This is a genomic window from Allokutzneria sp. NRRL B-24872 (assembly GCF_002155965.1).
GTDB lineage: Bacteria > Actinomycetota > Actinomycetes > Mycobacteriales > Pseudonocardiaceae > Allokutzneria.
This window is the reverse complement of record NZ_MUMH01000061.1, coordinates 1-56047: the sequence shown is the minus strand read 5'-3', so window position 1 is coordinate 56047 and position 56047 is coordinate 1. Positions and strand designations below refer to the sequence as shown.

The 56047-nt window shown below is 67.6% G+C and carries 57 protein-coding genes and 2 pseudogenes (1 of these 59 cut by a window edge); 35 read left to right on the top strand and 24 right to left on the bottom strand.

Going from position 1 to position 56047, the window contains the following annotated elements:
- The 4 genes from CCN37_RS16835 to CCN37_RS16820 all read right to left on the bottom strand — a co-directional run.
- Window positions 1–374 carry the start of an ATP-binding protein gene (locus CCN37_RS16835; RefSeq protein ID WP_086821727.1) on the bottom strand. Its footprint begins 1390 nt before the window's first position, so only the first 374 of its 1764 coding nucleotides appear in the window; its start codon is at window positions 372–374; the stop codon falls past the left edge of the window.
- Window positions 371–1777 (bottom strand): hypothetical protein, encoded by a 1407-nt coding sequence (locus CCN37_RS16830; protein ID WP_086821726.1) that lies wholly within the window; start codon window positions 1775–1777, stop codon window positions 371–373. Before CCN37_RS16830 ends, CCN37_RS16835 begins: the two co-directional genes overlap by 4 nt.
- 66 nt (window positions 1778–1843) lie before the next feature.
- Window positions 1844–2629, bottom strand: coding sequence for a hypothetical protein (locus CCN37_RS16825; protein ID WP_210408071.1), 786 nt, complete (start codon window positions 2627–2629; stop codon window positions 1844–1846).
- Window positions 2630–2678: 49 nt separating this feature from the next.
- Window positions 2679–3089 (bottom strand): hypothetical protein, encoded by a 411-nt coding sequence (locus tag CCN37_RS16820; RefSeq protein WP_143261646.1) that lies wholly within the window; start codon window positions 3087–3089, stop codon window positions 2679–2681.
- 876 nt (window positions 3090–3965) lie between these two features.
- Between CCN37_RS16820 and CCN37_RS39945 the strand changes: the two genes are divergently transcribed.
- Window positions 3966–4130, top strand: a complete 165-nt coding sequence (locus CCN37_RS39945; RefSeq protein ID WP_168200703.1) for a hypothetical protein — start codon at window positions 3966–3968, stop codon at window positions 4128–4130.
- A 12-nt stretch (window positions 4131–4142) separates the two neighbouring features.
- Here the strand turns inward: CCN37_RS39945 and CCN37_RS16815 are convergent, their stop codons facing one another.
- Window positions 4143–4955, bottom strand: coding sequence for a transposase family protein (locus CCN37_RS16815; RefSeq protein ID WP_371504346.1), 813 nt, complete (start codon window positions 4953–4955; stop codon window positions 4143–4145).
- Between the two features lie 208 nt (window positions 4956–5163).
- Here CCN37_RS16815 and CCN37_RS16810 point away from each other — a divergent pair, with 208 nt between their 5' ends.
- The 5 genes and pseudogenes from CCN37_RS16810 to proS all read left to right on the top strand — a co-directional run.
- On the top strand, window positions 5164–6126 hold the full coding sequence (locus CCN37_RS16810; protein WP_086821722.1) for a hypothetical protein: 963 nt from the start codon (window positions 5164–5166) through the stop codon (window positions 6124–6126).
- A gap of 241 nt (window positions 6127–6367) precedes the next feature.
- Window positions 6368–7087 (top strand): EndoU domain-containing protein, encoded by a 720-nt coding sequence (locus CCN37_RS16805; RefSeq protein ID WP_168200702.1) that lies wholly within the window; start codon window positions 6368–6370, stop codon window positions 7085–7087.
- Window positions 7084–7404: a hypothetical protein gene (locus CCN37_RS16800; RefSeq protein ID WP_086821720.1), complete on the top strand. Its 321-nt coding sequence runs from the start codon at window positions 7084–7086 to the stop codon at window positions 7402–7404. Before CCN37_RS16805 ends, CCN37_RS16800 begins: the two co-directional genes overlap by 4 nt.
- Before the next feature lie 114 nt (window positions 7405–7518).
- A complete protein-coding gene (locus CCN37_RS16795) occupies window positions 7519–8157 on the top strand; it encodes a DUF4097 family beta strand repeat-containing protein (protein ID WP_086821719.1) in 639 nt (212 codons plus the stop codon).
- Window positions 8158–8351: 194 nt separating this feature from the next.
- Window positions 8352–9575 (top strand): annotated as a pseudogene (gene proS / locus CCN37_RS42385) (proline--tRNA ligase); the annotation flags it as partial.
- 93 nt (window positions 9576–9668) lie between these two features.
- Here proS and CCN37_RS42380 read toward each other — a convergent pair.
- Complete coding sequence (locus CCN37_RS42380; RefSeq protein ID WP_371504356.1) at window positions 9669–10097, bottom strand: hypothetical protein; 429 nt, start codon at window positions 10095–10097, stop codon at window positions 9669–9671.
- 203 nt (window positions 10098–10300) lie between these two features.
- Here CCN37_RS42380 and CCN37_RS16780 point away from each other — a divergent pair, with 203 nt between their 5' ends.
- Window positions 10301–10912: a hypothetical protein gene (locus CCN37_RS16780; RefSeq protein WP_086821718.1), complete on the top strand. Its 612-nt coding sequence runs from the start codon at window positions 10301–10303 to the stop codon at window positions 10910–10912.
- 29 nt (window positions 10913–10941) lie between these two features.
- On the opposite strand, the gene CCN37_RS16775 is transcribed toward CCN37_RS16780, so the two are convergent.
- A complete protein-coding gene (locus CCN37_RS16775; RefSeq protein WP_086821717.1) occupies window positions 10942–11310 on the bottom strand; it encodes a peptidase inhibitor family I36 protein in 369 nt (122 codons plus the stop codon).
- A gap of 158 nt (window positions 11311–11468) precedes the next feature.
- On the opposite strand from CCN37_RS16775, the gene CCN37_RS39940 reads away from it, so the two are divergent.
- Window positions 11469–11630 carry a hypothetical protein gene (locus CCN37_RS39940; RefSeq protein ID WP_168200701.1) on the top strand — a complete coding sequence of 54 codons (162 nt, stop codon included), beginning with the start codon at window positions 11469–11471 and terminating at the stop codon, window positions 11628–11630.
- Window positions 11631–11688: 58 nt separating this feature from the next.
- Here CCN37_RS39940 and CCN37_RS16770 read toward each other — a convergent pair whose 3' ends face one another.
- Entirely contained in the window at window positions 11689–12012 is a 324-nt protein-coding gene (locus CCN37_RS16770; RefSeq protein ID WP_086821716.1) for a hypothetical protein, read from the bottom strand.
- 92 nt (window positions 12013–12104) lie between these two features.
- Here CCN37_RS16770 and CCN37_RS16765 point away from each other — a divergent pair, with 92 nt between their 5' ends.
- A complete protein-coding gene (locus CCN37_RS16765) occupies window positions 12105–12824 on the top strand; it encodes a DinB family protein (protein ID WP_086821715.1) in 720 nt (239 codons plus the stop codon).
- A gap of 9 nt (window positions 12825–12833) precedes the next feature.
- Here the strand turns inward: CCN37_RS16765 and CCN37_RS16760 are convergent, their stop codons facing one another.
- The gene (locus CCN37_RS16760; RefSeq protein ID WP_086821714.1) at window positions 12834–13787 is read right to left on the bottom strand and encodes an alpha/beta fold hydrolase; all 954 of its coding nucleotides are present in this window, start codon (window positions 13785–13787) and stop codon (window positions 12834–12836) included.
- A 151-nt stretch (window positions 13788–13938) separates the two neighbouring features.
- Between CCN37_RS16760 and CCN37_RS16755 the strand changes: the two genes are divergently transcribed.
- From CCN37_RS16755 to CCN37_RS16690, 15 genes are all read left to right on the top strand, one after another.
- Entirely contained in the window at window positions 13939–14724 is a 786-nt protein-coding gene (locus tag CCN37_RS16755; protein WP_086821713.1) for an AraC family transcriptional regulator, read from the top strand.
- Window positions 14725–14938: 214 nt separating this feature from the next.
- Complete coding sequence (locus CCN37_RS39935) at window positions 14939–15265, top strand: hypothetical protein (protein WP_168200700.1); 327 nt, start codon at window positions 14939–14941, stop codon at window positions 15263–15265.
- Window positions 15266–15273: 8 nt separating this feature from the next.
- The gene (locus CCN37_RS16750) at window positions 15274–16455 is read left to right on the top strand and encodes a glycosyltransferase (RefSeq protein WP_210408068.1); all 1182 of its coding nucleotides are present in this window, start codon (window positions 15274–15276) and stop codon (window positions 16453–16455) included.
- A gap of 52 nt (window positions 16456–16507) precedes the next feature.
- Complete coding sequence (locus tag CCN37_RS16745; protein WP_086821711.1) at window positions 16508–17470, top strand: terpene synthase family protein; 963 nt, start codon at window positions 16508–16510, stop codon at window positions 17468–17470.
- Window positions 17467–18441 carry a hypothetical protein gene (locus CCN37_RS16740; protein ID WP_143261644.1) on the top strand — a complete coding sequence of 325 codons (975 nt, stop codon included), beginning with the start codon at window positions 17467–17469 and terminating at the stop codon, window positions 18439–18441. The genes CCN37_RS16745 and CCN37_RS16740 overlap by 4 nt, the downstream gene beginning before the upstream one ends.
- Window positions 18432–19037: an ABC transporter ATP-binding protein gene (locus CCN37_RS16735; RefSeq protein ID WP_086821709.1), complete on the top strand. Its 606-nt coding sequence runs from the start codon at window positions 18432–18434 to the stop codon at window positions 19035–19037. Before CCN37_RS16740 ends, CCN37_RS16735 begins: the two co-directional genes overlap by 10 nt.
- Entirely contained in the window at window positions 19034–19816 is a 783-nt protein-coding gene (locus tag CCN37_RS16730) for a hypothetical protein (RefSeq protein WP_086821708.1), read from the top strand. The genes CCN37_RS16735 and CCN37_RS16730 overlap by 4 nt, the downstream gene beginning before the upstream one ends.
- Window positions 19817–20134: 318 nt before the next feature.
- On the top strand, window positions 20135–21241 hold the full coding sequence (locus tag CCN37_RS16725) for a hypothetical protein (protein ID WP_086821707.1): 1107 nt from the start codon (window positions 20135–20137) through the stop codon (window positions 21239–21241).
- Window positions 21242–21511: 270 nt separating this feature from the next.
- Window positions 21512–21724, top strand: coding sequence for a hypothetical protein (locus CCN37_RS16720; RefSeq protein WP_086821706.1), 213 nt, complete (start codon window positions 21512–21514; stop codon window positions 21722–21724).
- A gap of 7 nt (window positions 21725–21731) precedes the next feature.
- Window positions 21732–22298, top strand: coding sequence for a MauE/DoxX family redox-associated membrane protein (locus CCN37_RS16715; RefSeq protein ID WP_086821705.1), 567 nt, complete (start codon window positions 21732–21734; stop codon window positions 22296–22298).
- Complete coding sequence (locus CCN37_RS16710) at window positions 22295–22846, top strand: TlpA disulfide reductase family protein (RefSeq protein WP_086821704.1); 552 nt, start codon at window positions 22295–22297, stop codon at window positions 22844–22846. The genes CCN37_RS16715 and CCN37_RS16710 overlap by 4 nt, the downstream gene beginning before the upstream one ends.
- Window positions 22843–24645 carry an ABC transporter ATP-binding protein gene (locus CCN37_RS16705; protein WP_086821703.1) on the top strand — a complete coding sequence of 601 codons (1803 nt, stop codon included), beginning with the start codon at window positions 22843–22845 and terminating at the stop codon, window positions 24643–24645. Before CCN37_RS16710 ends, CCN37_RS16705 begins: the two co-directional genes overlap by 4 nt.
- Window positions 24642–25061 carry a S26 family signal peptidase gene (locus tag CCN37_RS16700; RefSeq protein WP_086821702.1) on the top strand — a complete coding sequence of 140 codons (420 nt, stop codon included), beginning with the start codon at window positions 24642–24644 and terminating at the stop codon, window positions 25059–25061. The genes CCN37_RS16705 and CCN37_RS16700 overlap by 4 nt, the downstream gene beginning before the upstream one ends.
- A gap of 103 nt (window positions 25062–25164) precedes the next feature.
- On the top strand, window positions 25165–26676 hold the full coding sequence (locus CCN37_RS16695; RefSeq protein ID WP_143261643.1) for a hypothetical protein: 1512 nt from the start codon (window positions 25165–25167) through the stop codon (window positions 26674–26676).
- Between the two features lie 693 nt (window positions 26677–27369).
- Window positions 27370–27924, top strand: a complete 555-nt coding sequence (locus tag CCN37_RS16690; protein ID WP_246843090.1) for a DUF5994 family protein — start codon at window positions 27370–27372, stop codon at window positions 27922–27924.
- A gap of 311 nt (window positions 27925–28235) precedes the next feature.
- Here CCN37_RS16690 and CCN37_RS16685 read toward each other — a convergent pair whose 3' ends face one another.
- From CCN37_RS16685 to CCN37_RS16675, 3 genes are all read right to left on the bottom strand, one after another.
- Window positions 28236–29456 (bottom strand): AI-2E family transporter, encoded by a 1221-nt coding sequence (locus CCN37_RS16685; protein WP_210408067.1) that lies wholly within the window; start codon window positions 29454–29456, stop codon window positions 28236–28238.
- Between the two features lie 162 nt (window positions 29457–29618).
- Window positions 29619–30671, bottom strand: a complete 1053-nt coding sequence (locus CCN37_RS16680; protein WP_086821700.1) for an acyl-CoA desaturase — start codon at window positions 30669–30671, stop codon at window positions 29619–29621.
- A gap of 325 nt (window positions 30672–30996) precedes the next feature.
- The gene (locus tag CCN37_RS16675; protein ID WP_086821699.1) at window positions 30997–31842 is read right to left on the bottom strand and encodes a triacylglycerol lipase; all 846 of its coding nucleotides are present in this window, start codon (window positions 31840–31842) and stop codon (window positions 30997–30999) included.
- A 533-nt stretch (window positions 31843–32375) separates the two neighbouring features.
- Between CCN37_RS16675 and CCN37_RS16670 the strand changes: the two genes are divergently transcribed.
- Entirely contained in the window at window positions 32376–32756 is a 381-nt protein-coding gene (locus CCN37_RS16670) for a hypothetical protein (protein WP_143261642.1), read from the top strand.
- A 110-nt stretch (window positions 32757–32866) separates the two neighbouring features.
- A pseudogene (locus CCN37_RS16665) lies at window positions 32867–33346 on the top strand (sigma-70 family RNA polymerase sigma factor); the annotation flags it as partial.
- A gap of 153 nt (window positions 33347–33499) precedes the next feature.
- Here the strand turns inward: CCN37_RS16665 and CCN37_RS39930 are convergent.
- A complete protein-coding gene (locus CCN37_RS39930) occupies window positions 33500–33664 on the bottom strand; it encodes an RGCVC family protein (RefSeq protein ID WP_168200698.1) in 165 nt (54 codons plus the stop codon).
- Complete coding sequence (locus CCN37_RS16660; RefSeq protein ID WP_086821697.1) at window positions 33651–34787, bottom strand: N(5)-(carboxyethyl)ornithine synthase; 1137 nt, start codon at window positions 34785–34787, stop codon at window positions 33651–33653. Before CCN37_RS16660 ends, CCN37_RS39930 begins: the two co-directional genes overlap by 14 nt.
- 614 nt (window positions 34788–35401) lie before the next feature.
- Here CCN37_RS16660 and CCN37_RS39925 point away from each other — a divergent pair.
- Entirely contained in the window at window positions 35402–35887 is a 486-nt protein-coding gene (locus CCN37_RS39925; RefSeq protein WP_168200697.1) for a DUF5994 family protein, read from the top strand.
- 36 nt (window positions 35888–35923) lie between these two features.
- On the opposite strand, the gene CCN37_RS16650 is transcribed toward CCN37_RS39925, so the two are convergent.
- Together CCN37_RS16650 and CCN37_RS16645 are read right to left on the bottom strand one after the other, a co-directional pair.
- Window positions 35924–36226, bottom strand: a complete 303-nt coding sequence (locus CCN37_RS16650) for a hypothetical protein (RefSeq protein WP_143261640.1) — start codon at window positions 36224–36226, stop codon at window positions 35924–35926.
- 31 nt (window positions 36227–36257) lie between these two features.
- Window positions 36258–37781 carry a hypothetical protein gene (locus CCN37_RS16645; protein ID WP_086821694.1) on the bottom strand — a complete coding sequence of 508 codons (1524 nt, stop codon included), beginning with the start codon at window positions 37779–37781 and terminating at the stop codon, window positions 36258–36260.
- 664 nt (window positions 37782–38445) lie between these two features.
- Between CCN37_RS16645 and CCN37_RS16640 the strand changes: the two genes are divergently transcribed.
- The 3 genes from CCN37_RS16640 (at window position 38446) to CCN37_RS16630 (ending at window position 42163) form a co-directional block, all read left to right on the top strand.
- Window positions 38446–39573, top strand: coding sequence for a polyprenyl synthetase family protein (locus CCN37_RS16640; RefSeq protein WP_086821693.1), 1128 nt, complete (start codon window positions 38446–38448; stop codon window positions 39571–39573).
- Between the two features lie 162 nt (window positions 39574–39735).
- Window positions 39736–41094 carry a cytochrome P450 gene (locus CCN37_RS16635; RefSeq protein ID WP_086821692.1) on the top strand — a complete coding sequence of 453 codons (1359 nt, stop codon included), beginning with the start codon at window positions 39736–39738 and terminating at the stop codon, window positions 41092–41094.
- A gap of 55 nt (window positions 41095–41149) precedes the next feature.
- Window positions 41150–42163 carry a terpene synthase family protein gene (locus CCN37_RS16630; RefSeq protein WP_086821691.1) on the top strand — a complete coding sequence of 338 codons (1014 nt, stop codon included), beginning with the start codon at window positions 41150–41152 and terminating at the stop codon, window positions 42161–42163.
- Window positions 42164–42218: 55 nt separating this feature from the next.
- On the opposite strand, the gene CCN37_RS16625 is transcribed toward CCN37_RS16630, so the two are convergent.
- Window positions 42219–42695 (bottom strand): hypothetical protein, encoded by a 477-nt coding sequence (locus CCN37_RS16625; protein ID WP_086821690.1) that lies wholly within the window; start codon window positions 42693–42695, stop codon window positions 42219–42221.
- A 710-nt stretch (window positions 42696–43405) separates the two neighbouring features.
- Window positions 43406–44308, bottom strand: a complete 903-nt coding sequence (locus CCN37_RS16620; protein ID WP_143261639.1) for a hypothetical protein — start codon at window positions 44306–44308, stop codon at window positions 43406–43408.
- A gap of 162 nt (window positions 44309–44470) precedes the next feature.
- On the opposite strand from CCN37_RS16620, the gene CCN37_RS16615 reads away from it, so the two are divergent.
- Window positions 44471–45358 carry a neutral zinc metallopeptidase gene (locus CCN37_RS16615; RefSeq protein WP_168200695.1) on the top strand — a complete coding sequence of 296 codons (888 nt, stop codon included), beginning with the start codon at window positions 44471–44473 and terminating at the stop codon, window positions 45356–45358.
- 791 nt (window positions 45359–46149) lie between these two features.
- Here the strand turns inward: CCN37_RS16615 and CCN37_RS16610 are convergent.
- The gene (locus CCN37_RS16610; protein ID WP_246843088.1) at window positions 46150–46635 is read right to left on the bottom strand and encodes a hypothetical protein; all 486 of its coding nucleotides are present in this window, start codon (window positions 46633–46635) and stop codon (window positions 46150–46152) included.
- Between the two features lie 83 nt (window positions 46636–46718).
- On the opposite strand from CCN37_RS16610, the gene CCN37_RS16605 reads away from it, so the two are divergent.
- Together CCN37_RS16605 and CCN37_RS16600 are read left to right on the top strand one after the other, a co-directional pair.
- Window positions 46719–47576: a hypothetical protein gene (locus CCN37_RS16605; RefSeq protein ID WP_143261638.1), complete on the top strand. Its 858-nt coding sequence runs from the start codon at window positions 46719–46721 to the stop codon at window positions 47574–47576.
- A gap of 185 nt (window positions 47577–47761) precedes the next feature.
- Complete coding sequence (locus tag CCN37_RS16600) at window positions 47762–48040, top strand: SOS response-associated peptidase family protein (RefSeq protein WP_086821685.1); 279 nt, start codon at window positions 47762–47764, stop codon at window positions 48038–48040.
- A gap of 249 nt (window positions 48041–48289) precedes the next feature.
- On the opposite strand, the gene CCN37_RS16595 is transcribed toward CCN37_RS16600, so the two are convergent.
- Both CCN37_RS16595 and CCN37_RS16590 read right to left on the bottom strand, forming a co-directional pair.
- On the bottom strand, window positions 48290–49657 hold the full coding sequence (locus CCN37_RS16595; RefSeq protein ID WP_143261637.1) for a hypothetical protein: 1368 nt from the start codon (window positions 49655–49657) through the stop codon (window positions 48290–48292).
- A gap of 833 nt (window positions 49658–50490) precedes the next feature.
- Window positions 50491–51381, bottom strand: a complete 891-nt coding sequence (locus CCN37_RS16590; RefSeq protein WP_086821683.1) for a neutral zinc metallopeptidase — start codon at window positions 51379–51381, stop codon at window positions 50491–50493.
- 192 nt (window positions 51382–51573) lie between these two features.
- Here CCN37_RS16590 and CCN37_RS16585 point away from each other — a divergent pair, with 192 nt between their 5' ends.
- Window positions 51574–52482: a hypothetical protein gene (locus tag CCN37_RS16585; protein WP_086821682.1), complete on the top strand. Its 909-nt coding sequence runs from the start codon at window positions 51574–51576 to the stop codon at window positions 52480–52482.
- A gap of 217 nt (window positions 52483–52699) precedes the next feature.
- Here CCN37_RS16585 and CCN37_RS16580 read toward each other — a convergent pair whose 3' ends face one another.
- The 3 genes from CCN37_RS16580 to CCN37_RS16570 all read right to left on the bottom strand — a co-directional run bounded on the left by CCN37_RS16580 (window position 52700) and on the right by CCN37_RS16570 (window position 54842).
- Window positions 52700–53098 carry a peptidase inhibitor family I36 protein gene (locus CCN37_RS16580; RefSeq protein ID WP_086821681.1) on the bottom strand — a complete coding sequence of 133 codons (399 nt, stop codon included), beginning with the start codon at window positions 53096–53098 and terminating at the stop codon, window positions 52700–52702.
- A gap of 412 nt (window positions 53099–53510) precedes the next feature.
- Window positions 53511–54044 (bottom strand): tyrosine-type recombinase/integrase, encoded by a 534-nt coding sequence (locus CCN37_RS42375; protein WP_371504331.1) that lies wholly within the window; start codon window positions 54042–54044, stop codon window positions 53511–53513.
- Window positions 54045–54524: 480 nt separating this feature from the next.
- The gene (locus CCN37_RS16570) at window positions 54525–54842 is read right to left on the bottom strand and encodes an AbrB/MazE/SpoVT family DNA-binding domain-containing protein (RefSeq protein ID WP_246843092.1); all 318 of its coding nucleotides are present in this window, start codon (window positions 54840–54842) and stop codon (window positions 54525–54527) included.
- A gap of 414 nt (window positions 54843–55256) precedes the next feature.
- On the opposite strand from CCN37_RS16570, the gene CCN37_RS16565 reads away from it, so the two are divergent.
- A partial coding sequence (locus CCN37_RS16565) for a hypothetical protein (RefSeq protein WP_143261636.1) occupies window positions 55257–56047 on the top strand: 791 nt, incomplete at its 3' end.

Here is a 56047-nt window from a genome sequence, read left to right as displayed (position 1 = left end):
CGCAGGTCGTGCTCGCCGAGCGTCCAGTCGCAGGCGATCTGCATCAGCTGCGACTGGATGGTCTCGCCCGCCTGCAACGAGTCGTCGATGAGCAGCACGAACTTCCGCCCCGGTTTCAGCTGGTCCATCACCAGCTGCCGCAGCACCAGCTCGCCGCTGCGCGGGTCCCGCACCGGCGTGTTGATCAGCAGGTCATCGGGGGTCAGGTTCGCCGCGGGCACGAACACCAGCTCGACGTCGGGGTGGGCCTGGGCGATGTGCGAGAAGAACGTGGCCGTCTTGCCGATGCCGTGCGCGCCGAAGACCTGCCCGGTCTGGCCGATGTCGATCATGGCGTCGATGAAGCCCGCCAAGCGGGAGCGGTCCTCGGTCATCGGGTGCTCGTCCTCTCCGGAACGCGGACGCGGTGGCAGTCCATGCGCGGGGTGTGGGCGTCGGGCCAGTCGTCGCCGCCCTCGGTGATCAGCCAGATCCACTTGTCCGGCTCGGCGGGCGTCACGTGCGGCGCCTCCCCGTCGGTCAGCACCACGATCGCGTCGGGCTTCTCCTCGAAGCATTCGCCCGCGACGATCGTGCGGCCCTCGACGTAGTCCACGACCGCCTGGAAGCTCGTGCCGCCACCGCCGCGGACGCTCCCGCCCTGCTTGAACGGCATCACGACGGCGTCGAAGGACAGCCAGTGCGCCTGCACCCGGTCGATCTCTCCGACCAGCTCGGTCAGCCACTGGATCACCTTGGGCGGCATCGACCCCGACGTGTCGTAAGCGATCACCAGCACCTTGTCGCGCTCCGGCCCACTCCGCGAGAGCATCGGGTCCAGCCCGAGCGAGGCCAGCACCGCTCCGCGCTTCTTCGGGTACACCAAACGCTCACCCGCGCGCAGCTTCGACGCGAGCACGTCGACGAGCCAGCGCTGCCACCAGTCGACCTTGCCCGTGCGCGCCGTCGTCCCACGGAGCGCTCCGGCACCGAGGTTGCCCCAGATGCGGCTCGCGCGCTCCGAGCTGCCATCGGTGCGCCCCATCAGGTCCAGCAGCTCCGACTCCGCCCCGGGGTGCCCGCGCCGCGCCCACAACAGCGAGTTCAACAGCACCGAGGAGCCCACCGCGTCGATCGTCTCCTGATCTCCCGGCAGCACGCCGTCGAGCAGGTGCACGCACACCGGCGCCGGGGCCGGGGGAAAGCGCATGCGCTTCAGCTCCGCGTACACACCAAGATCGGTGCGCACGAAGTCGTTGTAGCTCAACGCAGTCAGCCCTTGGTCGGCCAAGTCCGCGACGTAGTCCACGTGCACCGTGCGCGGATCGATCCCGATCCGCCTGTCACCCAGCAGCGGCAACTCCTCGCGCTTCAACCGCACCAGGGCCACGTGGTTGATCGACACCTCAGCCGCCACCGTGAACACCGGGTCCGCGCGCAGTTCCTCGTCGGCGAACAAATGACGGTGCACCAGGTGCCGCGCTTCGTGGAACAGCACGAACTTCACGCCGTCCAAGCCGATGCCGACGAAGAAGTCCGGGTTGTAGATCAGCAAGCAGGTGCCGTCGCCGGAGGACACCACGGCCGCCGTGTCGATCGCCGTCGTGGCGATCTGGTGATGGCACTTCGCGTACAGCCACGACGCGACCGCCGACTCCGTCAGCCCGAAGTCCAGCAGCGCCGCGTCCTTGAGCCGCTCCGCCTCGGCCAGCACCTCGGGATCGGCCGGGCGCCAGCGAACCAGGGCCCGGCGATCCGCCAGGTCCACCACGTGCGGGCGCCGCAGGCCGTGGCCCATCGTCCCTCCTTGCGTGCTTGTACGATCTTCGCGACGGTTCGTAGCGCAGGGGCAGTCGCGCGTCGCCTACGCGTTCGCGATGGCTCCGCAGGTGCGCACCAGTTCCGGCACGGTCCCGGAGAACGTCGGCAGCAGCTGCGCCAGCACCGCCCACGCCTCCACGTTCGCGCCCAGTTCGCGCCGCACCATCGGCGCGAGCACGTCCGTCGCCTCCGCCATCCGCTTCGGGAACAGGCGCGGCCCCAGCTCCAGCACGTGCAGCACGCTCTGCGCGGACTTCCACCCCTGCACGTACTCGCGCGGTCCGTCGATGATCCCCGCCTCGCGGAGCCGGTGCGCGAACTTCGGGTGCGAGCCGAACTGCGCGCGGAGTTCGTTGGGGCAGTCGATGCGCACCGTCAACGCCCACCGCGCGTACCCCGGCAGCGCCTGCGCGCGATCCGCCTCGGCGATCTCGGGCCAGTCGGCCACAGCGACCGCTCCGGCCGCGCGATCTCCCTCGTGCTTGGTCCGCACCCAGCGCAGCCCGTCGATGACGTCTGTCTCGGGCTCCGGAAAGCGGTCGGTACCCCGAAACGGCAGCGGCCCCGCCGCGCCGCCGAACGGCGTCCCGCGCGCAAGCTCCCGCCGGATCGCCTCGTCCAAGGACGGGTGCTTGAAGACGATCTCGTTGATCGCCGGGTCGTCCTCCTGCAACATCCACAACAGCACCGAGGCCGGGACTCCGCTCAGCCGCCGAGGCACCAGGTGATCCGGCACAGGGGTGGCCGCGGCGAGACCGAGCCGGGCGCGCACCCGCTCGGCGTCCTCCGCCGCGACCAACCCCAGAAGCACCTCGTGCTGTCCACTCACGCAGCGGATTCTGTCAGCACGCCCGCTCCGTACGCACCGGAATTCGCCGCTACTGCGACACGACGCGACCCGAGTACCAGGACTTGCCCTCGTAGTGGAAGCTCACCCCCAGCCCGCCGAAGATGACGAACTGCCCGCTGTTGGCCGTCCGCCGCCCAGGCTGCACCACCGCTTCCGCCGCGTTGTAGGGGAAACCGTTGGCGGGGTTGATGCCGACCAGCTTCTCGCCCGGGTTCGCTCCCGTCAGCACCACCTCGAACCACCCGCCCGGCCAGCGCACGATGTTCAGGTGCCGCCCGGCGACCCGGTCGGACCACACCACGTCGTAGGCCATGTCCGGGAACGCCTGCTGCAACGGGACGCTCGTGACGGTCGGCGCCGCCGAGGCCGCTGGACCGATCGACGCCGCGGCCAGTGCGACAGCCGCGACCCCGACCACCTTCTTGATCACGTTTCTCATGGACCCCAGTGTTGGAGCGGCGAGCGCGGCGTGCCTCGAGCTGCTGGGGGACCAGCGTGTCCACCGGTCGCACGATGGCCGCGCGGCTGCGCCAGATCGCCGCCGATCTGCCGGAGCAGGTGTATCGAGTTGCACAGCACCGACATCCTCGGCGGCACCGCGCCCACTGGCGCACGCCGACGGGCTCCGGATTTCATCACATTCCGCCACACCGGGAGGGGTCCCCGGAATATCGAATACAATTCGTGGGTTTTTCCGTGATGAATTCCGTTGGCGCAAGTTCGCGATTCACCCAAATGCAGGTATCTTCTTCGTGTTCCCGTCATCATGATGGGTGGCGAAATCTGAGTTCGGGAGCTGATTCTCCATGTGGGGATTACCTTTCATGGTCGGGGAGGAACTATGGTCAAGGTTCGACTGACAATTGCCTGCGTTGCTGCAGTGTTGGGGTTCGCGATGGTCGGAGTGCCCGCCGGAGCGGCTCCTGCCGCTCCGGTCGGCAGTACGTCCGCAGTCGCGCAAGGTACCTGGCACTACATCAGCACCCACTACTACAAGGCGCTATGCTCGTTCCAAGGAAATAATTACATTAAGAGGATGTGGCCCGCCTACACCCACTATGAGTGCAGGATGAAGCCGGACACTTACTACGAGCTGTGGGTGCACAGGGCCTAGGAATGTCGCCAGGGTGGCATGTCGTCGTCTTCGTAGATCACCGCGACATGCTCACCCTGGCGCCAGCTTCGGACGGTTAGCACGCGCAAGCGAAGCGGTTCCACGTTCTTCCCGGACATGGGGGAAGGCCTGCAACATCGTTCAGGGGCGCGCATTCGGTACGCCTCGCCACCTCGTCCCGCACGGAGAAGGGGAACGAGGATGATCGCGCCGGAGATCCAGGTCGTGCACCACGAGCAGCGCGGTGTCCGGGTGATCGTGCCCCAGCACCTCAAGCCGCTCGACCAGCTCGTGCACAACGAACTCGCCGCCGCTCCGCCCTTCCTGACCGCGATCCTCACCGCAACCGAGGACTCAGAGAAGTGATCTCAACGACTTTCAGGTGAGTCGGCCGTGTTCGAAGTGGGTGAGTACGAGTGCGGCTTTGACGATGTCGCCGATCTTGCGTGGGCTTGCTGTGGTGTGGCGGAGCGCGCGCCAGCGGTCGGCGAGGAGGGCGAAGCCGCGTTCGCCCAGGCAGCGCAGCCCGCGTAACAGGGTGTTGTAGGTGCGGGTGTCCGCGTCGAGCTCGCGGCCGTGGGAGGACTGTTTGACCAGGGTGAACACGCCGATCCCGGCGCCGTCGTGGCCGCCGTCGGCCAGGGTGGGCCGGTTCAGTTGGGAGGCCGCCCAGTACAGGGCAGCGAGCACGTGGGCACGGGCGGCGGTCAGGTCATGGGGCGAGCCGGGTTCGACCTCTGCGACCCACAGCGGAAAGCCGTCCGGGGCGCAGAGGGCCTGGATGTTGCCGCCGGGCTCGTGGGCCTTTCCGGAGTACCAGGCGTCGATCAGCCTGCCTTTGACGCTGATGGTCTGCTCGCCGAGCCGATCGCTGGCGAACAGCTTGCCGTCCAGGATGACGTGTGTGGCGTCGTCGTTGTGAGACTGCTGTAGGGCCTCGTGCAAGTCCGGGGCCTGTGTGGCGAGGGCCGTGATGACCTCGTCCAGGCACCGGTAGCCTGTGGCGCGGGAGATGCCGTGGTCGCGAGCCAGCGCGGCGATGTCGCGGTTCTCGCGGAACCAGCGCAGCTCGAACACTGCCTGGTAGAAGCAGGTCAGCGCCCTGCTGCCCTTGCGGGTGCCGCGGTCGCGGCGTTCGGCGCGCAGCAGCCGACCGACGTACTGGGCGAGTTCGCGGGGGACGTCGAGCATGGCACGATAAGGAATCAAGGGGAGTATGTCCTGGCAATCGTCGGCGGCGCGCTGCTCGCCAGGGCCACCCTGGCGTTCCTGGTCGAGCTCCTCGGCGAGGTAGTCGAGGGCACGAAGTACGCGATGAACGCCGCCATCCTCCTCGGCACCATCGCGCTGTTAGCCGTCGCTGCCACCCGCGTCCGCCGCGCCGAAGGATTGTGATCGCATGCTGACCATTCGGGGCATGACCTACCTGGTGGAGGACGCTCCAGAGCACGTCGTTCGGCGGGACCTCCAGGCGATCCGCGACGACCTGCACTGTACAACGGTGTCGGTAATCGGTCCTGACGGTGACCGGCTCGTCGCGGCGGCTGAGTACGCACTGGAGGTCGGGCTGGACGTGTGGATCCGACCGAACCTGGTGGACCGCCGCGAGCCAGAGGTGCTGGCACACCTCGAGAACATCGGCTTGGCGGCCGAAGAATTGCGCGCACGCCATCCGGGCCGGGTGACGTTGTTGGTCGGCAGCGAGTTCTCCCACACCGTTCGCGGGCTCGTGCCCGGCCGGTGGTCCTTCCTCCGGCTGCGGGTTATCTTCAAGGCCCGCCTGCTCGTGCGACGGCGAATGAACCGGCGGCTCGACGTCCTGCTCGGCCGGGCCGCCGAGACGGCGAGGCGGGTGTTCCGCGGCTCGGTCGGCTACGGGGCGGCGAGCTGGGAGGAGGTCGACTGGTCCCGGTTCGATTCGGTGGCCATCAGCCTTTACCGGACGGGAACCGACGATGCCGCTTACGCCCGCCGCGTGACCAATCTGGTGCGTGACAATGACAAGCCGGTGATCATCAACGAGTTCGGCTGCGGCGCCTACGAGGGCGCCGAGCGCAGGGGGCCGGCCTCGTTCCGGATCGTCAACTGGTTCGCCGAGGAACCCGCGATCAAGGGTGATCACCCGAGGGACGAACAGACCCAGGCCCGCTATCTGGGCGAGCTGATCGATCTCTACAACGAGGCCGGCGTGCACGGCTGCTTCGTCTTCACCTTCGCCATGCCCGACTACCCCCACCACGACGACCCACGCCGCGACCTCGACAAGGCCGGGTTCGGCATCGTGAAGGTCCCGGTCGACGACCCGACCACCTGGACCCCCAAGGCAGCCTTCCACGAGGTGGCCAAGCGCTACGGCGGCTAGCGGGCCGTCATCCGATCGAGCGCCAAACTCACTGAGATCACCTCAGAGATCCGCGCGTGGCCGACATGCGCCACCTCGGCAGATGCCAGAACTCGACCGAGATGGCTCCGCGCGCCAATCTCTTTGTCCTCAAGGTCGTTTGGAGTCGGACGCATCATCCGACAGGGGGCGAGGGTGCGAAGGGATGTCGTCGTGCCGAGCGCTAGCCGCGCGACTGCGTCAGATCGCTGCACGGCTGCCGGTGACCCAGGTGCAGCAGGCTGCTTCGCGTGCGGAAGACGCAGCCGTTGAGCTGCTCACCGCTCAGGGCAGCCGAGAGACAGTCCTCGCGGGCAGTGCGCGTGCACTCCGCGACGCAGCCTTGGGCATGACTGTCTCCGCGAGACGGCTGGAGCAGGCGGCGGCGTGGATGGAGTTGTACTGCACTGACATTCTCGGCGTGGCTGCCCCCGTCGACGCACCACTCCACCGGAACCGCCGACCCACCCTCCCCGAGCTGCTGCCTGCGCATCTCGACGAACACCTCTTCCTGGGACATTCGCGACCCACACGCGTTACGGGCTACCACCACCGACACGGTGGCTTGGACCGGGCGCGTATGAGGATCAGCGAACGCACCCCGGTTGACACCCACGGCGTCTACTGGGCTGAGGTGACTGGCCCCACTTCATCCGGGCAGAGCACGCGCAAGCGAAGCGGTTCCCCCATTTTCCTGCACACCTGGTCCACGGCGGCGGTTCGCCGCGCGATACGGGACGCGTTCGCCCAACGAAGCCAAGTCCGCGACGACGACGGCGATCTTGTGCCGAACATGTGGGAGGGGGAGCACCAGGGCATCATCATCCAGGGCTACGTCTTCCCCGGAACGGAGTTCGCCGCCGCGACGGAGCAGGACATCGCAACCGCCTATCCGATGCGCCTTGTCGCACGGCACTCGCACGGAGAAGGGGAACGAGGATGATCGCGCCGGAGATCCAGGTCGTGCACCACGAGCAGCGCGGTGTCCGGGTGATCGTGCCCCAGCACCTCAAGCCGCTCGACCAGCTCGTGCACAACGAACTCGCCGCCGCTCCGCCCTTCCTGACCGCGATCCTCACCGCGGCAGAGGACCCCGACGTCCGGGAATGGGAAATGGGCGGCAACGCCTGCGTCGTGGAGATCACCGGCGACCGCGTCGCGGTGGTCAACGAGTTCAGCGGTCAGGCGACCGAGCTCGACCGCGCCGTGTTCGTCGATGTGCTGCGCCGCGTGGCCGACGTGCTCGCGCATCCCCGCTAGCCCTCAGTCGGCCGAAGGACCGGCGTGTCCACCGGGTGGGTGATGGCGCCGTGAGCGGCTCCGGACAGAGTGATCGTCTGAGGGCCGTCCCCGAGTGGAAGAGCGTTGACAGAGATGAAGAACCTCGCCGCCGCCGTGCTCGCCGTGTCCTTCGCCGTTGCCGGTTCCGGCTGCGCCGTGGTGAACAAGGCGACCGAGGAGATCGAGTACCAGAGCGACGAGTTCGGTGCTGAGATCAAGTCCATCGACCTGACCAACCTGGTCGGCGCCGTCACCGTCACCGGGACCAACGGCGGCAAGCTGACCGTGAAGCGGGCGCTGACCCAGCAGAGCACGCGCAAGTCGCACGCCAAGGTGGACAAGAGCGGCAGCGCCCTCAAGCTCGTCGGCGAGTGCTCCGGCTTGGGCGGCGACTGCGAGGTCGCATGGGACGTCGAGGTACCCAAGGGCGTCGCGGTCAAGGTGGTCAACAAGAGCGGCGACGTGACCGTGAAGGACGTGGAGGCCACGGAGATCGACGCGCGCAGCAAGCTCGGGGACGTCGCCGTGAACGCGACCGGCTCCTTCGACAAGCTCGACGCCCACTCCGAGAGCGGCGAGATCACCGTGACCGTCCCGGGCGGCAAGTCCTACAGCGTGACCGCGAAGGTCAAGCAGCGCCGCGGCAAGGCCGACATCCAGGTGCGGAACGGCTCCGGACCGGCGATCAACGTCAGCTCCGAGCGCGGCGACGTGACGGTCAAGAACGCCTGATCGCACACGACGGCGATCCGGGCCGAACCAGGAGCGCGTTCGACGGGGATCTTCCTTGCCACGCCAGGGACAGCCGATGCGCGCGAAGGCCTCGCGCCGTCGGCACACGGGTCGTGACCCGCCCGAACGACCGTCCGGGACCATCGGGCCCACCTGGGGGAATCCGGCGACGGCCGAGCGGTAATCTGGTGCTCATGTCGCGTGTGCTCACCCCGCAGGACGAGAACTTCCCGCAGTGGTTCCAGGACGTCGTCGCCAGGGCCAAGTTGGCGGACAACGGTCCGGTTCGGGGCACCATGGTGATCCGGCCGAACGGCTACGCCATCTGGGAACACCTCCAGCAGGAGCTGGACCGCAGGTTCCGCCGGGCCGGGGTGCGCAACGCGTACTTCCCGATGTTCATCCCGCACAGCTTCCTGGAGAAGGAGGCCGAGCACGTCGAGGGCTTCAGCCCGGAGCTGGCCATCGTCACCAAGGGCGGCGGCAAGGAGCTCGACGAGCCCATCGTGGTCCGCCCCACCTCCGAAACAGTGATCAACAACAGCTTCTCGCGCTGGGTGCAGAGCTACCGGGACCTGCCGCTGCTGGTCAACCAGTGGGCGAACGTGGTCCGCTGGGAGATGCGCCCCCGGCTGTTCCTGCGGACCTCGGAGTTCCTCTGGCAGGAGGGGCACACCTGCCACGTCGACCGCGAGGAGGCCCGCGCCTTCGCCCAGCGGATCGCCACCTCCGCCTACTACGAGGTGATGGGCGAGCTGATGGCGATCCCGGTGCGGATCGGGGCGAAGACCGACCGCGAGCGCTTCGCCGGGGCGATCCACACCTACACGCTCGAAGGCATGATGCGCGACGGCAAGGCGCTGCAGATGGGCACCAGCCACGAGCTCGGCCAGAACTTCGCCAAGGCCTTCGACACCATGTACCTGTCCGAGCACGGGGTGCGCGAGCACGTCTGGCAGACGTCGTGGGGCGCGAGCACCCGCCTGCTCGGCGCGCTGATCATGACGCACGGGGACGACAACGGACTGCGGCTGCCGCCGCTGATCGCGCCCGACCAGGTGGTCATCGTGCAGGTCAAGGCCGCGGACGAGGTGGCGTCGGCGGCGAGGCGGCTCTACGACGAGCTCGAGGCGGCCGGGGTGCGGGTGCGCCTGGACGAGGACACCAAGACCTCCTTCGGCCGCCGGGTCGTCGACTGGGAGCTGGCCGGGGTGCCCGTGCGGGTCGAGATCGGCCCGCGCGACCTCGCCGAGGGCAAGGTGACCCTCGCCCGCCGCGACTCGGGGGAGAAGACCCTGGTCGAGCTGGGCCAGGTGGCCGACACCTCGGCGAAGCTGCTGGTCGAGATCCAGCGCTCGCTCGCCGACGAGGCGCTGCGCAGGCGCGAGGAGCGCACCGTGGACGTCACCACCCTGGCCGAGGCCGCCGAGGCGGGCCAGACCGGGTGGGCGCGGGTGCCGTACGAGGCCGTGCGCGAGGCCGAGGCCACCGGCCCGCTCGGCGTTGTGGCGTCAGTGCACGCCTTGCATCAGCACGCGAATCCGCGGCGCGGCGAAGTACAGCAGGACCGCGGTGGCGATCGCGCACAGGCCGAGCACGCCGAAGTAGGCCAGTTCGGTCTCGTCGCTGTAGAGCTGGGTCACCAGGATGCCGATGCCGTTGCCCGCGGCGCCCGCGAGGAACCACAGGCCCATGATCTGCGAGGAGAACGCAGCCGGGGCCAGCTTCGTCGTCGCCGACAGCCCCACCGGCGCCAGCATCAGCTCACCGACCGCCAGCAGCACGTAGGTCCCGACCAGCCACAGCGGGCTGACCTTGCCGTCCGAGTCGAGGTAGGCCGCCAGCGCCAGCAGCACGAACGACAGCCCGGCCAGCAGCACCGCGCCGGCGAACTTGCGCGGCGTGCCCGGCTGCCGCGCGCCGAGCCGGGTCCACAGCACCACGAACACCGGGGCCGAGGCGCGCAGTCGCTGCTGCTGCGCCACCGACTCCGCACCGCTGCCGACGCCGGTTGCGCCCTGGCGGTCGCCACGGCCCGCCCCGGTTCGGTGAGCACGGCCAATCTGCGGCGAGCCGGATTCCGCACGCAGCGGCGCACAACGTGGACGAAGGCGTGACCGACCGTCCACTTAGGACAATTTGGGTGACGCAGGAGGCCGTCGTGACTATTCTGCGCGGCGTGCCAGCACTCGACCTGAACGCGGTGACCGCTCAGTGGGAGCGAATGTGGCCGAATCACCCACCCGTCGGCAGCTCGATCCGCTACTACTTCGCCGACCGGTGGGTCCGCTTCCACAGCCTGCCCGGGTCACAGCGCTATGCCACCTGCGAGGCCGAGTACCAGATCGTTCTCGACCGCCACAACACGATCCTGCGGGAACTGGTCGCGACGACGGTCTACCTGATGACCGTGCGATACGACCCCGAAGACGCGGCGTCGGGCACCGAACCGGTGGCTGTCGGGCTGCACCCCGGCGCCGTGAAGTGGATGCGCGTGGTCGAACCCGATGATCCTGAGTACGCCCTTGATCTCTACATCAGCAGCCAACTCCACGAACCGGGCTGCTTCGACCAGGTGCTGCGCTACATCGCCGACGACCGAGCACGCGAGGTGATCATCGCGGACACCGCGCTGCGGTGGCTCTACCACCCCTACGACGGCGGCGCCGACGTCATCCTGGCGACCAGCCGGGAACGCGACCTGCTCAAGGCCAAATTCAGCGACTGGCTGTCAGCCCGCGCGGACGGCCACTAGCGACGCGGCGTTCCCGGGGCGGTCGGGTTTCACGGACAACGGGTCGCGAAGCTCTCTGCCCTGTCGTTGGCGCCGATGCTGCCCAGGTGCGGAATCTTCGTCTCCGGGCGGATGTCCCAGGACGTGCCGCTGGTGTCGAGGTCGTTGTCGAAGAGCGAGACCGTGCAGTTGGTGAGGTTCTGCACGGAGGTGATCTCGTTGTCCCCGTCCCACCCGCCGATCTCGTAGTAGGTGGTGCCAGGGGCCGGGTCGAAGTAGAAATAGCGGTAGCCGCCGTAGTTCTCGTGCTCCCACATGCAGACGTGGCCGGCCGGGCACTGCACGTCCGCGTTGGCGGTCGACGGCAGGACAACGGCAGCGGCGGCGGCCAGCGCCAGGGCGAATGCGGTTCTGGACATGACTCTCCTCTGTGTGGAGAAATCACGGTAGGGAACAGCCCACAACCGGTCGCCCAGATTCACCCGCCGACGAAAACGTGAGCTGTTCGCATTGCGCTCAGCGCCAGACCGATCTGCTGCCTGGTCCGCAGAAGGCGATCACGCGTATGGTCCGCCTCGTGTGCCAACGAATCGCGTGTTCCCAGTGCGGCAAGCCGAGCTATCGGGGCTGCGGCCGCCACGTCGAACAGGTCCTGGGCGACGTGCCGCGCGCCGAACGGTGCTCCTGCGCGGCGCAGGCCCCGCAGCGCAAGCGGTGGCGCCTGTTCGGCCGTCGATGACGGACGTGCTCGGTCCCCACATCGCCACGGGCTGGTTCCGCTGGATGTGCAGCGCTCGTCACTCAGGCTGCCACTCGGTCACCTCGGCGTGGTTCAGCCCGTCGGCCCGGAACAGCTCCAGCACCGCCTCGCTCACCACGAGCCTGCCGATCCTGTCGACTCCCAGATCGTCGACACCCGGCGTGCCGTCGACGACGAGCCACTGGAGCTCCGGAGGACGTCCGCCCGGGTTGAAGATCTCGTACTGGTCGTGCGCCGTCACCTGCGCCTCCGCCAACCGGAAGCTCCGGAAACCCGCCTCCTGCAACCTGGTCACCGTCTTCGGCACCACCAAGTACTGGTGGACGACCGAAACGATGCAGTCTCCCAGCCAGTCGGCCACCTCGTAGTGCAGGTGGGTGACAACCGGCCGCGCGCCGGAACGGTCGATGCTTCTGGCTCGGTATGTCGGTGCCCGAACCTAGTATCGCGGTCATGACGCGGCACAGTGACGAGGACCTGCGCGGTGCGGAGTTCCGCGAGTGCGATCTGACCGGGGCACGCCTGATCGGCGTCGTCATGCAGGACGCCGTGATCGACGGGCTCGTCACCAACCTCGTGGTGAACGGCGTCGAGGTCACCCGGTACGTCGAAGCGGAGCTCGACCGGCGTCATCCGGTGCGGGCGCTGATCCGCTCCGAGGACCCCGCCGAGCTGCGCGAGGCATCACGTCAGCTCCACGCCGACTGGGCCGCCACGACCGAGCGAATCCGTCGCACACCCGGCATCGAGCGACGCAGCGTGAACGACGAGTGGTCGGCGGCGCAGACCTTGCGCCACTTGGTCTTCGTCCACGACTCGTGGTTCCGCCGCTGCTGCCTGGGCTCGACTGAGCTGTTCACGCCGATGGGCATCGGGCCGACCGTCGAGCCCTACCGCGAAGCGCACGGGCTCGACCTCTCGCTCGATCCGTCCCTCGACGAGATCGTGAGCGTGCGCGCCGCACAGGCCGCCGAGCTCGAAGCCTGGCTCGACGAGGTCACCGCCGCGCAGCTCGCAGCTCCAGCGCCGGTGCCCGACGACGACGTCTGGCCGCCTTACGCCCGAGGCCGCTCAGTGCGGAGGTGCCTCGGCACGGTGCTCAACGAGACCTTCGAGCACCACGGCTTCTGCGTCCGCGACCTCGACCTGATCGAGGCCCAAGGCGCCGAGTAGGGCACGCCGTCAGCTCGATCCCTTGGTGGCGAAGGCGTGCAGGAGAGCTCCGGTGGTGTCGGGGTCCTCGAACATGGGCGTGTGACCGACACCGTCGAGGATCTCGATCCTCGCGCCGGGGACCAGGCGGTAGTCCTGAGCGGACTCCGGCCGCCACCGCCGGTCCTGGGAACCGAAGATCACCAGCGTTGGCAGGCCGAGGTCGGCGAGCCGGTCGGGGACGGGCCGCTCCCGCAGGTAGGCGGTGGAGGCCTCACTGGTCGCGGTGAGACCGCGGTAGGTCATGCCCCGGACGTCGGCGACGATCTGGTCGGGGACCCGCACCTCGCGGGTGAACGCCGTGCTCAACGCGCCGCGGAGCGCGCCGTCGGTGCGCAGCCGCCAGAGCAGCTGGCCGATCACCGGCGTGGTCATCAGCTCGGCGACGAAGCTCTCGCCGAGGAAGGCCTCCGCCCTCGGGCCGGTGTCGACCAGCGCGACCGCCGCCACCAGGTCGCGGCGCTGCTCGGCCAGTGACGTGGCCACGGAGCCACCGGTGGAGTGCCCGACGACGGTCGCACGGCGCACACCCAACCGGTCGAGCACCGCCCCGACCCGGCGCGCCTGCTCCGGGATGCCGTAGCCCTCGACCGGCTTGGCCGACCCGCCATGCCCGAGCAGGTCCAGCCGCAGCACGCGCAGATCCCGCAACGCCGGCAGCACCGGCTCCCACCACGCCGTCGAGCCACCCAGCCCGTGCAGGAGCACCACCGCCGGAGCGTCGGACGGCCCGTGCTGCACGACGTGGATGTCGCCGCCGGGAAGGCGCACGATCTGCTCGCCGGAAGCCTCAGCGGTCTGCGTGAGCACCGCCAGCGTGTTCCCCGCGACCAGGACCGCCAGCGCGCCGACGACCAACAGGGCGATCCGCCGCCGTCGATTCGGTGCGGCGCGCCGGTCTCGTGCAGTGCTCGTCTTGTCCATGGCTGCACCTTCCCGGCGACAGCGCGAGGAGTCTTGGAGAAATGTTCAGCGCCTCGCACGCCGGTTGATCCCGACTCCGAACCGCTCGTACAGTCACGGCGTGCGACCCACCAATTCCACTGCTAACTGGGAAATCGCACGACCTTCACCCATGAGCACACCGCCCGGTGTCGACATGGCCGGATTCCGCATCCGTGATGAGCGCCCCGTCGAACTGCGAGCCATTCCTCACCCAGCCGTCACCGTGGCCGTCGAGTTCGGCGACCGCCCGTTCGACATCCACGGCGCCACCGGTCGCACGCGGTCGGAGAGCCTGGCCGCTGGGCTCGGCTTCACCCCGTTCCAGGTGCGCGCCGAGGGCGTCGAGTGCGTGCAGATCCGCCTGTCCCCGCTGACCGCGCACCTCGTGCTCGGGCTCCCGCTCGCCGAGCTGCGGGGGAGCGTCATCGCGTTGGACGAGCTGTGGGGCCGCGACACACCGCGCCTGCGCGAGCGGCTCCACCACGCGCGCACCTGGCCGGAGCGCTTCGCCCTGATCAACACCGAACTGGTCACCCGGCTCCGAACGGGGAGGCCCGTCGACCCCGAGGTGGCCTGGGCCTGGCGCCAGATCGTCGCCAGCCACGGCCGAATCCGCGTGAGCGACCTCGCGGCCCGAACGGGGTGGAGCCGCCAACGCCTGTGGTCACGCTTCGGCGCACAGATCGGTCTGACCCCCAAACGCGCCGCCGTGCTGGTCCGCTTCGACCACGCCGTCCACCGCCTGGCCAGCGGGCACGCCCCCGCGCGAGTGGCCGCGGACGGCGGCTACGTCGACCAGTCCCACCTCCACCACGACGTCCGGGCGTTCACCGGAACAACCCCCGCCGTTGCCGCGAACGAGCCGTGGCTGGCCGCCGACGACACGGCATGGCCAGCGCACGACGGCGCTGCCTGACCGGTCACAGACGACCGGTTCATGAGCTGTTCCCTGAGAACGGAGCGCACGAATGATGGTCTCGGCCCGCTGAACGCGGTCAGCGAAAGGGCGGGCCGTTCTCGTCGCAGTTCAACGAAGGGGAACCATGGACACGCGCCAGCTTGCTTTCCTTGATGACATCGAATCCGGTTCGACCACTCCGGCTCCCGTCGCGAACGGGGTCGCGAGGCGAATGGGTGCCCTTGGTTTCACGATGGTCGCCGGAGCGGCGTTCTTCGCGCTGAGCGCCGCACCCGCCAACGCGACGGTGGTGGGCGCCGGTCAGGAAGCCCAGTCCGCCGGTGCGCTCGGGGAAACCTGCACCATTTCCGACCACGTGCGGCGCGACCACTTGAAGCGCTGCATCAGCGGTGGCGGGCAGGCCTCGGTGAGCCACAGGTTCCTGAACGAGACCTCGTGCGGTGTCGGTGGGCAGAAGAGCAGGTACACCTTCGCTCGCACCATGCACAGCTCGTGCGCCTCGGGCGAGATGCTCCCGTACACCACTCCCTGCCAGTGAACCCCTGGGTGCGCCGGCTCTTCCCGCCGCTGAGCGAACTGGAGTTCGCCGGGGAGCCGGCGCCCCTCCCGGTCGCGGTCGTGGTGCTGGCGCGGGACGAAGAGCGTTGCATCGCGCGCTGCCTGGACAGCGTGATCGGCCGGGGCGCGGACCGCGTCATCGTGATCGACACGGGCTCCGTGGATCGGACGTCGAGCATCGTCGACGAGTACCGGCGGCACGGCGTCGAATCCGTTCGGATTCCGTGGCCGGGCTCCTTCGCCGACGCGCGCAACCACGCGATCGACGTGGTGCAGACCGGCTGGATCGTTTTCCTCGACGCCGACGAATGGTTCGCCGAGAAGTCCGCGGACCAGTTCGTCGCCTGCCTGGAGTCGCTCTCGGCCGCGCGATCCTTGGACCGGCTGGCGTTCGCGCCGATCATCCACCACCCCGACTCCGGCATGAGCGTCGTCGAGCTTCCTCGTATTTTCCTTGCGGACAGCGGAATTCGCTATCACGGCGCGATCCACGAGTACCCGGTGCTGCCCGGCACGACGCGGCCGCCGCAGCTGGTCGGGCTGGACGTCTGGCTGCACCACGACGGCTACCTGCCCGAGGTCGCCGTCGCCAAGGAGAAGATGGATCGCAACCTCAACCTGCTGAGAACCGCCCGCGAGGAGGACCCGGGCAATCCGCGCTGGCTCTACTACCTGGTCAAGGACGGACTGCCGACGCTCACCCGCGCGCACCTCATCGAAATCTGCACGGAGCTGCGGGTGCTCGCCGAGCGCGACGCCCGCACCGGCGACCGCCGCACCGCGGGTGAGTACTACCAGCTCACTCTGAGCGAGGCGTGCCAGGGACTCGCGATCGCTGGCGACTGGCCCACCGTGCTCCGCTACAGCGAGGAGATGCGCGAGCCGGACGCCCACTACTACCGTTCGATGGCCGCGTTGCTCACCGGTGTGCCCGAGGAGCACGACCTGCTGGCGACCATCGGACTGCGCCGAGCGCAGGAGCGGGTTTCCACCAGCGCCCTCGACAGCTCCGGCCGACACCTGGACGCACTGATCATCGCCCTGCTGGCCCGGTTCCGCGGTGCGTCGACCGCTGAGGGCTACCACGAGCTCTGCCACCCCTGGACCGACGTGTTCTTCGAGGACTCCCGGCTTCGGACACCGGAGTTCCAGCGCCACCCGTTTGAGTGATCAACTTCTTGCTACGCTGCGGCCGCCGTGGACCGTTCAGTGGGGAGCCGGAGTGGAATTGGCCTTGCCGTTGCCGAGCGCCCTCTTCGGAGCCGCGTCCGTGCACCCCGACGGCGCGTGGGTGCGCGCGCGGCACGAGCAGTGGTCCGGGCAGCCGGCCGGCGCCGTTGTCGAGGCGTGCCTGCACATCGCGCCACACGTCCCGGCGGAACGGGTGCTGGAGCTGTCGTTGCTGGCGACGATGTTCACCGGCGTCGACGACCTCCTCGAGCAGGCCGGCCCCCACACCGGGCCCGCCGCCTACGCCGCCGTCATCCGCGCGGGTGAGGCGCCGACCGTCGGCAGCCCGAACCTGCTCGCCTTCGGGCGCGTGGTGGAACGGACGCGACGGGCTTTCGGGCCACAGCTGTACCCCCGGGTGGTCACCGCCTTCGAACAGTGGGCGCTCTGCATGGCGCCCGGGAACGCCGCAGCCTCCGGGTGGGAAGACCTCGACTCCTACCTCAGGTTCCGGCGACAGGACTTCGGCTTCGACGCCATGCGCGTGGCGTCGGAGTACGGCGCCGGGGTCGATCTCACCGACCTGGAGACGTCGCCGCTGCTCGACGATCTGCACACCGCCTGCTTCGAGCACGCGCTGTTCGTCAACGACCTGTTCTCCTACCGCAAGGAAACCCAGGCCGGAGACGGCAGGAACGCCGTCAGCGTGCTCATCTCCACCGCAGGCATGACGCCCCAGGCCGCGGTCAACGCGGTGTGCGAGCGAATCACCTCCGCCGAGGGCGCGTTCGGCACGCAGGCCCACCTGCTCACACAGGACGGTCCTGGCCTGCGAGCCGATGTCGTCGAGTACGTGCGCTGGTGGCGACAGGTGCTGGGCGGCAACATCGCATGGTCCCTGACCACACCGCGCTACAACGGCGTCCAGCACCCCGCCACCAGCACACTGCCCACCCACATGCTCCTGCGCCCCGACCACACCGAATACCGTTACGCCACAACGGTTCCGTCATGAGCGACGCCGTCCACCGGCCAGCCCCGGCACTCGGTGTGGAACTAGCCCTGTCCCTGCCCAAGACGCTCTTCGGAGCCGCGCTCGTGCACCCCCGGGCAGCCTGGGTGCGCGCGAGGTACGACGAGTGGGTCGGCCGCCCGGGCGCCAGTTCCCGGGCCGCGGTCGATCAGTGCCTGCACATCCTCCCGCACGCCCCAGCTGAGCGGGTGCTGGACGTGGCGCTGTTGCTGTCACTGTTCGGCGGGCTCGACGACCTGCTCGAAGCCAACCCGCACACTGAGCTCGCCACGTACTTCTCAAGCCTCCGCACGGGCCACGCGTCGACTGACGGGCACCCAGAACTGGACGTCCTCACGCGCGGCATGCAGCACGCGCAGCGGGCCCTCGGACCGCGACTGTTCGCCCAACTGCTCTCCGGCGTCGAACAGTGGGCGAACAGCATGGCGCCCACGGCCTCCGGCTGGGCCGACCTCGACACCTACCTCCAGCTCCGGCGAGCGGACTTCGGCTTCGACGCCATCCGCGTGATGGTGGACCACGCCGCGGGCATCGATCTCGATGAGCACCGGACGTCCCCGTTGCTGGACGAACTGCTCGCCGCCTGCTTCGAGCACGCGCTGTTCGTCAACGACCTGTTCTCCTACCGCAAGGAAACCCAGGCCGGAGACGGCAGGAACGCCGTCAGCGTGCTCCTCTCCACCGCGGGAATGACACCCCAGGCGGCCGTCGACGTCGTGTGCGAGCGGATCACCGCCGCAGAGCGGACCTTCGCCGATCTCGGCGCGCACGCCGACATCGCCCAGTACGCGACCTTCTGGCGGCACGTCCTGGCAGGGAACCTGGCCTGGTCCATGACCACGCCCCGCTACAACGGCGTCCAGCGCCCCGCCGCCAGCTCGTTGCCCACCCACATGGTGCTGCACCCCGACCACACTGAATACCGCTACCGGCAAGGAAACGGATGCAGGTGAAGGACGTGCACCACGCCTATCGCCGACGCGTGGTGCTGCGCGGCATCAGCATGCGACTCCGGCCCGGCGTGCTCGCCGGGGTCGTGGGGGAGAACGGCGCCGGGAAGTCCACGCTGTTGAAGGTCCTTTCCGGCGAACTGCGGCCCGACAGCGGCACCGTCCACCACGGCGGACGCATCGGGTACTGCCCGCAGGAGGTCGTGCTCAACGACTCCCTCACCGTCCGCCAGCACCTGGAGTTCTTCAAGACCGCCTTCGGCCTCGCGGACCTGCGCCGGGCCGAGGAGATCATGGAGACGCTGAACTTCTCCGACTACCTCGACGAACGAGCCGGTGTGCTCAGCGGCGGCACCAGGCAGAAGCTGAACCTCACCCTCGCACTCATGCACGACCCGCAGGTCCTGCTGCTCGACGAGCCCTACCAGGGCTTCGACTGGGACACCTACCAGCGGTTCTGGGAGCTCGCCTCGCGCCTGCGCGACGCCGGGCGCTCAGTGCTGACCGTTTCCCACCTGGCCTACGACACCGAGCGCCTCGACGAACTCTGGCAACTTCGCGACGGCGTGCTCCACTCGCACACCGGGACGACTGCGTGAGACGGCAGCTCACCTGGTTCGCCACCGCCACCCGGTGCGCGCTGGTCGAACACGCCCGCAACCGCTTCGCCATGGTCCTGGTCGCCCTGTTCCTGCCGGCGTGGATCTCCCTCATCCACCTCGCGATCCCCCGAGAGCCCGTGCCCTTCCGATTGGCGGCCACCGGCGAACTGCTCACCCCGCGCGGCAACGAGCTCACCCAGATCTCCGGAGCACTCAACGCCGTCTGCATGATCACCGGCTTCATGATGTTCGCCGCCGCTTTCGCCAGCGGCAGGTTCGACCGCCGCCTGGCCATGGCCGGCTACCCCCGAACCCACCTCGCCCTGGCCAAGCTCGCCGCGCTCGCGCTCATCGGCGTCGGCGTCGTCGCCTACGCCACCGCCGCCATCTGGGCATGGACACCGCCACAACAACCCCTGCTGCTCGCCACCGCGCTGTTCAGCGCCGCCATGACCTACGGCGCACTCGGGGTCACCTTCGGCTCCCTGCTGCACAAGGAAGTCGAAGGCATGTTCGCCATCATGATGATCAGCGTCGTCGACATCGTGCTGCAGAACCCCCTCGTCAGCTCCGGCGCCGACAGCCCTTTCGTGCCCTACCTGCCCGTCTACGGCGCCGTCCAAGCAGCCACCGCCGGCGCCTTCGCCACCTCCACGCCACTGCGCGGCCTCGGCATCCAGCTCATCTGGTTCGCAGCGGTCGCGGCGATCGCCCTTCTCTCCTTCCACCGACGCACCCGCAACGCCCTGTCCCCGACAGCCATCGCTGAGCGATGAAACTGCCGTTCACCGCCCACCACACTCGCCAGCCCGAACGCCGCATCCGCGATCAGCCAGGGTGAGGCCGGTCGAGGGAACCCATCGGGCCCGTTCTCGCACTCGCAGCGGATCGCGGCCGGGTCGTGACGCAACAGATCCGCTCCGGCCTGACTGCGAGCCTGATCGTTCGGATAGTCCCCTGCCGCACCCCCGTGCTCTCCGGCCGACGCACTACCTGCGGAAACCAGGGCCGCTGCGGAAGGGCAATGCTTCCGTTGTGTGTCAACCGGTTTCACTGAGACTGTCCATAGTGGATGGTCTCGGTACGGTGTGCGGATGACCAGGGTCAAGCTTTCCGCCGTGTTCGGCGGTACCGGTCCCGCGCCCGTGGAGCGCCTGGTGTGTCATCCGCGGTTGCCGTTGGTGGCTGCCGTGGACGGGGGGCGTCGGGCGGTGCACGTCCTGGACTGCGGGCGCAACGAGCTGGGCCTGCTCGCCGGCATCGGCAGCGAGTCGAGTGCCTACGGCGAGGTCGAGCCGTGGGAGCGGGGGATGCGCGATGCGTTCGCGGTCTGGCATCCCGTTGAGCCACGGTTGCTGGTGGCGACCGAGGGCACCGTGTGGTCCTGGACTCCCACCGAACTCCGGGAATTGACCGGTCTGCCGGCGGGGGCCGTGTACGAGGAGCTGTTGTTCAGCCCTGACGGCGACACGCTGTGGGCCTCGCCTTCGGCAACGAGCTCACGGGATGTGGATGCCATCGGCCTCGTCACCGGCGAGGTGGTCGTTGTCGGGGTGTACCCGCAGGGCGGCGCGCACCCCTCCGGTGCCGTGATGCTGACGACGTCCCAGGACCAAGGCGGCTCGCGCATCGACTTCCTCCGAGTCGAGCAGGGTGCGCCGGCCGATCGGCAGCTGCAGCGCTTGATGGTCCTGCTCGGCAACGACGGGTACCAGCCGCCGATCTTCAGCCCTGACGGCCACTTCTTCGCGATCCGGGGCTGCGCCTACGGAGAAACCCTCACCGCCTTCGCGTTCCCCACGCTGGAGGAGGTGCTCCACGAGAAGTTCGACGGCACCGAAGACGACGGCTGGTGGCGCAACGACATCACCTTCGGCGCGAAACCCGGCACGCTGTGGGTCGGCACCCCGACCGGAGCGTTGTGGTCCTACGACCTCGTAGCCGGAACCAAGACCGACCACGGAGTGCTGGCCGGACCACCGGTGACGGCGATCGGGTGCACCTCGCTCGGACAACTGGTCATCGGCTGCGACAACGGCGAGATCCTGCTCGCCTCCATCAACGACGGCGCCGCCGTTGACCACCCCGTCGATCTCGACGCCGTGCGGGCCGACGCCGCGGCCTTCCTCGCAGCGACCGAGGACGTCCCGGAGGACGTCGACGACGTCGATTCCTTCCTCATCGCCGCCAACGACGACTGAGACAGGATCCCGACGCGCTGGTTGTGCCGATTCGCTCGCCAATCGACCCGGTCACCCCGCCGTGACAGCTTGCGATGTTGATCTACATTTCCTGAATCGCGCGACTACTGTCGGTCATGCCCCGAATCGCGTGGTCACGGGCGGATTTCACTCCTGGTTGAACGGTCCGCTCGATGCCCTCCCGTTCCGTTTAGCGTGCGGTGTCTCACTCGGACACCTGGGGGTGTCGCTTCCGAGCCGACGACCCTCGGCGCACGAAAGGAACCGGCAATGATCAAGCTGCTGGAACGGGCGGGTGAACTGCTGCTGGAACGGTTCGTTCCTCGGATCGAGGCGCAGGCAGGGGAGACCTGGCGGGAACGGTGCGAGTGCCGTTACGACAGCGCTGGCATCGGGTACCTCTGGGTGCGCGATTGCCGCTACGCGCCGGGCAGTGGAGAGAAGCGGTGCGGCCCTTGCTACAACAACATCACCCGCTGCTGACAACGCGATGAACCAGGTCACGCCGGGCTGCGCCGTGCTGCTGTCCGTGGTGTTCGGCGTCTCGGCGGCGAACAAGCTCGGCGGAGCGCGGTGGCGTGCCTTCGTGGCGTCGACGGGACTCTTGCGTTTGCTGCCACCGAGTTCGCGGACCTGGGCGGCGGGTGCGGTCGTGGTGGCTGAATCGGCCATCGCCACCGCGCTCGCCGGTGCCGCGGTGCTGGGGGACCCGGTCTCCGGAATTGCCGGATTCGCTGGTGCGGCGGCGTTGCTGGTGGTTTTCACGGCAGCGATCGTGATCTCGCTGCGCCGCGGCGATCGGACACCGTGCCACTGTTTCGGGGCTAGCGCGGTGCAATTGGGGTGGCCGCACGTGATGCGCAACTTCGTGCTGCTGATCGTGGCCGGTGCCGGGCTGACAGCAGCGGCCGCGGGTGGCGCTGCACAACCGGCAGTCGCGCTCGTGTCCGGCGTTGCCGGTGGAGCGTTCGGCTTGCTCCTGGTGCGGTTCGACGATCTTGTTGATCTGTTTCGCCCGGCGACCCGGGCCGGGGATGGCGTAGGGGGAAGTCGATGACCGTGGTGATCATCGCGGTGACCGTGCTCGGTGTGCTCGTGCTCGTCGATCTGGTGCTCACCTTGGGCGTGGTCAAGAGGCTGCGGACGCACGCCGCGCTGATCGAGCAGGCACTGTCCGCGAGGGACCCGCTGCCGCCGATCATGGCTCCCCGGGGCGCCACGGTCGCACCGTTCGAGGCGCGCACCGTCGACGGGAAGACGTTCTCCCTCAACGACTTGGCCGATCCCACGCTCGTCGGGTTCTTCTCGGCCGACTGCCCGGCCTGTGGCGAGAACCTGCCCGCGTTCCTCGACCGGGCCCGCGCCCTCGGGCGCGACCGGGTGCTGGCCGTGACCCACGGGACCACCGACGAGGTGTCGGATCTGGTCGCGAAGCTCAGCGCGGTCGCCTCCGTGGTGACCGAAGCGCCGGACGGGCCCCTCGGCAGGGCGTTCGCCGTGCGAGGTGTTCCGGCACTGTGCCTGGTCGAGCCGACCGGAACGGTGGTGGCCAGCGGCTCGGAGATGGCCGCCCTGCCCACCCCGGCGGACCTTTCCCGGCCATGATCAGGAACGCAGCCGCCGCGGTGGGCGTGGCATGGCGCGCCGCGCCCGCGTTGCTGCTCGGACACCTGACTGCCGGAGTGCTCGCCGGGATGGCCCCGGTGGCCGCCGCGTGGTTCACCAAGCTCGTGCTCGACCGGCTCGTCCTCGGCCAGACCGACGACCTGGTGTGGCCCGCGCTCGCCCTCGCGACGACCGGGGCGCTCACCATCGTGATCGTTCAGGGCTCGCAGTACCTCTCGGGCGAGCTCGAACGCCGGGTGGCCATGCTGACCCGCGACCGGCTGTACACCGCGACCGGCCGCATGGGCGGGCTGGCGATGCTGGAGCAGCCCGCGTTCCAGGACCGGCTGCGGATGGCGCAGCTGCACAGCGACAGCGGCCCAAGGCTCATCCTGGAATCGGTCGTGGGCGGCGTGCAGTCGCTGATCACCCTGCTCGGCTTCCTCGGATCGCTCGCCGCACTGAGCCTCGTCCTGGCCGCGACCGCCCTGCTCGCCGCGATCCCCGCACTCCTCGCCGAAATCCAGCTCAGCCGCAGGCGGGCCACCGTGCTCACCGCGCTGAGCCCGACCGAACGGCGGCAGTTCTTCTACGCCGACCTGATGACCAGCCTGGACGCGGCCAAGGAGATCCGGCTGCTCGGCCTCAACGCCTTGTTCCGCAAGCGCATGCTGACCGAGTTCGCGCACGCCAACGCCGAACGGCGCCGCATGGACCGACGAGAACTCGGCGTGCAAGGGCTGCTCGGCGTACTCGGCGCCGTCGTTGCCGGAGCCGGACTGGTCTGGGCGATCCTCGCCGCTGGCCGTGGCCTGCTGACCGTCGGCGACGTCGCGGTGTTCCTCGCCGCGGTGGCCGGAACCCAGGCTTCGATCACGGCCATCGCGGGCAGGCTCGGCACCGCCCACAACGCGCTGCTGCTGTTCGCTCACTACCAAGAAGTGACCAAGGCCGAGCCCGACCTGCCCTGCCCACCCGACCCCGCACCGGTTCCCAAGCTGAGCAACGGAATCGAGCTGCGCGACGTGTGGTTCCGCTACAGCGAGGACCACCCGTGGGCGCTGCGCGGCGTCAACCTGACCATCCCTTTTGGACAGTCCATGGCGCTGGTCGGCCCGAACGGAGCGGGCAAGAGCACGCTGGTGAAGCTGTTGTGCCGCTTCTACGACCCGACCCGAGGCTCCGTGTCCTGGGACGGGGTGGACCTGCGCGACATGGCCGTCGAGCAGTTGCGCGCCCGCATCGGCGCCGTGTTCCAGGACTTCATGTCCTACGAGCTGAGCGCCGCGGAGAACATCGCCCTCGGTGACGTCGACGGCGCGGACGAACTACGACTCGGCACCGCCATGAAGGACCGCGTCCACGACGCCGCTCAGCGCGCAGGCGTCCACGACATGCTCTCCGGCCTCCCTCGCGGCTACGACACCATGCTGTCCCGGTTGTTCCAGGACGAGGACGACGACACCGGCGTTCTCCTGTCAGGCGGCCAATGGCAGCGAGTCGCCCTGGCCCGCGCGTTCCTACGGGACCAACGCGATCTGCTCATCCTCGACGAGCCTGCCTCCGGCCTGGACGCCGACGCCGAGGCCCAGATCCACACCCGCCTCGCCGCCCACCGAGCCGGCCGCGCGAGCGTGCTCATCTCCCACCGCCTCGGGTCCGTTCGCGACGCCGACCAGATCGCCGTGCTCGTCGACGGCCGGATCGAGGACCTCGGAACACACCGCGAACTGCTCCACCGCGACGCCACCTACGCCCGCCTGTTTCGCATCCAGGCCAACGGATACGCCCCGGCATGACGTGGCTGCGCACCATGCTCGCGCGTCGCTGGATCAGCGTCACCGTCGACGGCGACAGCATGCGCCCGACCTTCAACCCCGGCGACCGCCTGCTCGCCCGGCGGATCAAGACACCACCCCAGCCCGGCGACATCGTCGTGATCGAAGCCCCCGTGCTCTCGGACAACCGGCCGACCTGGCACCTGCCGCCGCCCGGCCCAGGCGACCTCGACCGCCAGTGGCTGATCAAACGGGTCGCCGCGATCGCCGGGGACCTCGTCCCGCCCGCCGCGGCCGGAATCCTCGCCGCCGGAGACGTGGTCCCTCCAGGAACCCTGCTCGTGATCGGCGACAACCCCACGCACAGCCATGACTCCCGGCACCTCGGCCCCATCCCGATGAACCGGGTCATCGGCCGCGTGAGGCCGTCGCCATGAAGACGAGCGAAAGGATCGAATCCTCTCGAAATGCTTGTCCTGTGTCCCCGGTCGGACTACCCCTGTCCTGACCGGGGAGTACCGGTCCGTGTGGGGGAGACGCATGAGTGGGTGGCGCGGCCTTGTGGCCTTGGCGTTGGTGGCACTGAGTCTCGGCGGGTGCTCAGGCCCCACCGCGGCGCCGGACCAGGCGGCGGCACAGCCCCCCTCGCCGGAGGACGCGGCCATCTGGGCGAGCACGCAGCTCGATCCGTGCAAGCTCATCACCCGCGCGGCGCTGACCGCCTTCCAACCCAGCGAGCCCTACCTGGCCACCCCGCATTCGTGTGCGGTTGACGCCGCCACGGCGCGCAATCCCGGGAGCCATGTCGTCGTCGGGGTCCGGAGCGGGTTCGACCACGCGGAACGAAGCTACGCGGAGCCGTTGACGGTGGGCGGGTTCGTTGCCTACCAAGTGGTCGAGGTCTATCCCGACGAATCCACATGTCGGGTCAGCCTGCCGCTTTCCCCGACCGTCGCACTCCAGATCCGCACCCCCGCGGACGGACCGTCGCTCGCCGGCTGCACCCTGGCACGAGCAGCGGCGGCCGTCGTCGCTGAGGCGATGAAGAACCCGGCTGCACTGGCACGGCAGCCTGGCAAGGGACTGGCCGAGTGGGACCTCTGTGCGCTGACACAGCGCGCCCTTGGCGTGACCACCGCGCCGAGGACGATCAGCACCTCGACCGAGGACCAGTGCTCCACCGCGGGGGAGGAGAAGCACGCCATCACGGTGTCGACCGGCTTCGGCCCCGAGCCCGTCACGCTGCTCCCGGAACGGACGGACTTCACCGCCGTCCAGCTCAACGGCGTGCAGGGCATCCAGGGTGAGCGAGACGGTCGCTGCCACGTCACCTGGGCTCAGGAAAGCGTCCCCGGCGCGCAGCCGGAACGCGGCTTCCTTGGCGTCCTCGCCTCGGCACCGACCTGCCCGATCGCCGTCGACACCGCGAACAAGCTCCGCTCGGCGCTGCCCGGCGCACCTCCCGCCGCGCCTCGCGCCCCCCTGAAGCTGGGCTTCCCCGCCGGCTCCCGCGACGAGCCGACCGACCCGGAATGCCAGGTCCTCATCAAGGTGACCCCGCAAACCTGCCGCGCTGCCAGACCGATGCCCGCGCCCCTCGGCATCCAGGCCAACCTCAGCGCGGCCGGGCAGACGGACGCCGTGGACGCGGCCTGCGCGCTGCTCGCCGAGGGCATCCGCGCGACCGGCACCGCGGCACCTGTCATGGTGGTTGACACGAACCACTGCGTCGGTGGCCCCAAGGAGTTCTCCGTCAGCTTCCGCCTCGCAGTCCGACCACTGTCCTCGGCCGCCGCCTTGTGTCTTGAGCAGGGCAGGAAAGCGATCACCGTCGCCGGTCGGCCCGCCCTGCTGTGCAAGGACACCGACACCGACAGGCATCTCGTCATCGCCCTGCGCGGTTCGCTGCAGAGCAGTGCGGCGTTGGTCATCTCCAGCGGGACGAGCATCCCGCGCGGGCTCTTCGGCGACGTGCCCCGGGACGCCGCGCGGACGAAGCTGGTCGACAAGGCCGCCGAACACATCCTCACCAAGTACTTCAGCAGCGAGTAGCACCAGCCAGTTGTTCTGGTGCGGTCCTCAAGGCGTGGCCGCGACGGGCTGGCCCGCCTGCCGTGCGTTCACGACGGAGGCGACCCATCGAGGTGCGTCACAGAGCTCCTGTGCTCGGAGTGGGACAACGCATCGTTGCCCGTCGAACCTGTCAACTCTCGGCGATGACGAGGACGACCGCGGTCATGGCCCGCAGGAGGAAGTTCCCCTGGCAAATGAGGACGCCCCACACCGTGACGCAGTGCGGATCGAGCAGCCGCCCCGGTGGTCGTTAGATGATCTCGCAGGGGTGCCAGGGGACCGACGATGGTTGTCCTGGTGCGGCAGTGCTCGACCAGCGCGAGCGTGGCGGAGTCCCGGAGGATCGCGGCGTTGGTGGGAAAGCGCATCTGCGTGTCGGTGTCGTAGATGATGTCCGGTGCGTTGGTAGCGGCGGTTCGCTCAAGCTCTGGACCAGGACCTCGTCAGCGCCGAAGGCACAGAGGTGCAGCGCGGCGAGGCTGCCCTCACGGCTCGTGCCGACGCCGAGCCGAATTCTCAGGAAGAGGCGAGATTGAATTCGGTCGATCAGGTGTGTCACAGCGTAGAATCGGCGTTGTCGAGAACATCTCGCACGCGGGCGGTCAGGCTCGCGTCGTCCCGATGACAGACCCAGACCGGCCGGATTCCCCGGCTGGGGACGGGAGTGCCGACATGACGTCGGGACACCTGCACATCGCCACCTCACCGGCCACGACGGCCACCGAACAGCCTCGGCAGGCACTTCGGTTGAAGCTGAAACCGAAGGCGCCCACCACGGGGTACGTCGACGGAGCGTGGTGGCCCCGCTCACGGGACCTGTCCACCGAGTTGCCGCCGCTGCTCGCGGTGCTGGCAATTCGGCTGGGTCGCCTCCAACGGGTGAGCTACAACCTCACCACCTGGGACGCCGCCCCGCGCCGCGTCCACATCGACGGCCACCAGGTGCGGCTGAGCGGATTCCGCACCCAGCACCCGCACACCGTGGACGTCATCGGGCTGGACGGGCTCCGCCTCACGCTGCTGGTGCTGCCGCCGAGAACCGACCCGGTGACCGCGCACCAGGTCATGATGGCGGCTCGGCGGGACAACAACGCGAGCATCGATGACCTGCTCGCAACCGTGGTCACGGCCGAGTCGGGGCCGACGGCCACCGACCTTGCCGACGACCACGCCGCGGAACGCTGGGAGGTCGACGGCGGTCGGGTGCGCTACTTCAGGGGCGCTTAGCACGCCTGCTGTCGCGGTGGTGCGCCGACGGCCTGGAGGGGACGCAGTACTGAGGCCTCTAGTGCCACCGGCAGACGGGCCTCGTTGCACGTGGTGGTGTCAGGTGCCGTAGCTCGCAACGGGCGTGCCGTTCACGCGCCTTTCGCGACGGCGACGAACTCCCGGTGCTTCCTGCCACGCATGTCCGGTCTGCCAGCATGCCAGGCCGCGGTGGTCCGGCAGGTGTGCGGAGGCAATGAGCTCGGGGATCGCCGTCTCCCTCCTGGACGAGCAACAGTCGCGACGAACGAGCCCCGCGATCAGCTGTTGCGTCAGCCGCGGTCCAGGCGGGGGAACAGTACTTCGCGGGCCAACAGCAGCAGGGCGGCTGCCGCGGGGATGGCGACGAGGGCACCCACGACGCCCAACAGTGCGCCACCGAGCAGGACGGCGACCACGGTGACCAGGGCAGGTACTTTCATCGCACCGCCGATGATCTTCGGGACCAGCAGATACTCCTCGACCAGCTGGTAGAGCAGGAAGAACCCGATCGTGACGAGGCAGACCGGCAACGACACCGTCAGCGCTACGAGGCTGACGACGATCCCGGCCATGGTGGCGCCGATGATCGGGATCAGGTCCAGCAGCGCCACCAGGATCGCCAGCAGCAACGCGTAGGGAACTCCGACGATCACCAGGAACACGAAGGTGACCGTTCCGGCGATGAGCGAGATCACCAGGTTGCCCAAGACGTATGCGCCGACCTTGGCCGAGATCTCATCACCCAGCAGGATCGCCCGCGGCCGACGTGATGCTGGGATCAGCCGGTATCCGACAGCGCGCAGGCGGGGCAGGTTGGCGACGAAGTACACCGTGAGCACGATCAGGATCAGGACGTTGCCCAGTGCGCTGAACACGGCTTGCCCGGCGCCGAGCACACCACCCATGAGGGTCGCTCCCTGAGCGCTGAAGAGCTGTTCGAGCTGCTTCTGCAGCCCGAGGCCGTCGTTGAGCTGGCCCAGAAAGGTGTTGTGATCCCGGGCCTGCTGGAGATAGCGGGGTACGTTCGTCACGAACTGGGTGGCCTGCTCGACGAGAACCGGGATCGCCACGGCGAGGAACCCGTCCACCCCGGCCAGCACCGCCATGAACACCGTGGTGACCGCGGCCCACCGCGGCAGCCGACGAGTGACCAGCCAGGACACCGCCGGTTCCAGGCCGACGGCCAGGAACAGGGCGAGTCCCATGAGGATCAGGAGAGCCTGGATGCTGATCACGAGCTGGACCAGCCCGTAGGTCAGCGCGACCCCGGCAGCGGCGGCCATCCCCACGAAGAACGGCGACCGGAGGTCCACCCGTTTGCCCAACGGCCCCAGGGGCCGATCCGGTGTGCTGATACGGGCTGCGGTGTCCTCGGCGTCCGCGACCGGTCCCTCCCCGCTGTTGTGGGGTTGGCCCACCAGATCGTGATGCCCTGCCTCGCCCACCTCGTCGGCGCTGCGGCCGCTGTCGGAGGAACCGGTCGACTCCGACGAGGCATCAGGTCGGGGCATGGCGTCATCCTCCTGGTCACACGGTTACGACGGGGAGTGCGGATGAGCGTGGAAATGTCCCACCGGCCAACCTCAGGGCGCACCCGCCACACCGCCAGGTTCTCCGACGGAATGAGCTCCTGGACATGAGCGTCGGTCGACGATCCCGTCCAGCAGGCGAGTTCATCGCGCGGTGTCCGGTGTGAGCGGACGGCGCAGCGTCGCGCCCGCGTCGTGCAGGTGCTGGAGAACCTGCTTGTAGGAAGCCAGAAGTCCGCACTGGTTGTACGGGATTCCGTGCCGGATGCAGAAGTCGTGGACCAGGGGCTGGGCGCGGCGCAGGTTGGGACGGGGCATGTGCGGGAACAGGTGGTGCTCGATCTGGTGGTTCAGGCCCCCGAGCACGCCGTCGACCCACCGGCCGCCGGTGATGTTGCGAGAGGTCAGGACCTGCTTGCGCAGATGGTCCAACTTCTGGTCGCGGGTCAGCATCGGCATGCCCTTGTGGTTGGGCGCGAAGGAACATCCCAGATAGAGACCCATCACCGCCTGGTGCACCAAGAGGAACAGCACCGCCTTACCGGGGGAAAGGAGCAGGAACAGCGCGGTCAGGTACCCGGCGAGCGGAACGAGCAGGAGGACGCCCTCCAGGCCAGGGCGCCGGACCTGGCCGCGCAGGACCGCGTGGACACCAGCGACCCGCAGCAGCACCGCTTCCACCGTCAACAGAGGGAAGAACAGGAAAGCCTGATACTTCGTGACCCAGCGGTTCAGGCCCCGTTTGGTGTGAGACTGTTCGCGGCTGAAGGCCAGCGCCGCAATGTCGATGTCCGGGTCGTGCTCCTCGTGGTTGGGGTTGGCGTGGTGACGGTTGTGTTTGTCGACCCACCACTGATAACTGATCCCCGTGATCGCGGCGTGAACGTAACCGACGACGTCATTGGCCCAGCGGGAACGGAAGATCTGCCCGTGGCCGGCATCGTGGCCGATGAAAGCGAACTGGGTGAACACCACGGCGAGGAAGACCGCGGTCAGCAACTGCCACCAGGAATCTCCCAACCACAGCAAGACGAGCACGCCCGCTGCCAACAACATGAGGTTGACCGTCATCCGCGCCGCGTAGTAGCCACGCCGACGCTCCAGCAGCCCAGCTCCTCTGATTTCCCGGGCCAAGCGAGCGAAGTCAGTGCCAGGACCTGAGGCACCCCGTCCCTGGGAGACTCCCGAAGCTGTCATCACCGCTGCCCTTCCAGACATCCTCGACCCGGCGCGGGACTGGTGCTGGTCGGATTTCCTTCACCAGCAACGGCTAAACCGAACCTGTCCCAGATACCCGCAACCACCCCCCACCTCAACCCGCTGCGGGGAAAGCGGACAGCGATCCCGTTATGTGGTGCGGCTCAGCTGCCGAGGCGGCCACGTTCGCGCCACAGCTCGACCACTGTCCCGCCCACGGAACCGTCTGATGGGGACATCTGTCGGGATGACGGTTCCGGACGAGTGCCGCGGGGTTTTTCTGGGAGAGCTGGGGGACCCGCGTTGCTGGTGCCACTTCGCTGCCCTACCGGTGGATTGCCTTCTCCTGCAACCACGTCTTGATCGTGTGGTAGACGCGAGGGTGGCGGAGCAGCGCGAAGTGGGTGATACCGCCGAGCCATCGGAGGTCCGCACGGTGGTTGCGGTTCGCCGAGCTGGAAGGGCGAACGAGGAGGTCTCCGAGGATGTGCCCCCAGCGGCTTCCCTGCGAACGCGACAAGGTCGCGGAGATGAACAGTTGTCGTGTCTGCGGGGGCAGCACGGTGGCCGGGGTGTCGGTGGCGGAGCGGTCGATTCCCGGCTGCGGCGGGTGCACGTGGCCGTGGGCCAGGTCTTTGATGCCGTTGCTGCGTAAGCCCAAGAGCCTGGACAGGGGCACTGCCAGTGGAAGAGCGTCGAGCAGGGTGATGACCCGAACCACCGCGCGCTCCAAGGGCGCGCCAGAGTGCGGTGTACCCAGGCACACCAGTCGGGTTGCCTTCTCCGACCAGGGGCGCCGCGCGGCGTGAGCTTGGTGCAGCGCGCTGCGCGCCACGAGACCGCCCATGGAATGTCCAATGAGGACGATCTCGGTGATGTCGACCGGCCACTTCTCATCCAGTGCGCAGAGAAGCTCAGCGAGTTCGGTTCCGCTCTCGGAGATGTGGCGGCCGGAGTTGTAACGCAGGTAGACCGCGCTGTACCCGAGGTCATCGGCCAGAAGGCCACCGAAGCTGGTGCCGGTGCGGTTCCTTCGGCGCGGGAACCACGATCGCTCGGTGTCGACGAGGCCGTGGAGGAACACCGCCAAGTGCCCGGTGGCGCGCGGATACGCCGCGACGAGCGCGTCCCGCTCCGCCCGCACCAGACGGTGATCGACCCGCACGGACATGTATGAGGGGACGACATCCCCACGCACATCCGACCGCGCACCGAATGCGCCATTGACGAAACCCACCACCCGTTGCCCGGGAACCGAGTCCAGCAGGACACGAACAGCCGATCTCAACGACGGGGCCGCCGATGCGCGCCGCGCCGTCCGCGAGTGGAGGTCATGCGTTGTGCTTCCCTTCGCTCGTTTCACCCCAGCCCCATGCCGTGATCGTGCTTCACCGGTTTGCACGCACAGTCTGTGTGTACCCGTTGCGGTCCCGATGAACACCGGGGGAACGGCGTTGTTGAGCGCGGCTGCTTCCTGTGGCGCGCAATGCCTCTGGTGTCTGAGGAGTGTGGTGGTGGTGAGTTGCCCGCAGCGGCGCTAGGGTGAGGTGTTCTCGTCGGGACGTGCCAGGACCCCGTGCGATCGGCGATCAGTCAACCTCCGGCCTTGCGTGTTTCACGTCGCGGCCGAGTCAGGAGCCGATCGTGTCAGGATCGACGTTTGCCACTCGCGCCGTTCCAGGTCGGACCGGGTTGCGTGTGTGGATGACGACAACTCGCGGCAGGCTCCGAGGATGCGTTCCCATCGAGGTCATCGGTCAGATCGACCTCGACACCTCCACCGTGCTCGAGCGGACACTCGAGCTCGCCCGTATGGAGGCGAGAGCGGCGGCTGCGATGACGATCGTGGTGGACCCGGGCGAGGTGTCGAGGTTGTCCGCCGCGGGCATCGGTCTTCTTGTCCGCGCGCACGCGCGCCGTCTGCCGCACGCGCTCATGCTGTGTGTCGGGACGCGTCATCTCCGCGCCGTCTTTCCCTTGCAGGTGAACGGGGTGGCGGAGTTCTTCGCGCTCAGCACCGGAACTGCGGGCGCCGTCGACACACGGCACGCCGCATTCGTACCAGGGCAACGGAGAACGCGATGAGACCACTCGCTCTCGGAAATGCAGGTGCCCCGTTGTCTGTCACCGAGCGGGCGCGTGAGCAGCTCGCCGCCGCGGCATAAGGAGATCAGTGCGCCTTCGCCAGCCTCTACGACACCCTCGCCGCGCCGGTCACGGGTGTGGTCGTCGCGGTGGTGCGCGATCGGTCCCAGGCCGAGGAGGTCGTCCAAGAGGTGTTCGTGGAGATGTGGCGCACCGCTGCCCGTTATCGTCGTGATCGCGGCACCGTCCTCACCTGGGCTCTGACGATGGCCCACCACCGCGCGGTGGACAGGGTGCGCTCCAACCAGTCCTGCCGCGCTCGGGAACACAGGGCGGTGTTCGAGGCCAGCCGGAGCCGGCCCTACGACGAAGTCGCGGAGTCGGTGCTGGAGTCCTGGGAGTGTGAAGACGTGCGACGGTGCCTGGCGGATTTGACCGCACTGCAACGTGAATCGCTCGTCCTGGCCTACTTTTACGCATTGACCTACCAGGAGGTCGCCGCACTGTTGAAAGTCACGCACGCGGCGGTCAAGACCCGGATACGCGACGGGTTGGTGCGCTTGAGGAAGTGCCTGACGCAGTCAGGTTGAGTCGCACGAACAAAGCACGCAACGTCCACGTCCTTCGGCGTGGTCCCGGGCCGCGGACAACAACGATCATGTTTCGACACCGCTGAGGCTCTTCCTGAAGCGCAGCAGCACACCGTTGTGCACGACGGCGATTCTCAGGGTGACGTCGGTGCGTCACCGGCAGATGCAGCCTCGGGGCAGCACGGAAGCCGTGGTCGCGGTGCAGTAGCGAACGCCGATCGGGTCGTGCTCGTGCCACGGGTGCGGGCACGCGGCACAGATGTCGGCAGCGTCGGCGCGGTTGTCCAGTACGGCGGTGTGCAGTTCAGTGCCGGGCATGTGGGTACTCCGATGATCGATGTTGGAACGAGAGGATGCGGGGGTTCAGGACGGTTCCTTCGCGGATTTCGATGGCACGCCGGATGATCTCGCTGGAGTCCCAGGCGCTGGTGAGAACCGGACGCAGATGCGGGAGCAGCGCTTCGCTGATCTCCCAGGTCGCCGAGTTCCACAGGTAGGACGGGCTGTGGTCCACGCCGTAGTAGCGCACGTGGTCTCCCAGCAGGAAGTCCGGTTGTGTGAACGAGGTGGGGCGTGCCCACTCGAAGCCCATGCCCGCGTCGCAGGAGACGTCGACGACCAGTGTTCCCGAGGTCAGAGTCGGCAGATCCTCGTTGCTGAGGAACGTCAGCGGCGCGTCGGTGTCCTGAAGCACGCAGTTGACGATGATGTCGTGTTCTGCGAGGAACCCCGCCAGCGGCACGCGGCCGTTGTCGGTGAAGGCGTGGCTGCGCCGCGGATCGGCGTCGTCGTGGTCGAAGTGGATGATCCGCGCGGAGTGGATGGGCGAGCTGACGGCTGCGACGCCGCGGTTGGTGAGGATGGTGACTTCGTGCACCCCGAGCGCGTTGAGAGCCGTCACAGCACCTCGCGCGGTTGCGCCGAAACCCATCACGACTGCGCGCAACCGCCGCCCGTAGTCACCGGTCGAGCCGATCAGCTGCAGGGCGTGCAACACCGAGCAGTAGCCGGCGAGCTCGTTGTTCTTGTGAAAGACGTGCAGACCGAACGAGCCGTCGGAGGTCCAGTGGTTCATCGCCTCGAAGGCGATGAGTGTCAGCCGCCGTTCAACGGCGAGCTGGGTGAGCGCCTGGTCCTGGACGCAGTGCGGCCAGCCCCAGAGCACTTGCCCTTCCCGCAGCTCCGCGACGTCCTCGGCGAGTGGCTTCGGCAGCAGGATGACATCGCATTCCGCGATGAGCTCTTCGCGCGAGCGCAACCCCGCGACGGAGGCCGCGAGCTGTCCGTCGGCGACGCCGAAGCGTTCCCCGTAACCGTGCTCCAGGTAGATGCGACCCCGAAGGTCCGCATCGATCCGGTCCAGGTGCTGCGGGTGGATGGGGAGCCGTAGTTCGTTCTCCTTGCGGGACTGCGCGATGACGCCGAGGCTGAGCTGATCCACGTGTGTCCTGTTTCCTTGATGGGCCGGGCGAGGGCGAAGAACTCGTGGAGCTTCCGGCTGAACGCCGAGCAGGCCAGCTCGTGGGCGGTCCCGGTGATCATGGCCCGGTCCGTGTCGGGGTCGAGCCAGCGAGGCAGCCCGGCGCGGCCGTCCCGTCGGTCCGCCATGCCGCAAGCTCGCTCGCTCCGCGGTCAACGCGGGGGCGTTCGGGTCGGCGTGCGCATATCGGCCTTCCACCCCGGCCGGTGATATTCGAGAAAATGGTCCACTGCGGAGCGCAAGTCGACTTGAAGGGGTGATGATCTCCTTGTCATGCTACACGAACCACCTGTGCTCGCGATCAGTTCCGCAAGGTCGGAAAAAACGACGAGCACATCCTGAGAATCAGCTGCGAGTGCGTGACCTGCGGCGATCGTCCTGCTGGTGACTTTTTGAGGTTTAATCAGCCACAAACGGCGGGGTGGTCGAAAAATTTCGCAACATTTCGGTCGATCATGGTGGAACTGGTGTAGGGTCGCGTTGTCGAGAAAAATCACGCAGATGACCGATTAAGCTCATGTCGTGCTCGACGAAACCCATACCGGCCGTCTCCGGCCGGGGACGGGAGTCCTGACATGACGTCGGCACCCCACCATCCCATCGCCCCAGCGGCCACTCCGGCCGCCGAGCAGCCTCGGCACCCGCAACGAATCCGGTTGCGGCCGAAGGCGCCCACGACGGGGCAGGTCGACGGTGCGTGGTGGCCGCGTTCCCGGGACCTCGTCGCCGAACTGCCGGCGTTGCTCGCAGCGCTGGCAGTTCGGCTGGGTGACATTCTGTGGGTGAGCTACAACCTCACCGAGCGGAGTTCCGCGCCACGCCGCATCGTCGGCGGCGGTCGCCAGACCCGGATCGACGGGTCCAACTCCGGGCCCGCGCACACCGTGGACCTGGTCGCGGCGGACAGGCACCGCCTCACGCTGCTCGTCGTTCCGTCGAACGCCGACCCGACCGCAGCGCACCAGACCATCACGCTCGCCAGGCGCCAGCGTGTCCGCGTCGAAGCAACGCGAGACCGACCTGCCCCACGCCTGGATCAGACGGGGAAGCGCACCTCATGACCACATCGAGCTACCTGCCCCTGTACGGGCGCAGAATCATGCTGGTCCAAGAAGTGCGGGTCTAAGCGTCGCGCGGCCGATCCAGGACGGCGCGGATGACGAACTCGCGGCGCCGACGTCGGCGAAGACGTCTGGTCGATCTCCGTCGCACCGGCCGTCGTTGCGCGCGAGCTTGTTGCCGATGCCGACGACCAACCAACGACCGCCAACCTCGCGCAGTGCCGGGCCGGTCGCTCGGCGGGTGCACTCATGCAGCACTTGCGCCATCCCGAAGTCAACCGCGACGTGCAGCGGCACGGTCACCCACATGCTGGCGCCGACCTCCAACGCCAACCACATCGCGAAACCCCACATAGACCCCGACGTGAGGTCACACCAGGGCGAGTTGCTCGATCCGCTCAAGAGCTGTGCGGTGCAGGACGGGCACCAGGGTGCGGAGGCAGTAGAGCGTCTTGCCCAGCCACAGCGGAACCTCACGGGGCGGATGCGCGGTGAGGTAGTGGTGTGCTCGTCGGAGTGCGTCGGGAACTGGACCGGTGGCACCGACGGTGGCAGACGCGGCAGCCAGACCGAGAACGGCGTAGCCGGTTTCCTCGGCGGTTGAGCCGTGCACACCCCAGCCGCCGTCGGCGTTGCGCAGCAACAACAACCGCTCGATCGCCGTGACGTGGAGGTCGGTCGCCAGTGGATGGTCGATGCGAGCTGCGACACGAGCCAGTTCACCCATCGCGTAGATGGGAGACAGGTGCCATTTGCACAGTGTGGTGCCTTCGCGGGTGACCGCATCGGTCAGCCACTCCAGGACCTGGGTCAGACGGTCGGCGCGGTTCTCCAGCGCGAGGACGGCGGCCACGTGGATGTTGGTGCTCAGCGACGGGTCGTGCTCGAACAGGAACGTGCGGTAGCAGCCCTGGTCGTGGTCGTAGAGCAGGTCGAGCTTGGCCTCCGACGACGGTGCGGGCAGATCCAGGACCCAGGCGGCCAGCATCGCGCAGGCGGTGTTGTCGGCGTCGCCGGGAATGGTGGTGTCGCCGACGGTGCCCACCGAGCCCATCAGGCCGGAGGGGTGATTCAAGTCGGCGCGGAAAAGATCCGCTGCCGCCGGCGGGACGTCCGGGACACCCCCTAGTTCGTGTTCGAACATGACGGTCCACGACGTGGTGAAGTGCGGCACCCAGTCCAGATATCCGATCTCGGGCGCACTCCGCGTGTGCAGGTACCCGCGCAGCCGCTCAACGCGTTCTGCCGCCACCGGCTCGTTGCGCCGCTGCAACTCCAGGAAGAACAGCGCCGAGGCGCCCGGCGCGTTGGCGATCGAGCCGTTGCTCGTCTGGAACGCGGCCAGGAACGCGCCGAGGTCGACGTCGGTGTCGCCGAACACCCGTTCGGCGCAGTACCCGGCGATGGACCAGTCCGGATCGAGGAACCGGTCCCACGTCCGCATCCGCCGCCACTTGGCGGCTTCCCGGTCCACGATCACCCGCACCGCCGGCGGGTGCGCGGGAACCGGCCATCCGCGGTGGCCGCCGTACTGGTCCAGCGCCTCGACCAAACCGCCGAACGTCAGCGTCTCCATCACGCGGGAGGACTTGGCCGGGACCAGGCTCGACAATGCCCCCAGAGCCCGATCTGCGAGCTCAGGCCACGTGGCCTCGCGCATTGCCACCGCCGCCGCATAGGTGGACAGGTAGGCGTCGTACCAGTTCACGGCCGACGGCGCCCCCCACGTCGTCGTGGTCGCGCGGTTCCGCAGAAGCCACTCCACACAGCTCGCCTGCTGCGGCCCCGGGACCAACGAGACCGCGGCGATGTCATAGACCGAAGGCGACAGAGCAGCGACTTTGCTATCAGAAGACTCGACATCGAGGCCGATCGCGGCCCGTTCGGTGACCATTGCACTCCTTCGACACGTGCGGTCATCGCGCATCTCCCGCAGGCTTCACCGACGGTGAGATTCGCACACGTTCCAACAGAGAAAGACTGCGCCTTCCCGATCATTTCGACGAGAAGGAGACGAGGCGAGGTAGTCGTCAGTGCGACATGCCCCGCGCTTCAGAGAATCGTCAACGTCACTCAAGTCCCGGACGTGCATGTGATTCACGTCCGAGGTGCCGAAGGCTGGATCGAACATCGCCGAAGAGGAACGTGACAGATTTCTTCGATGCTCTCCACGTCCGTTTCACTCGGCCGTCCCAATCGGGCAGGACAGGAGCGAGTGCGGGCGTCACCCCAACATGCGAGCAGGTCAGACAGTGAGGTCAAGTGTGCACCCGCTGTGAGGGCACCGCCTAGTGCGACGAGCGCACAAATACCCGAACGGCGGCAAATCACGCACCGAGTAGTCGCGGGCTCACGTGACCACCGCAACCTTGCAGCTGTCCGAGTGAGCGCGACTTCTCTAGTTTTGCGCCTAATGGACTCCAATTTTGTCACAGCAAGCGAGATTGCCGTGCAAAGAGGTGGATTTACTTTCCTTCTATATTTCTTGCGCTATGCTCGGGTCTGCCTCGTCGCGTTCACCCATTCAACGCAGTGTCGTCGGGAAAGAGGCGCCTTTGATGCCCACGGAGGCACAGAAAACGGACACCACGATCTCCGACTCCCGAGCCGCACCCGCACAGCTCGCCGCAGCGGTGACCGCCGGGCTGCGCGATCGCATCGATGCCGAGCTGATCGCGTTCCTCGAAACCCACAGCCGGAACCTGGTCGAGATCGGCCCGGAAGCCGCGCCCTTGGCCCAGGTGTTGGTCGACTTCCTGCGCGCGGGAGGCAAACGCCTGCGACCGCTGCTGTGCTACTGGGGTTGGCGCGGGGCTGGTGGAGCAGACGAGCAGGCCATCCTCACGGCCGCCGCGTCACTGGAGTTGTTGCACGCCTTCGCCCTGGTCCACGACGACATCATGGATGCCAGCGACACCCGTCGCGGCCGACCCACCGTTCACCGGCAGTTCACCACTCTGCACGACCGTTCGCGCTGGCACGGTGATGCCGACCTCTTCGGCACGGGCGCGGGCATTCTGGTCGGCGATCTGTACCTGATGCTCTCCGAGGCCATGCTCCACCAGTGCGACCTGCCCTCGCACACCCGGAACACCCTCCGAGGGCTGCTCACCGCGATGCGGGTCGAGTTGGCAGGAGGTCAGTACCTGGACCTCGTCGGCCAGGCCCAGCAGGAGTTCTCCACCGCCACCGCGGCCCGGATCAACCGGTACAAGACAGCCAAGTACACGGTGCAACGCCCGTTGCAGATCGGCGGCACGCTCGCCGGCGCCACGCCCGAAGTCCTGGCGGCCTACAGCGAGTTCGGCATGCCACTGGGTGAGGCGTTCCAGCTGCGCGACGACCTCCTCGGAGCCTTCGGCAACCACGACTCGACCGGGAAGTCCACAATGGACGACCTTCGAAAGGGCAAGCCGACGTGGTTGATCGCGTCCGCCTGGCACCACGCCGATCCAGTGCAACGCCGCCGGATCTCCGCCCTGTACGGCAACCCCGACCTCGACGCCACCCACGCCGGGGAACTGCGGGAAATCATCATCGCCACCGGAGCCCGTGACGGTGCCGAACGCCTCATCACCACCCACACCGAACGGGCCCTGCACGCGTTGCGCACCGCGCCGCTGGCACCCGAAGCCCGTGCGGCGTTGCGCGAACTGGCACACGCCGCCACCACACGAACGACGTGATCCCGGAGCACGCCTCCACGTGAGCAGCCACACCACGACGACGCGCTCCAGCTCCGTCGCCGACCGCCGGGCCTGTTGACCGCCCTACGTCGCGCGGCGACCCCGTTGGCCGCTCTCGCGGGTCGCAGTCGACGGCGGGAGTTGCAGGTGAGGAGTAGTTCAATGAAGCATCCCCAGCGAGCGCCTGGAGCGCTCCCCTTGATCGGGCACGCTCTGTCCCTGATCCGCGATCCGTGGTCGTTTCTCACTTCACTGCCGAGAAGCGGTGACCTGGTCGAGATCGGCCTGGGCCCGTGGCGAGCGTACGTGGTGTGCAGCCCCGAGCTCACTCGTCAGGTTCTTCTTGACGACCGCACGTACGACAAGGGCGGGCCGATGATGGAGACCGTCCGCCAGGTCGTGGGCAACGGACTGGGGAGTTGTCCGCACGGCCAGCACCGCAGGCAACGGCGCCTGAACCAGCCAGCCTTCCATTCTCAGCGGATGCCCACTTATGCGGCGGAAATGACAGCACAGGTCGCTGCCACGGCGGATTCCTGGCACGAGGACGAGTCCGTAGACGTGGTCGCAACAATGGAAAAATGTATTACCCGAGCTCTCATCGCGACGATGTTCGTCGGCTTCAGCTTCACAGAAGATGAACTCGACGAGATGCTCCACGACGCCCTGGCAATCTCTCGAGGAGTCGTTCGCGGCATGCTCATGCCGCCGGCGCTGGCCGCGTTGCCCTACATTGGCAACCGAAAGTTTGACAAAGCGCGCGACCGCATACGCCGGGTTGTCAGCAGAGGCATCAAGAACTATCGTTCAAATCCCGCAGATCGTGGAGACCTCCTCTCCATGCTCGTCGCCGCTCAGGATGTCGGCGACAACGGTGACCGCATTCAGCCGCGGCTGTCGGATCAGGAACTGATCGACACGACTACCACCTACTTGATCGGCGGTTCGGACACGACGGCTAGCCTCGTGTCGTGGGCGCTGTACCTGATTGCCCTTCATCCGGATGTTGAACGGGAGTTGCACGCCGAGGTCGATTCCGTGCTGGCCGGAGGCCCGGCGATCTTTGGTCACCTGCCTCGCCTTGAAGTGACCAGTCGCATCATCACCGAGACTCTGCGACACCGGCCACCGGCTTGGATCTTCACCCGCTTCACAACTCGGGACACGGACCTTGGCGGCTATCACCTACCGGCCGGAACAACTCTCGTATACAGCCAGTACATCATTCACCATCGACCGGACGTCTACCCCGATCCCGAGTGGTTCAACCCTGACCGATGGCTCGACGACAGCTCGAAGAGCTTTCCGAGGGGCGCGTTGATAGCTTTCGGAGCTGGCGCCCGGAAGTGTATTGGCGACACCTTCGCAATAACCCAGTCCTGCTTGACGCTGGCCACTATCGCCGCGCGTTGGAAAATGGAACTCGCGCCCGGATCACGCGTTCGTTCAGGTACTGGAATTATTCTCCGTCCCGAAGGGCTGCACATGCTCCCCGTCGCCAGAAACCGCGCACGACGATAAGAAGAAATGTGGCAGGAAACTCACTCGTGGAAAATGCAGCACCCAGGAGGTGGTCATGAAAGCGCCGCGTTCCCTCGAGGCTTTGATGTTTCCCATGCTTGACATCCCGTTCTCTTCTACCGCTGACAAGATGAGGCATCCCGACGCCGAGGTCTGCGAAGCGGAACTGCTGGCCCTGCTGGACACCATCGACCCGGCGCTGCGCGAGAGCTCGACCATCCGCGGTGTTCCGCTGACGGATGTCACGAGTCGCACCCTCCTCAGGACGTCGCGAGAGGGTCTCCTCATCGGAATGATGTGCGGCATTCTGTTCTACATCCACGACGACTGGTTCGACGCGTGTGACGAGGACGGGAACCTCCTGCACACCCCCGAAGAGCTGAACGCCGTCCACGCGCGAGCCGACGTCATCCTGCACGGCGGCCCCTCCCTGCCCGGGGATGTGCCACCGATCCGTTTCTTGGAGCTTCTCTGGCGGCGGGCAACGGCCTTCCGGCCGGATCGAGACCAGCGACGGTTGCGCCGGGCAGTCCAACAGTGGCTCTGGTCCCATCTGTGGGAGCACGACAACATGCGTCGCAACCTCGTACCGTCATTTGACGCGTTCAACTTCATGCGCGTCCAACTCGGAGCGATGGCGTACCTCGACGAGTTCGACTCGCTCATCTACCACATCGACGTACCGGATGAGGTGATGGAGCACCCTGTCGTAGAGTTGCTCCTTCACCTGTCGCGCAGCATCAATGTCTGGATGCACGACTTCTACGCCTTCGAAAAGCACCGGTCGGCGAAGACCACGGACACCAGCCTCGTCATCACGCTGCGGAACGAACTCGACTGCTCCGATCAAGAGGCCGTCAACGCCGCAGCCGAAAAAATCAACCGCACGCTCCACGACTACCGCGACCTCAAATCCCGCCTTCCGCACATGGGCATAGCACGCGCAGACCAATTGGAGCGCCTTTTGCAGCGACAAGAGGAATGGATAGCCAACGGGCGCTTCTACCACCTCAACTCGATTCGCTATACCCAGCCTCACGCTAACGAGACCACGCGGCGCGGTGGGTGATCACATCACGGACGCTCGCGGAACCGTCTGCTGGAGAAGGAGCCCGTCCGCTCGGTCACCCAGCGTGAGAAGTATGTACCGGAGTTGCGGGGATGTCGTAGTCACACGCGCCAACGCCAACGCCGCCGTCGACCGCGAAGACGACCACAGCGCCACCGATCAGCGTCGCCGCCAGCGCGGCAACGAGTGCCGACCGCCGCCACCGTTGCCGCGGCGCGGGAGCGTGATCCCCTAGGCCGTCACCCCGCCCGACGTTCCTGCTCTCCTCCACCCGCTCCCAAGCATCGGCCCAGGGCCGCAACTGGGTCGTGGTGATGCCGAGCGCCCGCAGGATCGCCTCGAAGACCTCCGGCGAAGCGAGGGTCCTGCCGCCCTGGACCTTGCTCGCCACCAGGCACGGATCAATGCGCTGCCCGGCGTCAGTGACGGAGTGGAAGACCTCGTCGGGAACGCGCTGGAGGAGGACGGGACGGTCGCGGCCGCGGCACCGCCCGAAACGGGCACCGCACTGCCCTGGACGAGACTCGCGCACGAGACCAGCACGAGACAGGAAAGCGCACCCACCACAACCCGGTGCAGCCTTCCAGTAGACGAACGCGGAAGCTGAGGCGACGAAGGCGAAACCGCTAGCTGCACGAAACCCAATCGTTGTTGACCCAGCCACCGTCGAAGTGGCAACGCTGCCCTCGCCGTCCGCGAGATCCTACGACGCGCACGACAGCACGAAACCTAGGAAACGCTTCCTGGCGACGGATTGATGATGTCCTTGAAACGGCGGACGGTGCCCCGAAGCCCCAGGCGTCCCGGTTCGCGTTCCGCGCACACGTCAAAGGCCTCGACGACATCGCTGTCCAGGATCGTGGTCAACGCGGAAGTGATGGTCCAGACCCACTCGTGCAGCCGGGCCGCATCCGTGTCGCTGCTCAGGCCGTTGTGGCGACGGCGAGGACTACCTCGCGCGGCACCGACATGACCCGTGGAAGTTCTGCTCGTGCTAGCCGGTGAAAGATCGCAGAGACCCGAGGAAGCCCTTCTGCCACTGAAACACCGGCTCACGACGAGAAGGACGTGCCAATGCTGCGCAAGCGGCGGAGTACGTTCGCCTGTGCACATGACGTGGCACTGGCCCAGCCAGGCGCGTGCCCGCCGAAGGTCGTCGCGCTTTGTGCCGCTCGTCGCCCCGGCCGTGCTCCTGATGCGACTGTTGGAGAAACTGATCCAGACCGCGTGCAGGGCGGTGTCCTACACGGAGCAAATCCCGTACGTCGTGAGCGGCGTGTTCAGGTCGAAGAACGATAGCTTGTCACCGCGCCCGCCCGACGGGGCAGAGCCGAGCGAAGGGGCGAGGAAGCCGTCATTCCACGGTTTGCAGCGGTACGCGTACGCGACGACGCCCGGAGACTTCACGATCCAGACCCCCCGCTCACCCTTGCGCCACTGCACACCGGTGCGCACCTCGTAGTTGATCTCTAAGCGCTCCGTCGCGACCGCGTCCTCCGGATCGCTGATCCCGGGCGCTTCGAACGCGTACGCGATGAGGTACTTCGCGGTGACCCGCAGCGCGCCGTCCTCGGCGAGACCGACCGTGGTGATCCCGTTGACCTTGGGCTCGGCCGGCGCGAGCCGGCTCTCCTTGGCGATGCTGGCGTGCAGCCACCGGGGACTGCCCCCTGTGCCCGGCTTCAGCGTCGGCTGCACGCTCTTGCTCGCGTCGGGCGCGAGCAGGTCGAGCACCGGGCGCGCGTCGTGGCCCTCGATCACCCGGCGGTCCAGCCGCGAGGTGATCAGCAGCTTGCGGACCTGCTCGGTCGCCGCGGCCACCTGGTCACCGGTGTAGGTGCCGACGGGCGTCGTCGACGGTGCGGCGAAACCTGCCGCACCGTCAGCCCATGCGGCAGCGGCCGTGCCAAGGAATGGCTTCGCCGGATCGCGGGTCGTCGACGTCAACAACCCGTCCAGCCTGCCGTCGAAGTAGAGGTAGGAGACCGCGGCAACGGCCACCACCGCGATCAACGCGGCGACGGTCTTCCCGCGTGAGCGCCGCCGCCGGCTCCGCCGCACCTCGGCCTTCGCCCGCCGCAGCGCCGCACGCTGCCACTTCGGGTCAAGGAGCTCAGGGTGGACATCCACCGGCACGTCGTTCATGAATCCCCCACGTCGCAAAGCCGCACACTACGACGCCGGTATGCGATCCCAGGACTCGTTCAAGGGTATTTGAAACGAGCAGTTCAACAGGCACGAGCATGTTTGAGTCACATCCGCGCACCAAGGCTCAACTGTCACAACAATGGTCTTGCGAGGATTGTGGTGTCACAGCACGACGAGGGCAGTTCGCCGTACGCGGTGATCGGAATCATCACACTTGTCGTTGCGGGCCTCCTGAGTTTCGGGCTGCTCAGCACTCCGACGCAGCCTGCCCCCGACCCAGCGGCACTCGCCTCGGTGACGCCCGGTCCGACACGTCAGCAGGAAGCACGGCCAAGGCGCCTGTACGCGCTCGCCGACCATCCGGTCCTGGCCACCGGGGTCGAACTGGGGCGGACGAGCTGCGATCTCCCCACCTTCGACAAGGCCCTCGGGCCGCTGCTGGCCTACTACGAGGCGGCCGTGCGGTGTTTCGACCGGCAGTGGCAGCCGGTGCTGGCGAAGCTCAACCTCCCGTTCACCTCGGTCAAGGTCGACGCGTCGGAGACACTGGGAGAGACTCCGTGCGGCCGCTCGCCCGCTAAGGACGAAGCGATAGCGCTGTACTGCCCCGTCAACGAAACGATCTACATGCCGCGAGATCGTCTTCTCCCGCTGTACTCCGCCGCGCAGCGGCCGTGGGTCTACCTGCTGTCAGTTCTCGCCCACGAGTACGGACACCACGTCCAATCCGTCAGCGGAATGCTGATCGCGGCATGGGATGAGGTGGCCGGGGCTGGCGGGACCGGTCCGCTCGCGCTGGAGCTGCAGCGGCGGCAGGAACTCCAGGCCACCTGTCTTGGCGGGCTGTCCATCTGGGCGGTGTCGGACGGCGGCTCCCTCGTCAAGGCCTACAGCGACTTGACCGCCTCCGGGCGCTGGGACACATCGGGATCCAGTGACACCCACGGATCGGGTTCGAGCAATGCCACCTGGGCTGGACGTGGCTACCGGGGCAGAGCCACCGCGAACTGCAACACCTGGCCGGCCCCGGCCGCCGAGGTCCGGTGAGCCCGGCACAGCTCGTCGCCGTAGTTGGCGTTCTTGGCGTGGACCAGGGTGATCAGATACGCGGTCAGCTCCTCCTGACCGGCGTCGGCGCGGGAGCAGTTGCCGCTACTCGCTGCTGAGGTACTTGGTGAGAATCTGTTCGGCGGGCGATGAGCTTGCACGGACTCAATGCCACCACCGCCAGGGCCGAGAGGCCGTGCCACCCACTCACACATCCCCTGAGCAGACCAGTAATCCCCGTTCAGGACAGGGATAATCCGACCGAGGACATGGGCGGCGTGCTGTCGAGGGTGCAAACAGTTTCTGAGACGTCGCGGCCCGATCAACGTTGAGGTGATGACGTGGGGCGGGGCAGATCGGTGAGCATGCCGATGAGGAGTTCGGCGACACGGCCTCGACAGTCCAATGAGGCCAGCCCGTAGACGACGCTGCTCGAACGCGCAGTCGGAATCGCCGACGACGGCAACGGAGAACGAGCCGACGCCCGCCCAGGCGAGCGGAGCGCGGTCGGCGGGAGAACAACAGGCGCGACCACCAGGCCGGTCACGAGGACAACCCCCACGCTCAGCAAACCAGACCGAAAGGACTGGTTTCGCGTGTTCATAGGGCTTCGAGCACTGGCCCGTCAGATGTCGCATGTGTGCGACGAAATTGTGTCCGAGGGGGACTCGAACACGTATCCGTCGCACCCCTGCACAGGATGCGCGTTCATGCGACAGACCGCAACGTCGATCCACATCCCAGCGCCAGCTGTCTCTCCGCGGCACGTGCGGCGTGCAGCCCGAAAGTGCTTATGCGACGACGCGGAGAGTTTCCAGACTCGCGTCTGCGGCGTCGGGGATCACCAATCCTGCGCGAACTCCGCTGACCAGGTAGTCCACCGCGTTCTGCTCGATCCGCTCTCCCGGCAGCAGGACGGGGATTCCTGGCGGGTACGGGGTCACCTGCTCCGCGCACACCCGTCCCACAGCCCGCTCGATCGGTACGTCCTCGATGTGGGCGAAGAACGCGTCCCTCGGCAACATCACCGTCTCCAACTCCAAGTCCCTCAAAGAAGGGAGCTCCATCGTGGGCGCGGCAGGCAACTCGCCTGCGGCCGCAGTCAACGCGCTGAGAGCCGCCAAGAGCAGATCGGCGGTCGCGGCGTCATCGGCGATGCTCAGTTGCGCTTCGATTCGGCGGTGATCGGCTAGCCCCACATCGACACATCGGTTGGCGCGCAACCAATCTGCTGCCTGGTAGCCGGAGATCCCCAGCCCGGACACGTCGACGAGCACCTTCAGGACGTCTAGTTCATGGGAAGCCTCGACGCCGATCAGCTCGTCGTGCTGCGCTCTCCCGGCGCCTTAGGCTGATGATCGTGGACGTAGAGCAGTGGTGTGAAGAGATGCACATGAGGATCTGGCTGCTCGATGACCTGTTCGGCGACGAGGCGGACCTGGACTTCACTCCGGAATCGCTGACCTCATTGGAAGCGGCGCTGCTCGATGAGTTCGAGGAGCTGCCCGACCCGGGTGCGGTGCCAATCGCGACATACTCGGCGGACTACCTCGGGGAGGTGCTGCTTCAGGTCACCGGTGGTGGTTGGAAGGTCGTCGCGGGCGTGCCGATCATCAAGCCGGACACGGTGCTCGGATTGCGCTGGCTCGCTCCGCTGGACCTGGTGCGCATCGCCGTCCAACGCCGCACAGGCGAGGAGTTCCGCCGGGTCCACGACGCCTGGACTGCTACCGCAGGAGAGCACAAACGGGCACACCCCGGTTGGTTTCCGGACAAGGAACCCACGCCGGGCCTCGATCTTGAGTTGCCTGGGCCGTCAGCGGCGTTGGATGCCTGGTTGACCCGGCACGAACGCGAGTTCCCGGCGTGGTGCGCGCGCTTCGGAGGTGAGGGCGTCTGGGACTTCAGCGCCGACTCCATCGACGCGCTCACCAACGCCGTCTTCCGCGAAACGCCGACCTGGGCTCACTTCCCAGAACATCCGGAGTTCATCGACGGAGCCGCCTGGTACTGGGGAGAAGTACTGCGTCGCGCTGTCGCGGGGAGCTGGCAGCACACCCCTGGCGAACGCGATGGCATGACTCCCACACTCGGGTACTTCTGGGTGTATCGCCCGGACGGCGGCGCCTCCTTCACCCCAGAGTTGAACCTGGCCAATATGGTCGAACGCGAGGACCGGCAGCGCCTGCCCACCATCCTGGACACCTGGACAAGCTGACTCCTCGCGCCCGACAGCTGACTCCACGATCCTTCGTCAAAGGGGGAGCGGGGTGCGACGCATCGGTCGCCGAGGTGCCCTAAGCCGTTTCCACGGGCGGGTATCGGTGGGTAGCGCGCGCATCAGGGGTTCGTGTCTTAGGTCCGCCGCGTGCACGCGGGCACCTGCAGGGGCAGACTGCGCTCATGTGCGGCCGTTACGCGAGCTCTCGCGGTGATGCTGACCTCGCCCAGGAGTTGGGTGCCTCCGACATCGTGGGCGAGGAGGTCGGCCCGTCCTGGAACGTCGCTCCCACGCAACTGGTCCGCGTGGCCCTCACGCGCGTTCCCCGGGAGGAACCGGAAGCCGACCCCGTACGGCAGTTGCGCACGGTGAAATGGGGCCTGGTGCCGTCCTGGGCGAAGGACGCCAAGATCGGCAACAGGATTCTCTGCGCTAAGCAACCCGACATGCTGCAGAGCTGAACGCGGAGCGAGGGCTGCACTTCATGCCTATGTCGCCTCGTGAGGGGCCTGGCATCCCGAGAAGCAGACATCGGCAGACTCGTGACGGACAATCATTCGGCTGGGGCGGGGCGTGGTTTGCTCGGCCGGGGTGACGGATCGTTGCGTGGTGGCATCGATGACGGCGCAACGCGCAAACCCCCAGGCTGCCAGCTCCTTCTGGGCTAATCGCAACACGGGAACTAAGCGGGGACAAAGCGCCTCGTGCGCTCAGTAGTCCCGCTCCTCGTCGAACCAGGTTTGGGCGAGGTCCGGGGAGACGTCGAAGGGGGCGTGGGTGGCCAGCAGTGCGACCGCGTCTCCGAGGTCATCGCGTTTGATGGTCTCGATGTTGGGCTGGGTGTTGAAGAACCGGACGAACGTGCGGATCGCCTCCTCGACCTCTGCGGCGGAGGTGGCCCTGGCGATGCCGGCCGAGGCGGTGCGGTAGGTCTTGGTGGCAACGCGGCCGGCTTTTGCTGGCCATTCGGAGAACGGCAGGCCGTGTTCGGTGACGAACCATTCCGGTTTGCGCAGCTCGCTCACCCAGCTCTGGTGCCATTCCCGGTCGGGGTTCTTGGTGAGCTTGCGGTGCTCGGCGCGAATACGTTTCCCGTTGATCTCGTCAATACTGGAAAGCATGAGCCGGTTGAGCTTGGTAAAACGTTCCAGCGGCGGAAAAGACGAGAGGTCGGGGCTGCTGGAGATCCGCAGGCTGGTCAGCTCCGACAATTCCATCAACGCTTCGAGGTTGGTGAGCTGACCGCTCAGGTCAACGCCCTCCACCCGAGGGAAAAGCAGCAGGCTGGTGCAGTCGAACGGCTGTCGCAGGGGCTGGCCGTAGACGCCAACTCGCTTGGCAGCCGCGAAAACGGGAAGGTCCGGCAGCCGCCAGGGGGCACCGGTCGGGTCGGGCGGGGTGACCGTCGACAGGTACAGGGTTTCCGGGGCCCTGGTGCCGTCAGCCAGGACAGGGGTGAACAGCGACAGGTCACCGGACACCGAGAACGAGTTGCCATTGCCTGGCTCCGAATGCGGGACGACCACCTCAACGGGCTCGGTACCCAGGTGGATGGTGAACGAGGAGATTCGGGCCCGGCTCGCGTCAATTTTGACCGCGGCTTCCGGAGTCCAGTGGAACCGCTCAATGGGCCGGTTGCGCGCCCATTCCACGAAACTCGTGTCGTTGCCCCGATAGGTGAACCACCTCGGCCACGGATACCCGGCCGGCACGGTGAACTCGTCGAACACCGACCAGTCGATCCGGTCGTCCGGACCGAGGATCACATGCGGTTGGTTGCCGGGGTTGGGCGGCCCAATCACCAGTTCCCCCAGCCCGGGGGTACGGTCGATGGTGTGACTGTCGGGTCCCGTGAGTGACAGGACCAAGCGCTCCGCTGGTGGCACCCTGCCATGCTGACACACACCGCCTGAACAGGTGATCATTGAGGCCCTGAGCAGGGCGTTTTCGTGGTCCGCCGGCGCTCTTCGCGTACCAGTGCTCGCCTTGCCATCACCGGCCTTCGCCCCCATCGGCTGCGCCACACCTACGGAACCCGGCTGCACCAGGGTGGCGCCGATGTCGCCCAGGCCAAGCACTACTCGGACACGCTTCATTGGACACCGCAGGCCGGTACTTCCGCGCCAGCACCGCCGAGACAGCCGCCGTCGTCGAAACCGTCTTCGAGCAGTAGCCCCGACAGAGCCTGACCTGGCTACTCAGCCCGATCGGCGGCTCATGACACCGTCCTTAACGACAGGCCTTCTCCCACGAACTCGGTGCCGTCGCCCCGCTGGCCGGAAGCTCCCGCAGCCACCGGTTCACCACCGACGCCGGCCGCGCCGCAGACGGGCTGTCCTCAAACAACAGATCATCGTCCCAGTGCGGCAAGCTGAGCTATCGGGGCTGCGGCCTCCACGTCGAACAGGTCCTGGGCGATGTGCCGCGCGTCGCGCGGTGCTCCTGCGGGGAGCAGGCCCCGCAGCGCAGGCGGTGGCGCCTGTTCGGCCGTCGATGACGGGGACCGGAGCTAGCGGAGCCCCAGGTGCGGTCGGCCAGGCCCGGACCCTGTCCGGCCGCGTTTCCCCGTTCCCTGGTCTCCAGGCTCCTCGAGCTGGGCCGCGAGATGAAGTGAAGCGCCAAGCTGGCTCCTGACGCGGCACGGCCGAGGCGAGCAGGAGTGGGACTTCTTCAGGACGCGACTCCGGCTCATGGCCCACTGCGGCGTGCTCGGCGAAGCGATCGAGCAAGCGCACGCGAATTCGAAAGCGACATCTCCCACGCGGCCTGGACCATCTCCGAACTTCTCACCGAGATCGGTCGGATCAAGGACGGCGTGGCAGTCCTCCAGCGGCACTGGCCCGAGCCCATCGCTGCCGTCCGAACGGCAGCCACCACCGGGTGAGCTGGGGCTGGGGCGGGCGAGGCTAGTTCATCGGACTTCGTCGGAGGAAGCGGACCAGGTGTTGCAGCTCGCGGTAGCCCCGCTCCGGTGACCGCGCCCGACCCAGGCAACGTTGTTCGACCGGGACCCGTGCGTGTCACTGGTGGCCTTCGATTCCCGGTGCTCGGCAATCACGGCGTCCCCGTCCGCCTTCGTGAGGGAACCCTCGCCCGAGGCCGCCCAGATGGACAAGCCGGCGAGGCAGGTCGCCTGGAGTTCCACCCTGCGCTGCCACTCCAGCGCGAGCAGCGCGTTCTGCCCTGCCTCCTCCTGCTCGTCGTGGGCGGCGGTCAACATTCCACTGAGGTTCTGGACGTGGTGTCCGTACTCGTGGGCGAGGACGCTCAGTAGGAACACCCACCGCGGATGTGCCGTGAACGACGACAGAACGCGATCGCGTGGCATGTAGATCGTTTCGTTCGCGCTGCAGTAGAACGCCACCGCTTTGGACGGGGGAGGGGCCGGGCCGCAGGGAGTGTCCCGCACGCTGTCCGAGGAGTCGATCTTAGCGCGAGCGGAAGGAAGGTTGAGCTTCGTCAGCACCGGCTGCCACACCCCGTCGAGGCAGCGCGCGGTCGCCTCGTAGTAGGCGTGCAGCGGCACCGGGGAGGCGTCGAAGGGAGGAAGGGGGCAGCTCACCCGATCCGGCATGATCCCGGCGGCGAGAACCGGATGATCGGCGAGGGTGTACAGGCGCACCCTCCGCGCCGCGGCCCCGCCTGTCGGAAGGGGAAGGGGCGTCCGCGACGCGGACGCGGCCGGGTCGGGAAGCTGTTGCGCTGGGAGGCCGAGCACGGCCATACCCAGGACACCGGCAACGAGCAGGGTGATGACCATGACAAAGGTAAGAGGCGAGTTACCCTCGGTGCGCCGCGACATTCAATTCCTCATATCAAACTCGCCATGACGCAAAGATGTGCATGGTGGGGGCGGTGACATTACGTCCGGTCGGAGTCGGGAGTCAAGCACGCCGGGCTCGCTGTTCAAGTTCTCCCGATGGCGTCCTCGGCAAATTTTGAAATTGCCCGACCGCGCCATTAGAGTCCACCTCTTTGCGGTTTGCGAGGAGATATGGACGACGACCTCACGGAGCTTCACCCCGACCTTCGCGATCGGAACTGGCAGCGCGCCGCGCGGCGCCGGGCCAGGACCGCGGCGCTGTGGAGCGGAGCCCGACGATCTCCTCGGGCGCTCATCACCGCGGTGGCCGCGGGGCTGGTCCTGGTCGCGGTGACCATGCTCCACCTCGACGGTCGGCTGGCGGCACTCGTGACAGGCGCTTTTGGTTCATCGGCCCACGATCCGGCCCGTCCGTTCCTCGGTACCCCCGCCGCCGAGTGGGCTGACGGTCCGGCCGGATTCGTCCCGCCCCCGGCGGCGCCGATCGGTGCGTACACGAGCGACGACGTCGCCGCGGCGACCGAGCAGGTCCGACAGTTCCTTATCACCTCTCGGCTGGATCGCCGGGTGATCGAAGGACACGACGCGCGCCCAGTGCTCGACCTGCTCGCGCCGTACGCGCGTCGGCAGACCGAAGCTCTGCTGAAGCCCGACGACGGCGCCTCGACCCGCCGGCTGCACACGAGAATCGCCAAGGAGAACCGGCTCGCCCGGGCCGAGCCCAAGGTCAGCGGGATCATGGCGGTCGGTCTCGCCGAGGACGGCGCGCTGCTGGTGAGCGCGAAGTACGTCATCGCCTACGCCTTCGACACGACCGGTCGACCCCTCGACGCGGTGGCGATGGAGCGTTCGGACATCAACTACGAGGTCCGGGCAGGTGCCCAGTGGCGCAAGGGCGCACGGGGGCTCTGGATCGGCGCGTCCCCGGGGGTCGTCGCGTACTCGTACCGCTGCGAGCCGTGGGGGCGTGGCTTCCTCTCTCCTCCTCTCGACTCCCCGACACCGGCCGGCGGCCGCGGTGACAAAGCGTTCTTCGACCTCAACAAGACGCTCGCGACCTACGGAAACTGCTTCGGTTAGAGCGTGCCCCGCCTGGGGCCGTCCATCTCGACCCCGGTTCTGTGACGCACATTCAGGGAAGGCGCGGAGGGAACTGGAAGATCGTTCCTGGCAACAACGGAATGGACGGCGATTACCCTGCGGATGTCGTACTGTCCGAACGGGAACACCGTGGAAAAAGCGACAGACGCCGTCGGTGACCTGGCTCCCAACCATGCTGAGCTGTTCGCATTTGCGCTCAGCACCACAGGATAAAGCTCTCCGCGTCATCGTTGGCCGAGGCCCTTGAGAAGTTGAACACCTGGTTCAGATCGCCGTACTGGGACCGCGCGCCGAGCCGCCACAGACCGGCTCCGGAGACCTCCACGCCGAGGTCGGTCGCGCGCAGGGTGAACTCGCAGCCGGTGTTGTTGATGACCGAGCTGATCTCGTTGTCCCCGTGCCACCAGTCGATCTCGTAGATGCGGGCGCCGTCCCCGGGGCGGAGCTCGACCTGGATGTAGCGGGTGCCGGTGTAGCCGCTGTCCTCCCACATGCAGATGGTGTCGTTCGGGCAGCTCTCACCGGCGCCGGCGGTCGGCGCGACGAGGAAGGCGGCAGCGGTGGCGGCCGTGAGGGCCGTGATCGTCCTGAACATGGGGCTCCGGGGCTGGAAGCTGTTGGGGAGCGCTCAATTTAGGGGCGCGTCCGCGATTCCTCCGCGCTGGCTCATGCCCTGGTGAACGTGTTCGCCGCCGCCTCGCCCTGGCCCGGCTCACGACGGTCACCGTCAGCCGGCCGATCTGGATCGCGACAAGGGCACCGTGGGCTGGCAGGGAGGTGAGGAACGCGCAAGGGTCGCGGAGCAGCCGGGGAATGTGGCCGAGGAAGGGGACGGCGCCCGGTGCGACGGAAATCATGGTGCTTCGCTGTCCGAACCGAGTGCGGTCGCCGACAACACCGACAACTCCGCCGCGATGCTTTCCGCGTCAGCCGAGAACAGGGTCGCAGCGATATGTTGGTGCGCTTGGTCATCAGGTGGCAGGCGCCTGGACGGCGCGAGCGACACGTCACGCCGTCAAGGGATGTGGTTCTCCGGTGAGCGCCACCAGCGCGGCCGCGACCTCGTGCGCGGTGGCGCGGATGTAGGCGGTGGTGGCTCCGGGTTCTCCGCCGGTGTCGGTGTGTCCGGCGTAGGCGCGGGCGATGCCGTAGCCGAAGTTGCGCTCGACCCAGGTGAGGGTGGTGTGGCGGAGCCAGTGGGTGGAGATCTGCTGGGTGGCGGCCCAGGGGAGGTGTTTGCCGATGCGCTTCCAGAGGTGGTCGTAGCGGCGGTGGGTGATCGGCGAACCGCTCGCGTACCGGAGCAGCTGTCCCTCCCGCGGAGTACCGCGCTCCTCGACGTGGCGGACGAGATGGGCCATCAGCGTCGGCGAAACGGGTTGCCAGCGAACGGTTTCTCCCTTCTCCCGCAAGAAGATCAGGCACTGCGTGTCCAGATCCTGCGGACGCAGCGCGAGTGCTCCGCCTCGGCGGCAGGCGGTTTCGGTGTGCAGCCTGAGCAGGAGCGTGTCCAGCGCGGCATCGTTGCCGGTGGTAGCCACGCCGTGGTTGATCTCGGCCAGCCGGGTATCGGCGACCGCGCCGCGGGTGGACGGCAGACGCCTCGGTTTGGCGACCTTGCGCGGGGTTGTTGGCTTCGTCGATGAGCTGGTCGTCCTCGGCGTGCCGGTAGAGGCAACGCAACGCGGCGATCAGGTGCCCCGCTGCACTCCGCCCGCCGCGAGCGTTGCGCCGAGGGACAACGTTGGCCTTCACGTGAGCCACGAGCTGTTTGATCTCCGTCGGCGTGGGTTCGTCGAGGGTCCGCTCACCCCACTGCTTCTCGATACGGTTCCAGTACGAGCTGTAAGCGCGGCGGGTACCGTCGGAGACCGCCTCGGCGACGATCGGGATGTAGGCCGAGAAGGTCGGCACCGGTTTCCGCGCAACCGGCTCGGCGAGAAGCTGCTCGACCGAAACACCCATCCGATCCAGCAGGAGCCGGGCCGCCTCCACCGCCGGTGAAGATCCAGATCGCGTTGTCACGGGCGATCGCCGCCCACCAGCTCCGCGTGCCGCGCCACGAGCAGCTCGTCCAACGAAGCCGGCGGATGCACGACCAGAACCTCCTGGCCGGGATCAGCGACCAGCAGAACCCGGTCGCCGGGGACCAATCCGCAGCAGTGCCGCACCGACGCGGGCAGCCGCAGATGCCCCTGCTTGGTCACCACGAATACCCCGCCCGGAGTCGCCTGAACGACGAGCAGACCGCAGGCTTCGCGGATGTCCAAGCGCGTACCCGGTCCCCACCGCAGCGCGGTCAGCACCGCGCGGTCAGCGACACGGCCCCGGCAATCCACCGCGGCCAACCCATAGACGACGCTGCTCGTCCGCGAAGCCGGGATCGCCGACAATGGCAACGGAGACCGAGCCGACGGCCGCGTAGTCGAGCGGAGCGCGGTCGGCGGGAGAACAACCGGGGCAATCACGAGGACCACCCCCACGCACAGCAAACCAGCCCGAAAAGGACAGGTTTCGCGTGTTCATGGGGCTTCGAGCACTGGCCCGTCAGATGTCGCATGTGTGCGACGAAATTGTGTCCGAGGAGCGAGTTGCACACTAACCACCCGCCTCGACTTGAGCCGGCGTGGGGTAGCTGAGTAGCAGGCTCTCTCCAGGGTCACGGACAGAGTTGGACAAGGCGACACCGCCTCCCGGGTGATGGAAGCCGCGTTCGGCTCCGCATCGGCGGGATGCCCTGAAACCATGCCGACATGCCCCTTGGTGACATGACGCATCACATCAGTGAGATGACGCCCGCCCAGCGTGCGGCCATCGTCGGCTGTGTGCGTCAGTGGCGGCGGAAGCTGGCTGGCGGCCTCGAGGCACCGAAGAGGTTTTCGCGCACCGTGCCGGTGACTACAGGGCAGTGGCGTGAGGTGCTTGCCGACAGTGATGTGGTGGCAGGCTGCATGGACCTGGACGACAGCATCTCTGAAGTTGTGGCGGTGTCGTCGTTACCAGTGAAGGATATTGGACGCAGCCTATTCAGGCGGCTTGACCGGATGCTGGCAGCTCACGGCAGGATAGACCGCGCGCTTGTCACAGTGGCGCGGTTCGTGCCACCGGATGAGCTTGATAACACTGCGCGGATCCTGGAGGAGCTACGGCAGACGGCCGACGAGATCCTGCGAACCATGGTTGCCTGCGCCGCCAATGGCCTCGACACGCAGCACTGGGACACCGCGCTGGAGCTGATAGCGCGACGTGACGACTTGCGCGAGGATCTCTTCGCCGACCCATCACTGGTCGATGCAGAAGAATCTCGGTTTGAGCGGGTGCTCGGGCTGTCAACAGCCGCGATGAACGCTGGCGATGGTCTGTCGTTCGCCTCACGACTGACCGCAGCGTGGTTACGGCAGCCCAAGGTGCTGGACACGAGATTGCGAACCCAGCTGCCACACCTACTCAACACTGCTGAGACGCTGACCAACGATGTGCGCATACATCTCGCAGCACTGCTGGTCCGCGAATACCCGCTATCTGTGCACGCGGCCGCGGCCGC

What these genes read in the sequence shown, in the direction of transcription:
- CCN37_RS16830 (WP_086821726.1), bottom strand. Translation starts at nt 1,777, where the DNA reads ATGGGCCACGGCCTGCGGCGCCCGCACGTGGTGGACCTGGCGGATCGC.
- CCN37_RS16820 (WP_143261646.1), bottom strand. Translation starts at nt 3,089, where the DNA reads ATGAGAAACGTGATCAAGAAGGTGGTCGGGGTCGCGGCTGTCGCACTG.
- CCN37_RS39945 (WP_168200703.1), top strand. Translation starts at nt 3,966, where the DNA reads ATGATCGCGCCGGAGATCCAGGTCGTGCACCACGAGCAGCGCGGTGTC.
- CCN37_RS16815 (WP_371504346.1), bottom strand. Translation starts at nt 4,955, where the DNA reads ATGCTCGACGTCCCCCGCGAACTCGCCCAGTACGTCGGTCGGCTGCTG.
- CCN37_RS16810 (WP_086821722.1), top strand. Translation starts at nt 5,164, where the DNA reads ATGCTGACCATTCGGGGCATGACCTACCTGGTGGAGGACGCTCCAGAG.
- CCN37_RS16800 (WP_086821720.1), top strand. Translation starts at nt 7,084, where the DNA reads ATGATCGCGCCGGAGATCCAGGTCGTGCACCACGAGCAGCGCGGTGTC.
- CCN37_RS16795 (WP_086821719.1), top strand. Translation starts at nt 7,519, where the DNA reads ATGAAGAACCTCGCCGCCGCCGTGCTCGCCGTGTCCTTCGCCGTTGCC.
- CCN37_RS16775 (WP_086821717.1), bottom strand. Translation starts at nt 11,310, where the DNA reads ATGTCCAGAACCGCATTCGCCCTGGCGCTGGCCGCCGCCGCTGCCGTT.
- CCN37_RS16765 (WP_086821715.1), top strand. Translation starts at nt 12,105, where the DNA reads ATGACGCGGCACAGTGACGAGGACCTGCGCGGTGCGGAGTTCCGCGAG.
- CCN37_RS16760 (WP_086821714.1), bottom strand. Translation starts at nt 13,787, where the DNA reads ATGGACAAGACGAGCACTGCACGAGACCGGCGCGCCGCACCGAATCGA.
- CCN37_RS16755 (WP_086821713.1), top strand. Translation starts at nt 13,939, where the DNA reads ATGAGCACACCGCCCGGTGTCGACATGGCCGGATTCCGCATCCGTGAT.
- CCN37_RS39935 (WP_168200700.1), top strand. Translation starts at nt 14,939, where the DNA reads ATGGGTGCCCTTGGTTTCACGATGGTCGCCGGAGCGGCGTTCTTCGCG.
- CCN37_RS16740 (WP_143261644.1), top strand. Translation starts at nt 17,467, where the DNA reads ATGAGCGACGCCGTCCACCGGCCAGCCCCGGCACTCGGTGTGGAACTA.
- CCN37_RS16735 (WP_086821709.1), top strand. Translation starts at nt 18,432, where the DNA reads ATGCAGGTGAAGGACGTGCACCACGCCTATCGCCGACGCGTGGTGCTG.
- CCN37_RS16725 (WP_086821707.1), top strand. Translation starts at nt 20,135, where the DNA reads ATGACCAGGGTCAAGCTTTCCGCCGTGTTCGGCGGTACCGGTCCCGCG.
- CCN37_RS16720 (WP_086821706.1), top strand. Translation starts at nt 21,512, where the DNA reads ATGATCAAGCTGCTGGAACGGGCGGGTGAACTGCTGCTGGAACGGTTC.
- CCN37_RS16715 (WP_086821705.1), top strand. Translation starts at nt 21,732, where the DNA reads ATGAACCAGGTCACGCCGGGCTGCGCCGTGCTGCTGTCCGTGGTGTTC.
- CCN37_RS16710 (WP_086821704.1), top strand. Translation starts at nt 22,295, where the DNA reads ATGACCGTGGTGATCATCGCGGTGACCGTGCTCGGTGTGCTCGTGCTC.
- CCN37_RS16705 (WP_086821703.1), top strand. Translation starts at nt 22,843, where the DNA reads ATGATCAGGAACGCAGCCGCCGCGGTGGGCGTGGCATGGCGCGCCGCG.
- CCN37_RS16700 (WP_086821702.1), top strand. Translation starts at nt 24,642, where the DNA reads ATGACGTGGCTGCGCACCATGCTCGCGCGTCGCTGGATCAGCGTCACC.
- CCN37_RS16695 (WP_143261643.1), top strand. Translation starts at nt 25,165, where the DNA reads ATGAGTGGGTGGCGCGGCCTTGTGGCCTTGGCGTTGGTGGCACTGAGT.
- CCN37_RS16690 (WP_246843090.1), top strand. Translation starts at nt 27,370, where the DNA reads ATGACGTCGGGACACCTGCACATCGCCACCTCACCGGCCACGACGGCC.
- CCN37_RS16685 (WP_210408067.1), bottom strand. Translation starts at nt 29,456, where the DNA reads ATGCCCCGACCTGATGCCTCGTCGGAGTCGACCGGTTCCTCCGACAGC.
- CCN37_RS16680 (WP_086821700.1), bottom strand. Translation starts at nt 30,671, where the DNA reads ATGACAGCTTCGGGAGTCTCCCAGGGACGGGGTGCCTCAGGTCCTGGC.
- CCN37_RS16675 (WP_086821699.1), bottom strand. Translation starts at nt 31,842, where the DNA reads ATGTCCGTGCGGGTCGATCACCGTCTGGTGCGGGCGGAGCGGGACGCG.
- CCN37_RS16670 (WP_143261642.1), top strand. Translation starts at nt 32,376, where the DNA reads ATGACGACAACTCGCGGCAGGCTCCGAGGATGCGTTCCCATCGAGGTC.
- CCN37_RS39930 (WP_168200698.1), bottom strand. Translation starts at nt 33,664, where the DNA reads ATGCCCGGCACTGAACTGCACACCGCCGTACTGGACAACCGCGCCGAC.
- CCN37_RS39925 (WP_168200697.1), top strand. Translation starts at nt 35,402, where the DNA reads ATGACGTCGGCACCCCACCATCCCATCGCCCCAGCGGCCACTCCGGCC.
- CCN37_RS16650 (WP_143261640.1), bottom strand. Translation starts at nt 36,226, where the DNA reads ATGTGGTTGGCGTTGGAGGTCGGCGCCAGCATGTGGGTGACCGTGCCG.
- CCN37_RS16645 (WP_086821694.1), bottom strand. Translation starts at nt 37,781, where the DNA reads ATGGTCACCGAACGGGCCGCGATCGGCCTCGATGTCGAGTCTTCTGAT.
- CCN37_RS16640 (WP_086821693.1), top strand. Translation starts at nt 38,446, where the DNA reads ATGCCCACGGAGGCACAGAAAACGGACACCACGATCTCCGACTCCCGA.
- CCN37_RS16635 (WP_086821692.1), top strand. Translation starts at nt 39,736, where the DNA reads ATGAAGCATCCCCAGCGAGCGCCTGGAGCGCTCCCCTTGATCGGGCAC.
- CCN37_RS16630 (WP_086821691.1), top strand. Translation starts at nt 41,150, where the DNA reads ATGAAAGCGCCGCGTTCCCTCGAGGCTTTGATGTTTCCCATGCTTGAC.
- CCN37_RS16620 (WP_143261639.1), bottom strand. Translation starts at nt 44,308, where the DNA reads ATGAACGACGTGCCGGTGGATGTCCACCCTGAGCTCCTTGACCCGAAG.
- CCN37_RS16600 (WP_086821685.1), top strand. Translation starts at nt 47,762, where the DNA reads ATGTGCGGCCGTTACGCGAGCTCTCGCGGTGATGCTGACCTCGCCCAG.
- CCN37_RS16590 (WP_086821683.1), bottom strand. Translation starts at nt 51,381, where the DNA reads ATGTCGCGGCGCACCGAGGGTAACTCGCCTCTTACCTTTGTCATGGTC.
- CCN37_RS16585 (WP_086821682.1), top strand. Translation starts at nt 51,574, where the DNA reads ATGGACGACGACCTCACGGAGCTTCACCCCGACCTTCGCGATCGGAAC.
- CCN37_RS16580 (WP_086821681.1), bottom strand. Translation starts at nt 53,098, where the DNA reads ATGTTCAGGACGATCACGGCCCTCACGGCCGCCACCGCTGCCGCCTTC.